The organism is Trinickia sp. (genome assembly GCF_057351765.1).
Genome location: NZ_JBMRBK010000015.1, coordinates 1 through 57001 on the forward strand (window position 1 = coordinate 1; position 57001 = coordinate 57001).

At 64.1% G+C, this 57001-nt stretch carries 52 protein-coding genes and 1 pseudogene (1 of these 53 cut by a window edge); 30 read left to right on the forward strand and 23 right to left on the reverse strand.

The genetic code is table 11. The annotated features are described in order from the left end of the window. The first annotated feature begins 23 nt into the window (after positions 1-23). From rpmB to nadB, 3 genes are all read left to right on the forward strand, one after another. Complete coding sequence (gene rpmB, locus ACO1XS_RS02600; RefSeq protein WP_173259265.1) at positions 24-257, forward strand: 50S ribosomal protein L28; 234 nt, start codon at positions 24-26, stop codon at positions 255-257. Positions 258-267: 10 nt separating this feature from the next. Continuing rightward, positions 268-435 carry a 50S ribosomal protein L33 gene (gene rpmG / locus ACO1XS_RS02605; protein ID WP_121281636.1) on the forward strand — a complete coding sequence of 56 codons (168 nt, stop codon included), beginning with the start codon at positions 268-270 and terminating at the stop codon, positions 433-435. A gap of 122 nt (positions 436-557) precedes the next feature. Next, positions 558-2156, forward strand: coding sequence for an L-aspartate oxidase (gene nadB, locus ACO1XS_RS02610; protein WP_331568424.1), 1599 nt, complete (start codon positions 558-560; stop codon positions 2154-2156). Between the two features lie 19 nt (positions 2157-2175). Here the strand turns inward: nadB and nadC are convergent, their stop codons facing one another. The 6 genes from nadC to purN form a co-directional block, all read right to left on the reverse strand. Beyond that, entirely contained in the window at positions 2176-3075 is a 900-nt protein-coding gene (gene nadC / locus ACO1XS_RS02615) for a carboxylating nicotinate-nucleotide diphosphorylase (protein WP_414720202.1), read from the reverse strand. 23 nt (positions 3076-3098) lie between these two features. After that, positions 3099-4244, reverse strand: coding sequence for a quinolinate synthase NadA (gene nadA, locus ACO1XS_RS02620; protein ID WP_486389963.1), 1146 nt, complete (start codon positions 4242-4244; stop codon positions 3099-3101). A 135-nt stretch (positions 4245-4379) separates the two neighbouring features. After that, entirely contained in the window at positions 4380-5576 is a 1197-nt protein-coding gene (locus ACO1XS_RS02625) for a DesA family fatty acid desaturase (RefSeq protein ID WP_331568427.1), read from the reverse strand. A gap of 181 nt (positions 5577-5757) precedes the next feature. Further along, complete coding sequence (locus ACO1XS_RS02630) at positions 5758-7083, reverse strand: mechanosensitive ion channel family protein (protein WP_486389964.1); 1326 nt, start codon at positions 7081-7083, stop codon at positions 5758-5760. Between the two features lie 69 nt (positions 7084-7152). Continuing rightward, positions 7153-8556 carry an RsmB/NOP family class I SAM-dependent RNA methyltransferase gene (locus ACO1XS_RS02635; RefSeq protein WP_331568429.1) on the reverse strand — a complete coding sequence of 468 codons (1404 nt, stop codon included), beginning with the start codon at positions 8554-8556 and terminating at the stop codon, positions 7153-7155. 82 nt (positions 8557-8638) lie between these two features. Continuing rightward, the gene (gene purN / locus ACO1XS_RS02640) at positions 8639-9286 is read right to left on the reverse strand and encodes a phosphoribosylglycinamide formyltransferase (protein ID WP_486389965.1); all 648 of its coding nucleotides are present in this window, start codon (positions 9284-9286) and stop codon (positions 8639-8641) included. 149 nt (positions 9287-9435) lie between these two features. On the opposite strand from purN, the pseudogene ACO1XS_RS02645 reads away from it, so the two are divergent. From ACO1XS_RS02645 to dut, 5 genes and pseudogenes are all read left to right on the forward strand, one after another. Further along, positions 9436-10359 (forward strand): annotated as a pseudogene (locus ACO1XS_RS02645) (bifunctional riboflavin kinase/FAD synthetase); the annotation flags it as partial. Between the two features lie 66 nt (positions 10360-10425). Further along, positions 10426-13263, forward strand: coding sequence for an isoleucine--tRNA ligase (gene ileS / locus ACO1XS_RS02650; RefSeq protein WP_486389966.1), 2838 nt, complete (start codon positions 10426-10428; stop codon positions 13261-13263). After that, a complete protein-coding gene (gene lspA, locus ACO1XS_RS02655; protein WP_331568432.1) occupies positions 13263-13763 on the forward strand; it encodes a signal peptidase II in 501 nt (166 codons plus the stop codon). The genes ileS and lspA overlap by 1 nt, the downstream gene beginning before the upstream one ends. 95 nt (positions 13764-13858) lie before the next feature. Continuing rightward, positions 13859-15073 (forward strand): bifunctional phosphopantothenoylcysteine decarboxylase/phosphopantothenate--cysteine ligase CoaBC, encoded by a 1215-nt coding sequence (coaBC, locus tag ACO1XS_RS02660; protein ID WP_331568433.1) that lies wholly within the window; start codon positions 13859-13861, stop codon positions 15071-15073. 67 nt (positions 15074-15140) lie between these two features. Continuing rightward, positions 15141-15587: a dUTP diphosphatase gene (dut, locus tag ACO1XS_RS02665; protein ID WP_331568434.1), complete on the forward strand. Its 447-nt coding sequence runs from the start codon at positions 15141-15143 to the stop codon at positions 15585-15587. A gap of 124 nt (positions 15588-15711) precedes the next feature. Here the strand turns inward: dut and clpA are convergent, their stop codons facing one another. Together clpA and clpS are read right to left on the reverse strand one after the other, a co-directional pair. Further along, a complete protein-coding gene (gene clpA / locus ACO1XS_RS02670) occupies positions 15712-18009 on the reverse strand; it encodes an ATP-dependent Clp protease ATP-binding subunit ClpA (RefSeq protein WP_173259248.1) in 2298 nt (765 codons plus the stop codon). Further along, positions 18006-18320: an ATP-dependent Clp protease adapter ClpS gene (clpS, locus tag ACO1XS_RS02675; RefSeq protein ID WP_173259246.1), complete on the reverse strand. Its 315-nt coding sequence runs from the start codon at positions 18318-18320 to the stop codon at positions 18006-18008. The genes clpA and clpS overlap by 4 nt, the downstream gene beginning before the upstream one ends. Positions 18321-18863: 543 nt before the next feature. Here clpS and cspD point away from each other — a divergent pair. Further along, positions 18864-19070: a cold shock domain-containing protein CspD gene (gene cspD, locus ACO1XS_RS02680; RefSeq protein WP_017776809.1), complete on the forward strand. Its 207-nt coding sequence runs from the start codon at positions 18864-18866 to the stop codon at positions 19068-19070. 350 nt (positions 19071-19420) lie between these two features. Here cspD and ACO1XS_RS02685 read toward each other — a convergent pair whose 3' ends face one another. Then, positions 19421-20176, reverse strand: coding sequence for an SDR family oxidoreductase (locus tag ACO1XS_RS02685; RefSeq protein WP_331568036.1), 756 nt, complete (start codon positions 20174-20176; stop codon positions 19421-19423). Positions 20177-20523: 347 nt separating this feature from the next. Further along, entirely contained in the window at positions 20524-21780 is a 1257-nt protein-coding gene (gene icd, locus ACO1XS_RS02690; RefSeq protein ID WP_331568037.1) for an NADP-dependent isocitrate dehydrogenase, read from the reverse strand. Between the two features lie 369 nt (positions 21781-22149). Here icd and ACO1XS_RS02695 point away from each other — a divergent pair, with 369 nt between their 5' ends. From ACO1XS_RS02695 to ACO1XS_RS02735, 9 genes are all read left to right on the forward strand, one after another. Continuing rightward, a complete protein-coding gene (locus tag ACO1XS_RS02695; protein WP_331568038.1) occupies positions 22150-22719 on the forward strand; it encodes a pseudouridine synthase in 570 nt (189 codons plus the stop codon). Between the two features lie 372 nt (positions 22720-23091). Beyond that, complete coding sequence (locus tag ACO1XS_RS02700; RefSeq protein ID WP_331568039.1) at positions 23092-23286, forward strand: hypothetical protein; 195 nt, start codon at positions 23092-23094, stop codon at positions 23284-23286. A gap of 184 nt (positions 23287-23470) precedes the next feature. After that, positions 23471-23962 (forward strand): DUF192 domain-containing protein, encoded by a 492-nt coding sequence (locus ACO1XS_RS02705; protein WP_414720184.1) that lies wholly within the window; start codon positions 23471-23473, stop codon positions 23960-23962. A 192-nt stretch (positions 23963-24154) separates the two neighbouring features. Then, positions 24155-26263 carry an elongation factor G gene (gene fusA / locus ACO1XS_RS02710; protein WP_331568040.1) on the forward strand — a complete coding sequence of 703 codons (2109 nt, stop codon included), beginning with the start codon at positions 24155-24157 and terminating at the stop codon, positions 26261-26263. Positions 26264-26490: 227 nt separating this feature from the next. Then, a complete protein-coding gene (locus tag ACO1XS_RS02715; protein ID WP_331568041.1) occupies positions 26491-28194 on the forward strand; it encodes an ABC transporter substrate-binding protein in 1704 nt (567 codons plus the stop codon). A 27-nt stretch (positions 28195-28221) separates the two neighbouring features. Next, a complete protein-coding gene (locus ACO1XS_RS02720) occupies positions 28222-29232 on the forward strand; it encodes an ABC transporter permease (RefSeq protein WP_486389967.1) in 1011 nt (336 codons plus the stop codon). Continuing rightward, positions 29229-30110, forward strand: a complete 882-nt coding sequence (locus tag ACO1XS_RS02725; protein ID WP_486389968.1) for an ABC transporter permease — start codon at positions 29229-29231, stop codon at positions 30108-30110. Before ACO1XS_RS02720 ends, ACO1XS_RS02725 begins: the two co-directional genes overlap by 4 nt. Further along, complete coding sequence (locus ACO1XS_RS02730) at positions 30107-32218, forward strand: ABC transporter ATP-binding protein (RefSeq protein ID WP_331568044.1); 2112 nt, start codon at positions 30107-30109, stop codon at positions 32216-32218. Before ACO1XS_RS02725 ends, ACO1XS_RS02730 begins: the two co-directional genes overlap by 4 nt. 600 nt (positions 32219-32818) lie before the next feature. After that, a complete protein-coding gene (locus ACO1XS_RS02735; protein ID WP_486389969.1) occupies positions 32819-33847 on the forward strand; it encodes a hypothetical protein in 1029 nt (342 codons plus the stop codon). Positions 33848-33909: 62 nt separating this feature from the next. Here the strand turns inward: ACO1XS_RS02735 and ACO1XS_RS02740 are convergent, their stop codons facing one another. Continuing rightward, positions 33910-34752: an aldo/keto reductase gene (locus ACO1XS_RS02740; protein ID WP_331568046.1), complete on the reverse strand. Its 843-nt coding sequence runs from the start codon at positions 34750-34752 to the stop codon at positions 33910-33912. Between the two features lie 136 nt (positions 34753-34888). On the opposite strand from ACO1XS_RS02740, the gene ACO1XS_RS02745 reads away from it, so the two are divergent. Continuing rightward, complete coding sequence (locus tag ACO1XS_RS02745) at positions 34889-35635, forward strand: GntR family transcriptional regulator (RefSeq protein WP_331568047.1); 747 nt, start codon at positions 34889-34891, stop codon at positions 35633-35635. Positions 35636-35661: 26 nt separating this feature from the next. On the opposite strand, the gene ACO1XS_RS02750 is transcribed toward ACO1XS_RS02745, so the two are convergent. Next, a complete protein-coding gene (locus tag ACO1XS_RS02750) occupies positions 35662-37068 on the reverse strand; it encodes a CoA transferase (protein WP_486389970.1) in 1407 nt (468 codons plus the stop codon). Between the two features lie 94 nt (positions 37069-37162). On the opposite strand from ACO1XS_RS02750, the gene ACO1XS_RS02755 reads away from it, so the two are divergent. Continuing rightward, positions 37163-38404, forward strand: coding sequence for a citrate synthase family protein (locus ACO1XS_RS02755; protein WP_486389971.1), 1242 nt, complete (start codon positions 37163-37165; stop codon positions 38402-38404). 33 nt (positions 38405-38437) lie between these two features. On the opposite strand, the gene ACO1XS_RS02760 is transcribed toward ACO1XS_RS02755, so the two are convergent. Further along, positions 38438-38734, reverse strand: coding sequence for a DUF2917 domain-containing protein (locus tag ACO1XS_RS02760; protein ID WP_331568050.1), 297 nt, complete (start codon positions 38732-38734; stop codon positions 38438-38440). A gap of 159 nt (positions 38735-38893) precedes the next feature. On the opposite strand from ACO1XS_RS02760, the gene ACO1XS_RS02765 reads away from it, so the two are divergent. Together ACO1XS_RS02765 and ACO1XS_RS02770 are read left to right on the forward strand one after the other, a co-directional pair. Beyond that, positions 38894-40354: an aminotransferase-like domain-containing protein gene (locus tag ACO1XS_RS02765; RefSeq protein WP_331568051.1), complete on the forward strand. Its 1461-nt coding sequence runs from the start codon at positions 38894-38896 to the stop codon at positions 40352-40354. Positions 40355-40568: 214 nt separating this feature from the next. Further along, positions 40569-41834: an EAL domain-containing protein gene (locus tag ACO1XS_RS02770; protein WP_331568052.1), complete on the forward strand. Its 1266-nt coding sequence runs from the start codon at positions 40569-40571 to the stop codon at positions 41832-41834. A gap of 22 nt (positions 41835-41856) precedes the next feature. Here the strand turns inward: ACO1XS_RS02770 and ACO1XS_RS02775 are convergent, their stop codons facing one another. Then, complete coding sequence (locus ACO1XS_RS02775) at positions 41857-42822, reverse strand: sigma-70 family RNA polymerase sigma factor (protein ID WP_486389972.1); 966 nt, start codon at positions 42820-42822, stop codon at positions 41857-41859. Positions 42823-43044: 222 nt separating this feature from the next. On the opposite strand from ACO1XS_RS02775, the gene clpP reads away from it, so the two are divergent. Continuing rightward, on the forward strand, positions 43045-43692 hold the full coding sequence (gene clpP, locus ACO1XS_RS02780) for an ATP-dependent Clp endopeptidase proteolytic subunit ClpP (protein WP_331568054.1): 648 nt from the start codon (positions 43045-43047) through the stop codon (positions 43690-43692). Between the two features lie 38 nt (positions 43693-43730). Here the strand turns inward: clpP and ACO1XS_RS02785 are convergent, their stop codons facing one another. From ACO1XS_RS02785 to xseA, 5 genes are all read right to left on the reverse strand, one after another. Next, complete coding sequence (locus ACO1XS_RS02785; RefSeq protein WP_331568055.1) at positions 43731-44261, reverse strand: chromate transporter; 531 nt, start codon at positions 44259-44261, stop codon at positions 43731-43733. Beyond that, positions 44258-44857: a chromate transporter gene (locus tag ACO1XS_RS02790; protein ID WP_331568056.1), complete on the reverse strand. Its 600-nt coding sequence runs from the start codon at positions 44855-44857 to the stop codon at positions 44258-44260. The genes ACO1XS_RS02785 and ACO1XS_RS02790 overlap by 4 nt, the downstream gene beginning before the upstream one ends. A 95-nt stretch (positions 44858-44952) precedes the next feature. Then, positions 44953-45441 (reverse strand): MarR family winged helix-turn-helix transcriptional regulator, encoded by a 489-nt coding sequence (locus ACO1XS_RS02795; RefSeq protein ID WP_331568057.1) that lies wholly within the window; start codon positions 45439-45441, stop codon positions 44953-44955. A gap of 154 nt (positions 45442-45595) precedes the next feature. Then, positions 45596-46174 (reverse strand): superoxide dismutase [Fe], encoded by a 579-nt coding sequence (sodB, locus tag ACO1XS_RS02800; protein ID WP_331568058.1) that lies wholly within the window; start codon positions 46172-46174, stop codon positions 45596-45598. Positions 46175-46401: 227 nt separating this feature from the next. Further along, positions 46402-47784 carry an exodeoxyribonuclease VII large subunit gene (gene xseA, locus ACO1XS_RS02805; protein WP_486389973.1) on the reverse strand — a complete coding sequence of 461 codons (1383 nt, stop codon included), beginning with the start codon at positions 47782-47784 and terminating at the stop codon, positions 46402-46404. Between the two features lie 383 nt (positions 47785-48167). Between xseA and lpxK the strand changes: the two genes are divergently transcribed. From lpxK to ACO1XS_RS02830, 5 genes are all read left to right on the forward strand, one after another. Beyond that, positions 48168-49205, forward strand: coding sequence for a tetraacyldisaccharide 4'-kinase (gene lpxK / locus ACO1XS_RS02810; RefSeq protein WP_331568060.1), 1038 nt, complete (start codon positions 48168-48170; stop codon positions 49203-49205). Continuing rightward, on the forward strand, positions 49186-49392 hold the full coding sequence (locus tag ACO1XS_RS02815) for a Trm112 family protein (RefSeq protein ID WP_331568061.1): 207 nt from the start codon (positions 49186-49188) through the stop codon (positions 49390-49392). Before lpxK ends, ACO1XS_RS02815 begins: the two co-directional genes overlap by 20 nt. A 61-nt stretch (positions 49393-49453) precedes the next feature. Beyond that, a complete protein-coding gene (gene kdsB / locus ACO1XS_RS02820) occupies positions 49454-50272 on the forward strand; it encodes a 3-deoxy-manno-octulosonate cytidylyltransferase (protein WP_331568062.1) in 819 nt (272 codons plus the stop codon). Positions 50273-50476: 204 nt separating this feature from the next. Beyond that, the gene (adk, locus tag ACO1XS_RS02825; protein ID WP_331568063.1) at positions 50477-51139 is read left to right on the forward strand and encodes an adenylate kinase; all 663 of its coding nucleotides are present in this window, start codon (positions 50477-50479) and stop codon (positions 51137-51139) included. 179 nt (positions 51140-51318) lie between these two features. Beyond that, positions 51319-52077 carry a 3-hydroxyacyl-CoA dehydrogenase gene (locus ACO1XS_RS02830; protein WP_331568064.1) on the forward strand — a complete coding sequence of 253 codons (759 nt, stop codon included), beginning with the start codon at positions 51319-51321 and terminating at the stop codon, positions 52075-52077. Between the two features lie 115 nt (positions 52078-52192). Here the strand turns inward: ACO1XS_RS02830 and ACO1XS_RS02835 are convergent, their stop codons facing one another. Further along, positions 52193-53032, reverse strand: a complete 840-nt coding sequence (locus tag ACO1XS_RS02835; RefSeq protein WP_331568104.1) for a SirB1 family protein — start codon at positions 53030-53032, stop codon at positions 52193-52195. 5 nt (positions 53033-53037) lie between these two features. Further along, entirely contained in the window at positions 53038-54588 is a 1551-nt protein-coding gene (gene murJ, locus ACO1XS_RS02840) for a murein biosynthesis integral membrane protein MurJ (RefSeq protein ID WP_331568065.1), read from the reverse strand. 221 nt (positions 54589-54809) lie between these two features. Here murJ and rpsT point away from each other — a divergent pair, with 221 nt between their 5' ends. Beyond that, positions 54810-55085: a 30S ribosomal protein S20 gene (gene rpsT, locus ACO1XS_RS02845; protein ID WP_331568066.1), complete on the forward strand. Its 276-nt coding sequence runs from the start codon at positions 54810-54812 to the stop codon at positions 55083-55085. A 239-nt stretch (positions 55086-55324) separates the two neighbouring features. Here rpsT and ACO1XS_RS02850 read toward each other — a convergent pair whose 3' ends face one another. Further along, positions 55325-55657 carry a DUF3579 domain-containing protein gene (locus ACO1XS_RS02850; RefSeq protein WP_331568067.1) on the reverse strand — a complete coding sequence of 111 codons (333 nt, stop codon included), beginning with the start codon at positions 55655-55657 and terminating at the stop codon, positions 55325-55327. 235 nt (positions 55658-55892) lie between these two features. Here ACO1XS_RS02850 and argF point away from each other — a divergent pair, with 235 nt between their 5' ends. Further along, the gene (gene argF / locus ACO1XS_RS02855) at positions 55893-56822 is read left to right on the forward strand and encodes an ornithine carbamoyltransferase (protein ID WP_331568068.1); all 930 of its coding nucleotides are present in this window, start codon (positions 55893-55895) and stop codon (positions 56820-56822) included. A gap of 43 nt (positions 56823-56865) precedes the next feature. On the opposite strand, the gene murB is transcribed toward argF, so the two are convergent. Then, on the reverse strand, positions 56866-57001 hold the 3' end of the coding sequence (gene murB / locus ACO1XS_RS02860; protein ID WP_331568069.1) for a UDP-N-acetylmuramate dehydrogenase. 896 nt of this gene lie beyond the right edge of the window; 136 of the gene's 1032 nt are visible here — the last part of the coding sequence; its start codon lies off the right edge, out of view; its stop codon occupies positions 56866-56868.

Consider the following 57001-nt stretch of genomic DNA (forward strand, 5'->3'; position numbering starts at 1 on the left):
AAGCGTTTTAGGAGTGCTCTCATATGGCACGCGTATGCCAAGTAACTGGGAAAGCGCCGATGAGCGGCAACAACGTTTCCCACGCGAACAACAAGACGAAGCGGCGCTTCCTGCCGAACCTGCAATACCGCCGTTTCTGGGTGGAGAGCGAAAACCGGTGGGTGCGCCTGCGCATCTCGAACGCCGGCCTGCGCCTCATTGACAAGAACGGCATCGATTCCGTGCTCGCCGATCTGCGCGCACGCGGCGAAGTCTAAGGAGTAAATCATGGCGAAAGGCGCACGCGACAAGATCAAGCTCGAGTCGACCGCAGGTACGGGTCACTTCTATACGACGACCAAGAACAAGCGCAACATGCCGGAAAAGATGGCGATCATGAAGTTCGATCCCGTCGTCCGTAAGCATGTTGAGTACAAGGAAACCAAGATCAAGTAATCTGGTTTTCGGCGAGCCTGAAGACAACGAAAAGCCCCGCCCTCGTGCGGGGCTTTTTGCGCATGGCTTCGTTGCAAACAGCCAGGCGACGCCGAGCCCGAGACTGAGGACAAGGACAAAACATGAATTTCGATGTCGTGATCGTGGGCAGCGGGCTGGCAGGGTTGACCGTTGCACTGAATCTCGCCGAGACGCGGCGTGTGGCCGTCGTGGCGAAACGCTCGATGACCGAGGGTGCGAGCGACTGGGCGCAAGGCGGCATCGCAGCGGTGCTCGATTCAGCGGACAGCATCGAAAATCATGTCAACGACACGCTAGTCGCCGGTGGGGGGCTCTGCGACGAAGCGGCAACCCGCTTTATCGTCGAAGGCGGCCGCTCGGCGATCGAATGGCTGATCGCGCAAGGCGTGCCGTTCACGCGTGACGCGGCGGCCGAACTCGGCTTCCACCTGACGCGTGAGGGCGGCCACAGCCACCGGCGGATCATTCACGCAGCCGATGCCACGGGCCATGCCGTCGTCGCCACGCTTTCGGAATGCGTGCGCCGTCACCCGAACATCACGCTGCTCGAAGATCACTACGCGATAGATCTCATTACGTCCGATCGCCTCGGTCTTCCAGGCCGCCGCTGCCATGGCCTGTATGCGCTGGACCTCACGAGCGGGCGCACCGTCACGCTGCAAGCGCCGAACACGGTATTGGCCACGGGCGGCGCCGGCAAGGTCTATCTCTATACAACGAATCCCGACACGGCCACCGGCGACGGGATTGCCATGGCATGGCGTGCGGGCTGCCGGGTCTCGAACATGGAGTTCATCCAGTTCCACCCGACATGCCTCTTTCACCCCTACGCGAAGTCATTCCTGATCACGGAAGCCGTGCGCGGCGAAGGCGGACGCCTGCTGCTGCCCGACGGCACGCGTTTCATGCCGGCCCATGACGAACGCGCCGAGCTCGCCCCACGCGATATCGTCGCGCGCGCCATCGACTTCGAAATCAAGAAGCGCGGCATCGATTGCGTCTATCTCGACATCAGCCATCAGCCGGCTGCTTTCCTGCACGAGCACTTTCCGACGATCCTCGCGCGCTGTCTCGAGTTCGGCATCGATATCACGAAAGATCCGATTCCCGTCGTGCCCGCGGCCCATTACACCTGCGGCGGGGTCGTCACGGATCTGGCCGGCCGCACCGACTTGACTGGGCTCTTTGCCGTCGGCGAAACGGCCTGCACAGGGCTGCACGGCGCGAACCGGCTTGCCAGCAACTCGCTGCTCGAATGCCTCGTCATTGGGCGCGCGGCGTCCGCGGCCATTCAAGGCGATGGGTTCGAAGCCGCCGCTCACGCGCCGCTGCCCGATTGGGACGAAAGCCGCGTTTCCGATCCCGACGAAGAGGTCGTCGTCGCCCATAACTGGGACGAATTACGCCGGCTCATGTGGAACTACGTCGGTATCGTGCGCACCGACAAACGGCTGGCACGGGCGAGGCATCGGATCGCGTTGCTGCGGGACGAGATTCAGGAGTACTACACGAACTTCAAGGTCAGCCGGGATCTGCTGGAACTGCGCAATCTCGTCGACGTCGCCTCGCTCATCGTCGAGAGCGCTCGCTCGCGGCGCGAAAGCCGCGGGCTGCACTTCTCGCGCGATTGGCCGTCGGCGCTGCCGAAGGCACTGCCCACCGTGCTGGCCCCCGAGCGCGTGCGCAACCGGCAAGCGTAACTGGGCGTGACGTGACGGCTCAGACGATTCGCATCGAGTAATCGGTCGCGCGCACGTCCTTCGTCAACGCGCCGATCGAGATCCGATCGACACCGGTCTCGGCAATCGCGCGCACCGTATCGAGGTTGACGCCGCCCGACACTTCCAGCACCGCCCGGCCCGCCGTGAGCTTGACGGCGTCGCGCATTGCGTCGAACGAGAAATTGTCGAGCAGGATCGATTGAGCGCCGTGCGCGAGCGCCGATTCCAGTTGCAAGAGCGTCTCCACCTCGATCTGGATCGAGACGCCGGCGTCGAGCGCGTAGGCGGCATCGAGGGCGGCGCCCACGCTGCCCGCCGCGGCGATATGGTTTTCCTTGATGAGGATGCCGTCGTAGAGCGCAAGCCGCTGATTCGCCCCACCACCGACGCGTACCGCATATTTCTGAGCGAGCCGCAGCCCGGGCAAGGTCTTGCGCGTGTCGAGGATGCGCGCGCGCGTGCCCGCGACAATATCGGCGTAGCGGCGCGTCGCCGTGGCCACGCCCGACAGCAATTGCAGAAAGTTGAGCGCGTTGCGTTCCGCGGTCAGCAGCGCGCGCGCAGGACCGCGCATCGTGCAGACCTCCGAATCGGGCGCCATGCGATCGCCCTCGCGGTACCGCCAATGAAGTTCGATCGCCGGGTCGACCTGGCGCATCACGGCGGCAAACCACGGCACGCCACACAGCACCGCATCTTCGCGAACGACGACGCGGGCATCGCGCACACTGTCAGCCGGGACGAGCCGGCCCGTGAGATCGCCATCGCCGATATCCTCGGCGAGCGCGTCGGCGACATTGCGTACGAGCGCCGCATCGAATGCGTCACCGTACTCGGCCTGGATTTCGGCAAACAAAGGCGACACGGCGGCGGCTTCCTTGGGCTCTGCCCGTGACATAGACTGCATCGGCCGTGCGCTCGTCATGCGGCACCCACGTTCGCAAAGAGCGCAGCGTCGCGCGCCAGGTCGCCGCTTGCCTGGACGCGCGCCTTGCGCTCCGCCGCGAAAGCAAGCATCCGGTCGATCGGCAGGCGCGCCCGCTCGCCGATGGCGCGATCGACGAAGATTTCGTTCGTCCCCCGCTCCAACACGTCGGCAAGATTCGCAACGCCGTTCATCGCCATCCACGGGCAATGCGCGCAGCTCTTGCAGGTTGCGCTGTTGCCGGCGGTCGGCGCTTCGATGAACGTCTTGCCGGGTGCGGCGAGGCGCATCTTATGAAGAATGCCGAGATCGGTCGCGACGATGAAGTGAGTCGCCGGCAGCCGCCTGGCCGCCTCGATGAGCTGCGTCGTGGAACCGACGACATCGGCTTGCGCCACCACGCTCTCCGGGGACTCCGGATGGACGAGGACCTTCGCCTCGGGGTATTCGGCGCGCAGCAAGTCGAGCTCGATGCCCTTGAACTCGTCGTGCACGAGGCAGGAGCCTTGCCACAGCAGCATGTCGGCGCCCGTTTTCTTCTGGATGTATTGACCCAGATGGCGATCGGGCGCCCAGAGAATCTTCTCGCCACGCGCGTGCAGATCGGCAACGATCTCGAGTCCGATGGACGATGTGACCATCCAATCCGCCCGCGCCTTGACCGCGGCGCTCGTATTCGCATAAACGACTACGGTGCGATCAGGGTGCGCGTCGCAAAACGCCGAGAACTCGTCTGCCGGACAGCCGAGATCGAGCGAGCAAGTCGCGTCGAGATCGGGCATCAGGATGCGTTTGGCAGGGCTCAGGATTTTGGCTGTTTCGCCCATGAACCGGACGCCGGCGACCACGAGCGTCTGCGCCTCGTGATCGCGGCCGAAACGGGCCATTTCGAGCGAGTCGGCAACGCAGCCGCCCGTCTCGTCGGCCAGTTCCTGCAGCTCCGGATCGACATAGTAATGCGCGACGAGCACGGCCTTCTCGCGTACGAGCAGCTCACGGATACGTGCCTTGAGTGCCTTGCGCTCTTCGAGCGACGGCGCAGGCGTGACCTTGGCCCACGCCTGCCCAACGCCGCATACCGCGCCGGCCGCGCTCGTTACGAGCGGCTTATCGAACTCGACAGTCTTGATCGTCGAAGCCATCTTGATCTCCGGTCCCATACCAGGGGCGCTTGGGCCATTCCGCTTGCGGCCCATGTATAGCTGACGCTACAAAAAACAACACCCCGCCAGCGCGGGGTGTTGTGTGACGTCTCGAAATTTTAATGGAATTCGCGCTCAGGCGTATCGGCGCAGCCGCAGGGCGAACTCCTGCAGCGCTTTGATGCCGCTTTGTTCGGCGCGATGACACCAGTCCTGCAACTGGGCCAGCAACTGTTCGCGCGAAGCGTTGGAACGATCCCAGATTGCGGCCAGTTCCTCGCGCAGCTCGATGAACGTGCGCAACGTCTGGCTGTCGGCGAAAATCTCGGGGAGCTGACGTTTCTGCGGTTCGTCGAGGCCTTCCTTCTCCTGGTGGAACCACGTGCGCGCGTTGCGCATCAGCATGTACTTTTCGCGCGCGCCGATCTCCTTCAAGCGCGCAAGCTCCTGGCGATACGCGCGCTTGACCGTCTTCGCGTAGCGCGCCATGACCTCGTAGCGATTCGAGAGGACGGCCTGCAGCGTGTCGTAATCGAGCGCGGGTTTGCGTGCGATGAGGCGCGGTGTCGGCGCGAGCTTCTTCACCTTCGCCAGCCCCAGCAGCGACAGGATGCGGATATAGGCCCAGCCGATGTCGAACTCGAACCACTTGTTCGACAGCTTGGCCGAGGTCGCATATGTGTGGTGATTGTTGTGCAGTTCCTCGCCGCCGATCAGGATGCCCCAGGGGAAGATATTCGTGCTCGCGTCAGCGGAGTTGAAATTGCGGTAACCCCAGAAGTGCGCGAGGCCGTTGACGACGCCAGCAGCCCAGAACGGGATCCAGATCATCTGCACGGCCCACACGCTGAGGCCCACGATGCCGAAGAGCGCCACATCGACCACCATCATCAGGCTCACGCCGAGGATCGGGTAACGCGTATAAACATTGCGCTCCATCCAGTCGTTGGGCGTGCCGTGGCTGAAGCGGCGGATCGTTTCCTCGTTCTTCGCTTCAGTGCGATAGAGTTCGGCCCCTTCGAGCAGCACCTTCCAGATTCCGCGCGTTTGGGGGCTGTGCGGGTCTTCCTCCGTTTCGCACTTGGCGTGGTGCTTACGGTGAATCGCCGCCCACTGCCCCGTCAGCATGCCGGTGGTCGTCCAGAGCCAGAAGCGGAAGAAATGACTGGCGATGGGATGCAAATCGAGCGCGCGGTGAGCCTGGCAGCGGTGTAGATAAACCGTCACACCGATGATCGTCACGTGCGTGACGGCTAGCGCGAAAAGCACGATCTGCCACCATGAGAAACGGAGCAAGCCGTGCGCGAGGAAATCGAGCAAGGAATTCAACAAGGCCTTTACCTGTGGAACGACGACGCCAGCCGGGGCTCGCGACTGTCAGAAAAACGAAAGCAACGGTTGAAACAGATGAACATTGTACTGCAATGATCGCAAGTCGTTGTAACAAAAAAGGTTTCCTGCGCCGCAGCAGCTGCTTTGCCCTGCGGCATGTGGCCGCATCGGGCGCGCCGCCTTACGATGCTTGCGCCACGTCCTTTGCCGTCGGCTCGCTCGTGCCGACGATACGCACCTCGCGAGTCGGATAGGGAATCGCGATGCCATGCTCGCAAAAAAGGCGCCAGATGTTGCGGTTGACCGCGGAGCGCACGCCGGCCGTCCCCTTGGCCGCGTCCTCGATCCAGAACCCGAGCTCGAGATTGATACCGTCGGCGCCGAACGAAACGAAATAGGGCGCGGGTGCCGGGTCCTCGAGCACGCGGTCGACGCCGCCCGCCGCTTGCGCGAGCAACGCCATCGCGCGATCGATATCCGAGTCGTAGGCGACTTGCACAGCGGCTTTCGCGTAGCCGCGCGTGAGAAACGACGAGTGGTTCTGAACGACATCGGTGATGAGCTTTTCGTTCGGAACGAGCGTCTCGATGCCATCCAGGCCACGCACGGTCGTATAGCGGGTGCTGATCCGGGTCACGAGCCCCTGCAGCCCGCCGACGTTGATCGTGTCGCCGATCCGCAGTGACCGGTCGATCAGGATGATGAAGCCCGACACGTAGTTGCTCGCGATCTTCTGGAGCCCGAAGCCCAGGCCGACGCCGAGCGCGCCGCCGAACACGCCGAGCACGGTGATATCGATGCCGACGAGCGAGAAGCTGATCAGCACCGCGGCCAGAATCAGCAGCGCGCGGCCCGTGCGGGCGAGCACGACGCGCAGATTGGTGTCGATCGAGCGCGCCCGCATGAGGCGCTCCTCGAGCATCGAGCCCGTCCACATCGCCACGATCAGCGTGGCACAGACCCAGAGCGCGCCCGTCGCAATGGACAGCAGCGTCATCCGCTCGTTGCCGACGCGAAAGTGCACCGAATCCATCCAGTGCAACACCTGCTCATGGATGCCCAGCACGAAGAGCACCATCCCCACCCAGACCACGACACTCACGATCTTTTCGGCGATGGAAAGCCAGGCGTGCGCATGGCCGTTGCGGCCGAACACACGTCGGGCAACGAAAAAAACGATATAGATCAGCGCGATACCGATGAGCGGCACCAATGCGAGTTCGAGCAGCGACGTCGACATGTCGTCTTCGAAGACCGTCTCCTCGATCCATACGAGGACACCGCCAAGCAGCGGAAACAGTGCCTTGTGCAGACTCTCGGCGCCGAAACGCGCCGGCTCGTGGCGCGCGCTGCGGCGCGAATCGAGCTTGCGGCGTACAACGCGCGCGAGCAGCCACGCGACGAGCAGTGCCCCGACGAGCATGCCAGCCTGCCAGAGCATCACGGGCTGACCGAAGTCGCGGACTAGGCCCGCGACCATATGGGAAAGAATGCGGTTTTGCGTCATCTCGAGGGACTCCGGGCGCCGGCCGCCGGCCTGGGCGGACAGCGCCCAGGCACGGCGTTCGGCCGCCGCTCAGGCACGGCGTTCGAGCACAGCGGCGAAAAAGCCGTCCGTCGCATGGCGATGCGGCCAGAGCGAAAGATACTCGCCCATCTCGAGACCGATGCGCTGCTCGGCGAGCACGGCGCTCGCCGGCACGAGCGCAAACTCCGAGTGCTCGGCCAGAAATTGAGCGACGACCGCCTCGTTTTCCGCTTCGAGCACGCTGCAAGTCGCATAGACGAGCCGCCCGCCCGGCTTCACGAGCCGCGCGGCGCTCGCGAGAATCGAGGCCTGCTTCGGCGCCAGCTCCTCCACCGACGCCGCGCTTTGCCGCCACTTGAGATCGGGATTGCGGCGCAGCGTGCCGAGGCCGCTGCACGGCGCGTCGACGAGCACGCGATCGATCTTGCCGGCGAGCCGTTTGATCTTGATGTCGTGCTCGCTGTCGATGTGCACCGGATGGACGTTCGAGAGACCGCTGCGCGCCAGCCGCGGCTTGAGCTTCGCCAGACGCCGTTCCGCGACGTCGAACGCGTAGAGCCGCCCCGTCGAGCGCATCGCGGCACCGAGCGCGAGCGTCTTGCCGCCCGCCCCCGCGCAAAAATCGACGATCATCTCGCCGCGCCGCGGCGCGACGAGCGAGCACAGCAACTGACTGCCTTCGTCCTGCACCTCGACCCAGCCGTCCTCGAACACCTTGAGCTTAGTGAGCGCCGGCTTGCCGACCACTCGGACGCCGAGCGGAGCGAACGGTGTCGCGCCGGCTTCGATGCCGGCTTCTTCGAGCGCGGCCAGCACCTGCTCGCGGCTCGCCTTGAGCGGATTCACGCGCAAATCGAGCGGCGCCGGGTAGTTGAGGGCCGCCGCGAGCTGGGCCAGCTCGTCGGGCGCAAAACGCTTGGCGAGCGCCTCGACGATCCAGTCGGGCAGATTGGTCCGGATACGCAGCGGCAGGCTCTGCGGATCGATCTTCGCCACGTGCTCGAGCCAGGCGTTCTCGTCCTCGGAGAGGAACGGGCGCAGCGCGGAGCGCCCCGCCGTCTGCATGAGACCGAGCAGCGCAAGACGCCGCATGGGACCGCCGGTACCGCTTTCGGCCAGATGCGCGAACTCCATGCGCCGGCGCAGCACGGCGAACACGGCCTCCGCGATGAGGCCGCGCTCGTTGTGGCCGAGCTTCGGATGGGCGCGGAAAAAGCGGCTGGTCGTGGCGTCGGCGGGGCCCGTAAATTTGAGCACTTCCGCAATCAGTGCCTCGGTCTGGCCGACGAGAAAACCATGGAGCCCGCCTTCGCGCGAGCGAGCCGGCGCGGCACCGGCCGCTTTGGCCCCGCGGGGTGCGCGCAACGGGCGCGCAACGTGGCCGCGCGGCTTCGGCTGCGAAGCGGACGAGCTGGGCGAGAGGGGTTTCGATCGAGTAGTCTTTGTTTTCATGTTGCCTCCCGTCAGGCGCTGGCCGGGCGCGCAGCTGCCCCCGGCGCGGGCAGCCAACGAATATGAGCGCGATGAGGATTCATCACGCCTCTTGGTGAGTATCGGCAAAAAGCCACTGCGGCTCGGGCGGCGTCACGCTGACGCGCATGCCGTCGAGCGACAGGCGCCCCTGCACGAACCAGCGCACGGCGCGCGGATAGGCCAGGTGCTCGCATGCGAGCACGCGTGCCGCGAGCCGGGCCGCGTCGTCGCCGGCCGCGATCGGCACGGCGGCCTGGATGACGATCGGCCCGTGATCGAGCTGGGGCGTAACGAAATGCACGGTCGCCCCGTGCACCGTCACGCCTGCTTCGAGCGCGCGCCGATGCGTGTGCAACCCTGGAAAGCTCGGCAGCAGCGACGGATGCACGTTCAGCATGCGCCCCGCGTAGCGTTCGACGAAAGCGGTGGTCAGCACACGCATGAAGCCGGCAAGGACGACGAGGTCCGGAGCGAAGCTGTCCACGACACGCGCGAGCGCGGCGTCGAACACCTCGCGCTCGGGATACTCGCGATGATCGACGACGGCCGTGGCGATGCCTTCGCGCGCGGCGAACGCGAGCCCGGATGCGTCGGGCCGGTTCGCGATGACGGCGGCGATGCGGGCGGGCCACCCTTCGTGCGCCGCCGCGCGCACGATCGCTTCCATATTGCTGCCCCGCCCGGAAATCAGAATTACGATGTTCTTCATCCGGCGATTTTATCATTGGGGACCTGCGAGCCAGCCACGGCGGCGGCGCCCGACGCCCCGAACGTTTATAATCTCTTGTTTTGCGGCGCCAGCAAGGCGCGCATCGATCCTTGGCCAAGCGGCATCGCGCCGCCCACTCGACGGTTATCGTGAGAGTCTTCCGCGGTCTTCCCAATGCCGAAAGCCGCGCGCCCTGCGCGCTGACGATCGGCAATTTCGACGGTGTCCACCGCGGTCACCAGGCATTGCTCGCGCGCGTGCGCGAAGCCGCCCGCGCGCGCGGCCTGCCCGTCTGCGTCATGACGTTCGAGCCGCATCCGCGCGAATTCTTCAATCCCGCCGGCGCGCCGCCGCGTATCGCGATGCTGCGCGACAAGCTGGAGGCGCTGCGCATGAACGGCGTGGACCGGGTCGTCGTCGAGCATTTCAACCGCACGTTCGCGAGCCAGTCGCCCGATACGTTCGTCGAGCGCATCATCGTCGCGGGCCTGCACGCGCGCTGGGTGCTGGTCGGCGACGATTTCCGCTACGGCGCCAAGCGCGCCGGCGATTTCGCCTTGCTGCGCGCGGCCGGCGAGCGCCATGGCTTCGAGGTCGAACAAATGGACACCGTCGCCGACGCGGCCGGCGCGCGCATCTCGAGTTCGGCCGTGCGGGCCGCGCTGGTCGCGGGCGATCTCGACACCGCGCGCGCCGCGCTCGGACGCGACTACGTCATCAGCGGCCATGTCGTGCACGGGCTCTCGCTCGGGCGGGACCTCGGCTTTCCGACGTTGAACCTGCCGATCGCCCACAAGCGCCCCGCGCTGGCCGGCATCTTCGTCGTGCGGGTGCACGGCATCGAGGCCGAGCCGCTACCGGGCGTCGCGAGCCTCGGCGTGCGCCCGACCGTCGACGACTCCGGCCGTGTGCTGCTCGAAGTGCACCTGCTCGACTGGCATGGGGACGCCTATGGCAAACTCGTGCGCGTCGAATTTCTGAAGAAGCTGCGCGACGAACAAAAGTACGTCGATCTCGAATCGTTGAGCGCGGCGATTGCGCGCGACGTCGCGAACGCACGCGCTTACTTTGCCTGAGGCCGTCCGACACCTGTAAAGAGAGCCTGCGGACAGGCGCCCACCGTTTTCAGCGATTTCACCATGAGCGACAAAAAAGCCGATTCGAAACCCCAGGCCAAGTATCCGGTCAACCTGCTCGACACGCCGTTCCCGATGCGCGGCGACCTGCCCAAGCGCGAACCCCTGCGCGTCAAGGAATGGGAGGACGAGCGAGTCTACGAGAAGATCCGCGCCGCCAGCGCAGGCCGGCCCCGCTTCGTGCTGCACGACGGCCCGCCATATGCGAACGGCGACATCCACCTCGGGCATGCGGTCAACAAGATTCTCAAGGACATCATCGTCAAGTCGCGCAATATGGCCGGCTTCGATGCGGCCTATGTGCCCGGTTGGGACTGTCACGGCATGCCGATCGAGATCCAGATCGAAAAACAGTACGGCAAGTCGCTGCCGGCGGCCGAAGTGCAGCGCAAGGCCCGCGCCTACGCTGCCGAGCAGATCGAAAAGCAGAAGGCCGGCTTCAAGCGTCTGGGCGTGCTCGGCGACTGGGACAACCCGTACAAGACGATGAATTTCGGCAACGAGGCCGGCGAAATCCGCGCGCTCGGCAAGATTCTCGAAAAGGGCTACATCTACCGCGGTCTGAAGCCCGTGAACTGGTGCTTCGATTGCGGCTCCGCGCTCGCCGAAGCCGAAGTCGAGTACAAGGACCGCACCGACCCCTCGGTCAGCGTGCTCTTCCCGTTCGCCGAGACGGAACCCGTTGCACGGGCGTTCGGGCTGAATGCGTTGCCGGACACGCAAGGCGGTATCGTGATCTGGACCACGACACCCTGGACGCTGCCGGCCAACCAGGCGCTCAACGTTCATCCCGAAGTCGTCTATGCGCTCGTGCAAACGCCCAACGGCATGCTGATCCTCGCTGAGGAGCGCGTCGAAGCGAGCCTCGCCCTGTTCGGCCTGACCGGCCAGATCGTGGCGGCCGCGCCGGGCGCGAAGCTGGCGAATCTGCGCTTCACGCACCCGCTCGCGGATGCCCATCCCGGCTACAAGCGCACGTCGCCCATCTACCTCGGCGACTACGTGACGACCGACACGGGCACCGGCATCGTTCACTCGTCACCGGCCTATGGCGTCGAAGACTTCGAATCGTGCAAGGCGCACGGTCTGGCCGATTCGGACATCCTCAACCCGGTGATGGGAGACGGCCGCTACGCCGAGTCGCTGCCGCTTTTCGGCGGGCTGTCGATCTGGAGCGCCAACCCCAAGATCATCGAAGCATTGGATGCCGCGGGCACGCTGCTGCATACCGAAAAGTACCCGCACAGCTATATGCACTGCTGGCGCCACAAGACACCGATCATCTACCGCGCCACCTCGCAATGGTTCGCAGGCATGGATATCACGCCGAAGGACGGCGGCGCGACGCTGCGCGAAACGGCGCTAGCCGGTGTCGAGGCAACGGCGTTCTATCCGTCATGGGGCAAGCAGCGGCTTCACAGCATGATCGCGAACCGTCCCGACTGGACGCTCTCGCGTCAGCGCCAATGGGGCGTGCCGATGGCGTTTTTCGTCCACAAGGAGACGGGAGAGCTGCATCCGCGCACGCTTGCGCTGCTCGAGGAAGTCGCCCAGCGCATCGAGCAAGGGGGCATCGAGGCGTGGCAGGCGCTCGACGCACGCGAGTTGCTCGGCGAGGACGCCAATCTCTACGAAAAGAATCGCGATACGCTCGATGTCTGGTTCGATTCGGGCACGACGCATTGGCACGTGCTGCGGGGCTCGCATGCGAATGTCTCGCAGTTTCCGGCCGATCTTTACCTCGAGGGCTCCGATCAGCATCGAGGCTGGTTCCATTCCTCGCTGCTGACGGCTTCGATGCTCGACGGCCGCGCACCCTATCGCGCGCTGCTCACGCACGGCTTCACCGTCGATGGCGAAGGCCGCAAGATGAGCAAGTCGCTCGGCAACGGCATCGATCCACACGATGTCGCCAACCGGCTCGGCGCCGAGATCATTCGCCTGTGGATCGCCTCGACCGACTATTCGGGCGAGCTCGCGATCTCGGAGGAAATCCTCAAGCGCGTGACGGAAAGCTACCGGCGGATCCGCAATACATTGCGCTTTTTGCTCGCGAATCTATCGGACTTCGACTTCGCGAAGGACGCACGTCCGGCCAGCGAATGGCTCGAAATCGATCGCTACGCCGTGGCGCTTTCGGCCGAATTGCAGCGCGACATCCTTGCGCACTACGAGAAGTACGAATTCCATCCGGTTGTCGCCAAGCTCATGACGTACTGCTCGGAGGACCTCGGCGGTTTTTATCTCGACGTGCTGAAGGACCGGCTTTACACGAGCGCGGCCGATTCGAGCGCGCGCCGCTCGGCGCAAACGGCGCTCTACCACATCACGCAAGGCTTGCTGCGCGTCATGGCGCCGTTCTTGTCGTTCACGGCCGAGGAAGCGTGGCAGGTGTTCCAGCCGGGCAGCGACACGATTTTCACCGAAACCTACTACGCCTACCCCGAGGTGCCGGACGCCGGCTCGCTGCTCCAGAAATGGGCACTGCTGCGTGCGGTGCGCGGCAATGTGACAAAGGCGCTCGAGGAGGCGCGCGTCGCGAATCGGATCGGCTCGTCGCTGCAGGCCGAAGTGACGATCCGCGCGAGCAGCCCCGCTTACGACGCACTCGCGAGCCTCGGCGACGATCTCAAGTTCGTGCTCATCACCTCTGCCGCCCAGGTGGTCAAGGTCGATACGGAAGCCGATGAAGGTGTCGAAGTCGATGCGTCGACATACCTGAAATGCGAACGCTGCTGGCACTACCGGGCCGATGTGGGCGCCCATGCAGACCATCCGACGCTGTGCGGCCGTTGCTTCAGCAACCTGTTCGGCGAAGGCGAGACGAGGAGCGCTGCATAATGGCCAAGACCCGCGCACTACCGACCAGTACGACGCTTGGCCCCTGGCTGGGCATCGCGCTCATCGTCATTCTTTTCGATCAGTTGACGAAGATCGCGATCATGAAGGTGTTCGCCTACGCCACGCCCTACGCGCTCACGCCGTTCTTCAATCTGTTCCTGGTCTTCAACCGCGGCGCCGCGTTCAACTTTCTCGCGACTGCGGGGGGCTGGCAGCGCTGGGCGTTCACCGCGCTCGGCGTTGCCGCGGCTCTCGTCATCGTCTATCTGCTCAAGCGCCACGGCAATCAACGGCTCTTTTGCACGGCGCTGTCGATGATCATGGGCGGCGCGCTCGGCAACGTCATCGATCGGCTCGTACATAGCCGTGTGGTCGACTTTCTCGATTTCCATGTCGGCGGCTGGCACTGGCCCACGTTCAATCTGGCCGACAGCGCGATCGTAATTGGCGCAATATTGCTCGTACTGGACGAATTGCGGCGCGTACGCGGCGCGCGTTGATGCGTGCGGCGCGCACTGCCGCGCACGTGGTCGTATTTTGTCGATGATTCGGCGCGCGGCGCTTGCGCTCCGCCCATGCGCCCCCGGAGGCAACGTTGGCAACCGCAGAACTCGCAGGAAAACACCTCGTATTGGGCATGACGGGCGGCATTGCCTGCTACAAGATCGCCGAGCTCACACGGCTTCTGACGAAGGCCGGCGCGACTGTACAGGTTGCGATGACAGAAGCTGCCACCCAGTTCATCACGCCGGTAACGATGCAGGCGCTCTCCGGGCACCCGGTCTATACCAGCCAGTGGGACGCGCGCATCGACAACAACATGCCGCACATCGATCTGTCGCGTACCGCCCAGGCGATCGTGATCGCACCCGCCTCGGCGGACTTTCTCGCAAAGCTCGCGCACGGCCGCGCCGATGACCTGCTCTCCACGCTGTGCCTCGCTCGCGATTGTCCGTTGCTGGTCGTGCCGGCCATGAATCGGCAGATGTGGGCGAATCCGGCCACGCAGCGCAATGTGGCGCAACTGCGCGCGGACGGCGTCGTCGTGCTCGGCCCCGACTCCGGTGCCCAGGCCTGCGGCGAAGTTGGCGACGGGCGCATGCTGGAGCCGCAAGCCACGTATGAAGCCATCGCGTCGTTCTTTCAGCCGAAGTGCATTGCCGGGCGCCGCGTGCTGGTCACTGCGGGGCCGACGTTCGAGCCGATCGATCCCGTGCGCGGACTGACCAACCGCTCGAGCGGCAAGATGGGATTCGCGCTCGCCCGCGCAGCGCAGCAAGCCGGCGCCGAAGTCCGCTTGATTGCGGGGCCCGTATCGCTGGATACGCCGTGGGGCGTCGCGCGCGAGGACGTCGAAACGGCACAGCAGATGTATGACGCCGTCATGCAGTCGGCGGCCGATTGCGACGTCTTCATCGCGGTTGCAGCCGTCGCGGACTGGCGCGTCGATCAGGCAAGCGCCGACAAGATCAAGAAGACACCCGATGGGCGCGTGCCGTCACTCGCGTTTGTCGAAAATCCCGATATCCTCGCCACGGTCGCGCAGCTACCCGACGCACCTTATTGCGTCGGCTTCGCGGCCGAAAGCAGCGAACTCGAAGCACATGCTCAGGAAAAGCGGCAACGCAAGGGCGTGCCGCTGTTGATCGGTAACCTGGGCCCGCAGACGTTCGGCCGCGACGACAACGAGGTCGTGCTCGTCGATGCGTCCGGCACCACGCGGCTCGCCCGCATGGACAAGAACGCGCTCGCCGCCGCACTCATTCGCGAGATCGCGCGCCGGCTTCCCGATGCGAGCCTGATTTCCTAGCGGCACCCGCGCTCACGCGCTGATGGCTGAAGCTATTTTTTTCGTTGTTCTTCCTTTTGCGAACGGCATGAAACTCGATCTCAAGATTCTGGACGCGCGCATGCGCGAAACGCTCCCGGCCTACGCGACGCCTGGCAGCGCGGGCCTCGACCTGCGCGCCTGCCTCGAACGGTCGCTCGTGCTCGAACCGGGTCAGACCGCGCTGGTGCCGACCGGCTTGGCGATACACGTCGGCGACGCCGGCTACGCGGCGCTGATCCTGCCGCGCTCGGGTCTCGGCCACAAGCATGGCATCGTGCTCGGCAATCTGGTCGGGCTGATCGATTCGGACTATCAGGGCGAATTGATGATCTCGACCTGGAACCGCGGACAGACGACATTCACCATCGAGCCGATGGAGCGCCTCGCGCAGCTCGTCATCGTGCCGGTCGTTCAGGCGCAGTTCAATATCGTGGACGATTTCGCGCAAAGCGAGCGCGGCGCCGGCGGCTTCGGCAGCACCGGCAAACACTGACGGCGCGGGCCGCCGTCGTTTTTCCGTCCGCATAAAAAGCAACGGCGCGGGTTGTGGCCCGCGCCGCTTGTTTTGTCGGCGGCTCGCTCGGCATTGCATTGCCGAGCGAGCCGCTGGCCGATCGTCACTCCACTTCGACCGTCTCCGGATTGGGCGAGCGCGGCGCCGCATTCTCGTCGAATGTCAGCTGCACCGTGTCGCTCTCGTCGACATCGACTGTCACTCGGCCGCCGTTCATCAGTTTGCCGAACAGCAGTTCGTCGGCCAGCGCGCGGCGGATCGTGTCCTGAATCAGCCGCTGCATCGGACGTGCGCCCATCAACGGATCGAAACCGTGCTTCGCGAGATGGTGGCGCAGTGCGTCGGTGAAGACGGCGTCGACCTTCTTCTCGTGCAACTGGTCTTCGAGCTGCATGAGGAACTTGTCGACGACCCGCATGATGATTTCCTCATCGAGCGAGCGGAAGCTGATGATCGCGTCGAGCCGGTTGCGGAACTCGGGCGTGAACATCCGCTTGATATCGGCCATTTCGTCGCCAGTCTCGCGGCGCGACGTGAACCCGATCGAGCCCTTTTGCATCGATTCAGCGCCCGCATTCGTCGTCATGATGATGATGACGTTGCGGAAATCGGCCTTACGCCCGTTGTTGTCGGTCAGCGTGCCGTGGTCCATCACCTGCAGCAGGACATTGAAGATATCCGGATGCGCTTTCTCGATTTCGTCGAGCAGCAACACGCAGTGCGGCTTCTTCGTGATGGCTTCGGTCAGCAATCCGCCCTGATCGAACCCAACATATCCAGGCGGCGCGCCGATCAGACGGCTCACCGCATGGCGCTCCATATACTCCGACATGTCGAAACGCGTGAGCTCGATGCCGAGCGTGAACGCGAGCTGCCGCGCCACTTCGGTCTTGCCGACGCCCGTCGGGCCCGAGAACAGGAAGGCGCCGATCGGCTTGTCCGTCTTGCCGAGCCCCGCGCGCGCCATCTTGATGGCGGCCGACAGCGCGTCGATAGCCGGATCCTGTCCGAAAACGACGGCCTTCAGGTCGCGATCGAGCGTCTGGAGCTTGCTGCGGTCGTCCTGCGACACGCTTTGCGCCGGCACACGCGCGATCTTGGAGATGATCTCCTCGATTTCGCCCTTGCCGATCGTCTTCTTCTGCTTCGACTTCGGCAGAATGCGCTGCGCCGCACCGGCTTCGTCGATCACGTCGATGGCCTTGTCCGGCAGATGACGATCCGTGATGAACCGCGCGGACAGCTCGGCCGCCGCCGAAAGCGCACCCGACGAGTACTTGACGCCGTGATGCTCCTCGAAGCGGGACTTGAGGCCGCGCAGAATCGCCACGGTCTGCTCGACCGTCGGCTCCGTCACGTCGATCTTCTGGAAGCGCCTCGACAGCGCCGCATCCTTTTCGAAGATGCCGCGGTATTCCGTGAACGTCGTGGCGCCGATGCACTTGAGCGTGCCCGAGGACAGCGCGGGCTTGAGCAGGTTCGACGCATCGAGCGTGCCGCCCGATGCAGCCCCCGCGCCGATCAGCGTGTGGATCTCATCGATGAAGAGAATCGCGTGTGGACGCTCCTTCAGTTCCTTGAGCACCGTCTTGAGCCGTTGCTCGAAGTCGCCACGGTATTTGGTACCGGCGAGCAGCGCGCCCATATCGAGCGAATACACCTGCGCATCGGCCAGAATGTCCGGCACTTCGCCGCGCGTGATGCGCCACGCGAGCCCTTCCGCGATGGCGGTCTTGCCGACACCGGCCTCGCCGACCAGCAGCGGATTGTTCTTGCGGCGGCGGCACAGCACCTGGACGACACGCTCCACCTCGGACTCGCGTCCGATGAGCGGATCGATGCGCCCGTCCTTGGCCATCTGATTGAGGTTTTGCGTGAACTGCGCAAGCGGCGTTTCTTTCTGCGAAGCGGCGTCCTCCGACTCCGGACTCGTGTCGCCGGCTTTGGCCGCGTCGTTGGTGTTCGTCTTCGCGATACCGTGCGAGATGAAGTTCACGACATCGAGCCGCGTCACGCCCTGCTGCTGCAGGTAGTAGACCGCATGCGAGTCCTTCTCGCCAAAGATCGCCACGAGCACGTTCGCACCCGTGACTTCCTTCTTGCCGTTCGACGTCGATTGCACGTGCATGATCGCGCGCTGAATCACGCGCTGAAAGCCGAGCGTAGGCTGCGTATCGACGTCGTCGGTACCGGGTACCGTCGGCGTATTGTCATGAATGAAGTTGCGCAGGTTCTGGCGCAGATCTTCGATGTTGGCCGCGCACGCGCGCAACACTTCTGCAGCTGTCGGATTGTCCAGCAACGCCAGCAAAAGATGTTCGACCGTGATGAACTCATGCCGCGCCTGGCGTGCTTCCATGAACGCCATATGCAAGCTGACTTCCAGTTCCTGGGCAATCATGCTTCCTCCATCACGCACTGCAGCGGATGCCCTGCCTGCCGTGCGTGTGTAACAACCTGCTCGACCTTGGTCGACGCGATGTCCCGCGTGTAGACCCCACAAACTCCCCGACCTTCACGATGAACCTTCAGCATGATCTGCGTCGCGGTCTCTCGGTCTTTATTGAAATATTCCTGCACGATCATCACGACAAACTCCATTGGCGTGAAATCGTCATTCAACAGCACTACTTTATACATGGACGGTGGTTTCAGCTCCTTTTCCTGCCGCTCGACGACCGTACCGTCCTGCCTGTCCGGGATAATTGCCATACACCCATTCTAAACAACTCGGTGAGCCCCGCAATCCTGCAAAAACCCGACCGACCAGTTGTCGATCGCACCGCCGCGGTGCGATGCTGCCATCGCGCCGCGCCTGTGCGAACCCGCCGTGCCCCATTGACGGTCGCCGCACCCGCGGCGCCACGTCCGGGCGCGCAGCCCGTTCGAGTATCGCACATCGCGTGCCGGCTCTCCCGCGCCCGCGCAACAGCCCGTTCCGAGCACCTCGTATCCGCTATTCCCATGTGCGTCGATTATGCGACTTTTCAAGAGCGCCCGCTTGCGCCAGCGCACACAGCGGAAGGGGGAAAAACCCTCGAACCGAAGTGCGTTTCTCGACATCTCAAAATTTTCTTGACACTTCTTTAAAGAGAACCAACAATCAAGCTGGCACTTTTTTTCAGCTGGCTGCAACAAGTGCAAGTACGAAAAAATGCCGAGGTGAGCTAGTGCGGAGGGGGCGGCTGCAAGCATGTGGCTGTCGAGCTTTTCGAGCGTGCTCGTGGTGGGACATGAGTTACAGGGGAAGTTGGTATGGCAACTGGTACGGTCAAATGGTTCAACGACGCGAAAGGCTTCGGATTCATCACGCCCGATGAAGGCGGCGAGGATCTGTTTGCACATTTCTCGGCCATCCAGATGAACGGATTCAAGACGCTCAAGGAAGGTCAGAAAGTCAGCTTCGAGGTCGTACAAGGACCTAAGGGCAAGCAAGCATCGAACATCCAGGCCGCCGCCTGAGATCGTTTGAAGCAATGCCTTCGAAAACCCGGCTTCGGCCGGGTTTTTTTCATTTTGCGAACCGCCTTCCCTCGTCTTCACCCGCTGGCCCTCAACGACGCATGAACGCATTGTCGTCCCTCGATCCGCAAATTCTTTGCGCCACGTCATAAATGCGGTACGTTTCGATCGAGCGAAACGGGGATTTGAACATCCTCACAGAACAATGACCGTTCGATGAACGAAAAGAGGCGGTATCGCGCGAAAAATCCGCTGCCTTGGCCCCAAAAACGCAGGGCTTTTTCGCGCGCTGCCGATGGATGGTGTTTGCCCACCCCTGCGCGCATAGGCAACGAAGCGTATGTACCGCTTTACGCGAAGCCGCCGTTGACGCGCAACACTTGCCCATTGATCCATCGGCCTTCCGGGCCCGCCAGAAACGACACGACGTTGGCGATTTCCTCCGGCTCGCCGAGACGTTCCAACGGCGCCTGCTTCGCGATTTGTTCGATAAGCTCCGGGCTTTTGCCATGAAGGAACATCTCGGTTGCGATCGGTCCCGGTGCGACCGCGTTGACCGTGATATTGCGGCCGCGCAGTTCGTTCGCAAAGACACGCACGAGCCCTTCGACGCCGGCTTTGCTCGCGATGTACGCGCCGTATCCGGGAAAGTTTTTCGCGATCACGCTCGAAGAGAAGCCAATGAACCGGCCGCCGTCGGCCAATGCCTGCGCGGCCTGCGTCATCATCAAATACGTACCGCGCAAGTTGATCGCTATCGTCTTGTCGAAAGCATCGACATTGCCCTGCCCGATCGGCGCGACCGACATGACGCCGGCGCTGTTCACGACCACATCGACGCGGCCGAATTCGCGTTGCGCGGTCGCATAGAGTCGCTCGACATCCTCGGCTATCGAGACGTCCGCTTGCACCGCGTGGGCTCGACCGCCCGCGTCGGCAATCTGGCGCACGACTTCCGCTGCGCTCGATTCACCGCCCGCGAAGTTCACGATTACGGCAAAGCCGTCCTTTGCGAGCCGCAGCGCGACAGCCCGACCGATGCCCCGCGAGCCGCCCGTGACGATGGCAACGCCTGATGCTGGGCGATGGAAAGATTGATCTTGCATGAGTCGCTCCTGTTAGCTGATTACCGAGCGCCGCGCCCGGCATGCTTCGCATTGTTCTCGTTATTGCACATCGTATAAAGCGGGCAGGAGTGCCAGCACAGTTCAATTCCTATCAACAATGGATCGACTGGAAGCGCTTCGCCTCTTCGTCCGCATTGTCGAGACGAACAGCTTCCAAATCGTGCGTTTCGCGGCAAATTCGGGCGCGAACGACTACCCGCTGGAATTGATAATGGACGGCCGCCCGATGGCACGGCAATCAAAAACGAAAAACGCCGACAAACCATCGGGTCTATCGGCGTTCTCCTACTTCACGACTTTGGGTTCGCAGGACCTGCGACGCCCGCTTACATGTTCTCGATCAGCACCTGACCGAAGCCCGAGCACGATACCTGCGTCGCGCCTTCCATCAGGCGCGCGAAGTCATACGTGACGCGCTTTTGCAGAATCGACTTTTCCATCGAGGAGATGATGACGTCGGCCGCCTCGGTCCAGCCGAGATGGCGCAGCATCATTTCCGCCGAAAGGATTTCCGAACCCGGGTTCACGTAGTCCTTACCTGCGTACTTCGGCGCCGTGCCGTGCGTAGCTTCGAACATCGCGACCGAATCCGACAGGTTGGCGCCCGGTGCAATGCCAATCCCGCCGACCTGAGCGGCCAGCGCATCCGAAATGTAGTCGCCGTTCAGGTTCAACGTCGCGATCACGTCGTATTCGGCCGGACGCAGCAGGATCTGCTGCAAGAAGGCGTCCGCGATCACATCCTTGACGACGATGTCGTTGCCCGTCTTCGGATTCTTGAACTTCATCCACGGGCCGCCGTCGACGAGCTCCGCGCCGAACTCTTTTTGCGCCAGCGCATAGCCGTAGTCACGGAACGCGCCTTCGGTGAACTTCATGATGTTGCCCTTGTGCACGAGCGTCACCGAACGGCGATCGTTGTCGATCGCGTACTGGATCGCCTTGCGCACGAGGCGCTCCGTGCCTTCGCGCGAAACGGGCTTGATGCCGATACCCGACGTTTCCGGGAAGCGGATCTTTTTCACGCCCATTTCTTCGCGCAGGAACTTGATGACCTTCCTGGCCTGCTCCGATTCCGCCGCCCATTCGATGCCGGCGTAGATGTCTTCCGAGTTCTCGCGGAAGATGACCATGTTCGTCTTCTCGGGCTCACGCACAGGCGAAGGCACGCCCTTGAAGTACTGAACCGGCCGCAAACAGACGTACAGGTCCAGCTCCTGGCGCAACGCGACGTTCAGCGAGCGGATGCCGCCGCCGACCGGCGTCGTGAGCGGACCCTTGATCGAAACCACGTACTCCTTGAGCACTTCGAGCGATTCCTCGGGCAGCCAGACGTCCGGCCCGTACACCTTGGTCGCCTTCTCGCCCGCATAGATTTCCATCCAGTGGATCTTGCGCTTGCCACCGTATGCCTTTTCGACGGCCGCATCGACCACCTTGATCATCACCGGCGTGATGTCGAAACCCGTACCGTCACCCTCGATGTACGGAATGATCGGCTGGTCCGAAACGTTGAGCGAGTAGTCCGCGTTGACGGTGATCTTGTCACCGCCCGTCGGGACCTTGATGTGCTGATACGGCATGATCGACTCCAGGGTTGGCTGTGCAGATAAAACAAGCGGAAAACGGCAAAACCGGGGGCTCAGTCTCCACCGCGTTCGGCTCGCTGCGGATGTCTCGATGTACTTGACGAAGCCGCGCAAATACGGCTGGCTCGCTATTCTAGCCCACGTCGCAAATGCGGCGCCCGCAGCACGGAACGGCATCCACGCGCGCCGACCACGCCGCAGTTCGCCTCGGCGTTGCAACGGCGAGGGGAATAGCGTTGGCTCTGATGTCTTATATAAGACAGAAGACTTGCCGTCTCGTATTATGCATTAATATCCCGCCATTTGCCATAGACGCCGGCTCGGGGTTGCTGCCCGCGCAGCCGCCGTGCCTGCCGCCCGCCCATGCGCCTCATCGCCCTCAACAAGCCATTCGGTACCCTTTGCCAATTCTCGTCACATGAAACGCGCAGCTCGCTCGCGGATTGGGTGCGCGTACCGGACGTTTATCCGGCCGGACGGCTCGACGCCGAAAGCGAAGGACTTTTGCTGCTTACGGACGATGGCCGCCTGCAGGCACGCATTGCCGAGCCCCGTCACAAACTCGTCAAACGCTACTGGGCCCAGGTGGAAGGCGTGCCCGATGCGCACGCGCTCGCGATGCTCGCGCGCGGCGTCGATCTGGGCGACTATGTCACGCGGGCATGCCGGGTATGCGCGATCGATCCGCCCGACGCACTTTGGCCGCGCGTGCCGCCCATCCGCTTTCGGGCGGCCATCCCGACGACGTGGATCGAACTGGCGTTGACCGAAGGCAAGAATCGCCAGGTACGCCGAATGACCGCGGCCGTCGGCTTTCCAACACTGCGGCTCGTGCGGGTGGGGATCGGCGCCCTCGATCTTTTCGCGCTCGGCCTCGCGCCGGGCGAATGGCGCGACGTTCCGGCGCAAGCCCCGTGGCACGGCCTCGCATGATCCGCGGCGCCCCGCAACGCTCGTTTTCGAGCCAAGTCCCTGTTATGCCGGACTTTTTTTCCGGCGGTTCGCAAGCGGCACGGCACGAATTCCCCGTCCGAACAAGCAGAATCGACGACTCGCAATGCATGGAGTCAACCGCTTTGGCCGGTCACACGTTATTCGACGCAGATGCCGTCCGAAGCTGTCCGGCATTCGCGTGAAGGCTTGTGCTTTGCGGACTGTCCGCGGCCGCACTGGGCACCAGCGCGCAGACGCACCGGCAAGAAATTGTTCGATGCGGCTGTCAACCGAAAGGTGGATGGCACGTTTACCGACATGACTCATTGACCGGGTCATTTGGTTAATTAACTAAAGCTGAGGATTTACGACATGAACAAACTGATCGCCGCTCTGGTCGCTGGCCTGTTCGCAACGGCTGCTTTCGCACAAGCTTCGTCGACGGAAGCCGCTTCGGCTGCCGCTCCGGCTGCCGCTTCGGCTCCCGCCAAGAAGGCAACGAAGCATCACAAGAAGTCGCACAAGAAGGCTGCGAAGGCAGAAGCCGCTTCGGCCGCTTCGGAGTAAGTTTGTTGTAAAGACGCAGTCAAGAACACGCAGTTTGCCGTTCTTAACGGCGTTCGAAGGCAGGTCGCCGCAAGGTGCCTGCCTTTTTGTTTTTTATCTTTTTGTTTGCTTTTCGTTTTGCTGCGGCCTGTCGCCCTCGCGTAAGATGCGCGTGGACTGGTCAAAGACCCTAAGGAGGGGTGTCGTGGGAGTGAGCCTTCGTTCATGGATTACGCGCAGCATCGCGGTCCTCGCCATACCTGCCGCCTTGCTTGCCGGTGCGGCCGCCTTTGCGCAAGCCCTCCCAGCCGGAGCGAAGCAGCCATCGGAATTCCCGCGCGTGAAGCTGAGGGCGGGCATGTTCGTCATCGATGCCGCCGTCGCCGCCAACGATGCGGACCGCGAGCAGGGCCTCATGTACCGCACCGAACTCGCGCCGAACGAAGGCATGCTGTTCGTGTTCGGCGAAACGGCCGTGCACTGTTTCTGGATGAAGAACACGCTGATTCCGCTTTCCATCGCGTTCATGCGCGCCGACGGTACGGTTACCGATATCGACGAAATGCAGGCGGAAACCACCAACAATCATTGCCCACGCAACAATGGCGTCTATGCGCTCGAGATGAGCAAAGGCTGGTTCGCGGCCAAGGGCATCAAGCCCGGCATGAAGATACAAGGGCTGCCCCAGCCGGGCTGAGCCCGCGGCGGACGCCAGATTGGGGGCCGTGGCCGAGGCGCCGCAACCCCGCATCGGTCATCCCCATCTCCAGGGATCGCTGCAAAAGCCTTGCCGAGGCGCTATTCTTCTAGGTCTGCAATAAACGCGGCGTGCAATATCCGGGCGATGGCGCCCGGTCCGGTTGACGCGCCCACTTGCAAGGAGATCGACGTGCCCCGCAAGACTCCCATCGAGCGCTACCGAAACATCGGCATCAGCGCTCACATCGATGCCGGCAAGACCACGACCACCGAACGTATCCTGTTCTACACCGGCGTGAGCCATAAGATCGGCGAGGTTCACGAGGGCGCGGCCGTGATGGACTGGATGGAGCAGGAGCAGGAGCGCGGCATCACGATCACGTCCGCCGCGACGACCGCCTTCTGGAAAGGGATGGCCGGCAATTATCCCGAGCACCGCATCAACATCATCGACACCCCCGGGCACGTCGACTTCACGATCGAAGTCGAACGTTCGATGCGCGTGCTCGATGGCGCCTGCATGGTCTACGACTCGGTGGGCGGCGTACAGCCGCAGTCCGAAACAGTCTGGCGGCAGGCGAATAAGTACAAGGTGCCGCGCATCGCGTTCGTCAACAAGATGGATCGCGTCGGCGCCGATTTTTTTCGCGTGCAGCGCCAGATCGGCGAACGCCTGAAGGGCGTCGCGGTGCCGATCCAGATTCCGGTCGGTGCCGAAGAGCACTTCCAGGGTGTCATCGATCTCGTCAAGATGAAAGCCATCATCTGGGACGACGAAAGCCAGGGCGTCAAATTCGAGTACCGCGACATTCCGGCCGAACTGCAGGCTACGGCTGACGAGTGGCGCGAGAAAATGGTGGAAGCGGCCGCGGAGGCCAGCGAAGAGTTGTTGGAAAAGTATCTCGAAGACCACACCTCGCTGACCGAAGACGAGATCAAGGGCGGCCTGCGCAAACGCACGATCGCCAACGAGATCGTGCCGATGCTCTGCGGCAGCGCCTTCAAGAACAAGGGCGTACAGGCGATGCTCGATGCCGTCATCGACTACCTGCCCTCGCCTGTCGACGTGCCGGCTATCCTCGGGCATGACGAGGACGATCGCGAAGCCGAACGTCATCCGAGCGACGAAGAGCCGTTTTCGGCGCTCGCGTTCAAGATCATGACCGATCCGTTCGTCGGTCAACTGATTTTCTTTCGCGTCTATTCGGGCCTCGTCAATTCGGGCGACACGGTGCTCAATTCGACGAAGGGCAAGAAGGAACGCATCGGCCGGATTCTGCAGATGCATGCGAACGACCGCAAGGAAATCAAGGAGGTCTATGCCGGCGACATCGCCGCCGCGGTCGGCCTGAAAGAGGCGACGACGGGCGACACGCTATGCGATCCGACCAACCCGATCATCCTCGAACGGATGATTTTCCCGGAGCCGGTGATCTCGCAGGCCGTCGAACCGAAGACGAAGGCCGACCAGGAAAAGATGGGTATCGCCCTCAATCGCCTGGCGCAGGAGGATCCGTCGTTCCGCGTGCAGACTGACGAAGAGTCCGGCCAGACGATCATCTCCGGCATGGGCGAGCTGCACCTCGAAATTCTCGTCGACCGGATGAAGCGCGAGTTCAACGTCGAAGCGACGGTGGGCAAGCCGCAAGTGGCCTATCGCGAGACCGTACGTACCCGCATCGAGGACGTCGAGGGCAAGTTCGTCAAGCAATCGGGCGGGCGCGGCCAGTACGGTCACGTCGTCATCAAGCTCGAGCCGCAGCCGCCAGGCAAGGGCTACGAATTCGTCGATGCGATCAAGGGCGGTGTCGTGCCGCGCGAGTTCATCCCGGCCGTCGACAAAGGCATTCAGGAGACGCTGAAAAGTGGCGTCCTGGCGGGCTATCCCGTCGTCGACGTCAAGGTCACGCTGACGTTCGGCTCGTACCACGACGTCGATTCGAACGAAAACGCGTTCCGGATGGCCGGCTCGATGGCGTTCAAGGAAGCGATGCGCCGCGCAAAGCCGGTGCTGCTCGAGCCGATGATGGCCGTCGAAGTCGAGACGCCCGAGGATTTCATGGGCAATGTGATGGGCGATCTCTCGGGCCGGCGTGGCATCGTGCAGGGCATGGACGATATCGCGGGCGGGGGCGGCAAGTCGATTCGCGCCGAGGTGCCGCTCGCGGAAATGTTCGGGTATTCCACCTCGCTGCGCTCGCTCACGCAAGGACGCGCCACCTATACGATGGAGTTCAAGCACTACGCCGAGACACCGACCCAGGTGTCCGACGCCATCATCAATTCGAAGGGCAAGTAACCCGCCTCGTTCCAGCTCGTCCGACCCGCCGATGACCTGTGCATCGGCGGGTTTTCTTTTATCGGCGCCGTGACAAGCCAAGTCCACACCACGTCGACATCGGCGCACAAGTTGCGCAACGCTATCCGCAACTCGCGTTACACTGCACGCACGCTCGTCATCGCAGTACCGCTCGTCGCCGCCGCTTTCCCGCGCGCGCACTTCAAAACGAACCGGAATACGCATCGATGAAAGCCCGCCTCACCTTGCCGCACGCCCTCGAAGCCCTGCGCCGCGATGCCGGCGAACTCGGCAATCACGCCATCGACGAATACCTCGCGCAGCGCGTCACGCGGCGCGAATTGCTGCGTTACGCGAGCGTCATGGGGCTCTCCGGCATGGCGGTTGCCATCGGGGGCCTGGCGTTGCCGCAGCGGGCGCGGGCGCAAACGCCCGGCGGCGGCGCCACGATCCGCGTGGCCCATTTGACACCGGCGGGCGCGGTCGACCCGCTCACCGTTGCCGACGCCGCAGGACTCGCGCTCATCGCACAGACGGGCGAGTTCCTCGTCGACGACGAAAGCGGTGCGAGCAGCGCCGCGGCCACCCATCGAGCGCCGGGCAACGGCGGCTTGAGGCCCGCCCTCGCGTTGTCCTGGCAGCCGAACGCAAAGGGCGACGTATGGACCTTCAAATTGCGTTCGGGCGTGAAGTTCCACGACGGACAAATCCTGAGCGCCAAGGATGTCGTTGCGACGTTCGATCGGCTGGCCGACCCCGCAAGCGGCTCGGCCGCACTCTCCATGCTCAAGGGAGTCCTGTCCAAAGGCGGCACGCGCGCGGTGGACGACGAAACGGTCGCGTTTCATCTCGATGCGCCGAACGGCAACTTCCCCTACTACGTCTCGTCCGACAATTACAACGCGGTCATCCTGCCGGCGAACTACACCGGGGGATACGAGAAGACTTTCATCGGCACGGGCCCGTTCAAGCTCGACAAGTACCAGCCCAAAGTGGCTGCGTCGTTCGTTCGGAATCCTGACTATTGGGGCGACAAGGCGCTGCCGTCGCGTGTCGAGTTTTCGTTCTATGCCGACCAACAGGCCCAGATCCTCGCGTTGCTCGGGCGCCGCGCGGATGTCATGGGCGACTTCACCGTGCAAGGCGGCGCCGGCATTCTGAACAGCGGCGATTTCGACGTGCTCTCCGTGCGTTCGAGCGCACATCGTCAGATTCATATGCGTTGCGATCAGGCGCCGTTCAACGACAAGCGCGTGCGCCAGGCACTCGCGCTTTGCCTCGATCGCGATCTTTTGGTCAAGGGCCTGTTCAAGGGACGGGCCGAACTCGGCAACGATCATCCGTTCGCGCCCGTGTTTGCCTCGTCGGATACATCGGTCGCGCAGCGCAAGGTCGACTTGCAGCGAGCCAAGGCATTGCTCGCGCAAGCGGGCCATCCCAACGGCTTCGAAGCGACCCTCACGACCGAAAAATTCATGGAGATTCCCGATCTGGCCGTGGTCGTGCAAAACGCGGCACGCGCGATCGGCGTCAAGCTCAATCTCAAGATCGAAAGTCAGGGGCTCTACTACGGCTCGGGAACGTTCGGCAAATCGGACTGGCTCGATTCGACGATGGGCATCACCGATTACGGACACCGCGGTGTGCCGAATCTCTTCCTCAATGCGCCGCTCACGAGCAACGGCGCCTGGAACGCGGCGCATTTCAAGAACCCGCAGTACGATGGGCTCGTCGCAAAGTTCGTCGGTGCGCTCGATATCGCCGAGCAAAAAAGGATGGCCAAGCAGATCGAAACGCTGTTGCTGGACGAAACGCCCGTCATCATTCCGTACTTCTTCGACCAGCTCGCGGCGGTGCGCAAATCGGTCAAAGGTGTTCGCTATACCGCCATCTCGCAACTGTATTTCGATCGCGCGACGACGTCCGCCTGAACTCCAGCCACATTCGCATCGGACCGCATGGCTGCCATCGCTTCCCTCTTTCGCCACCCCCGGGCGCGCGGCAACTCGGCGCGCATCGCCTTGTTTCTGCTCGAACGTGGCGCGCTCGCGGTCATCACGCTCGCGTTGCTCTCGGCGCTCGTCTTCGCGCTCGGTCAATTGCTGCCGGGCGATATCGGGCGCGCCATTCTCGGCCCGCTTGCCGACCCTCGCGCCGTGGCGGCGCTCGATCACCAGCTCGGCGCCGATAAGCCGGTCCTGCTGCAATATGCCCACTGGATCTCGCGATTCTTACGCGGCGATATGGGTGTCTCATACGCGTTTCGCGAGCCCGTTGCGCCGTTCGTCGCGCATGCGCTCGCCAACTCGGCGAAACTCGCCGCGCTTGCGTTCGTGATCGTCGTACCGCTCGGTATCGCGAGCGGCGTCTGGGCCGCCTTGCACGAGGGACGCTGGCCCGACCGGACGCTGATGATCGTCGGTATGTCGGCCACCGTCGTGCCTGAATTCGTTTCCTCCATCGTGCTGATTCTCGTATTCGGCGTCTGGCTGCGCTGGCTGCCCACCGAAGCCGTCTATCCGCCCAACGCCAGTGCCGTCACGGCCTTGCGGCATCTGATTCTGCCGGCGCTGCCGCTCGTTTTAGTGCTGTTCGGCTATATCGCCAGGATGGCGCGTTCGGGGACAGTCGAAGCGCTCGATGCGGACTACACGCGCACCGCCGTCCTCAAGGGATTGCCGCCGCATGTCGTCGTCCTGCGCCATGTGCTGCGCAACGCGTTGCCGCCCACCGTCACGGTGGCCGCGACCCAGCTCGGCTACATGGTCGGCGGGCTCGTCGTCGTCGAAACGCTCTTCCACTATCAGGGCATCGGCTTGTTGATCTACAACGCGGCGACGGCGAAGGATTTTCCGATGCTCGAAGCGGGCGTGCTGTGCGTGGGCATCGTTTATACCTTCGCCAATCTGCTCGCCGACGCGCTGCTCGCCTCGCTCGATCCGCGCAGAAATAAGGCAGGCACGCAATGAGCACGCACACGCATCCGCCCAGCGCCGAAACGCGTGCCGATCCGCCCAGCGAGCCCCGCTTCGAGACGCTGCGCGCACTGCTGCGCTCGCCGAGCTTCATCTGCGGCGCGCTGCTCGTCGGGTTCTGGCTCGGTTGCGCGCTCCTCGGACCGTGGCTCGTGCCGCACGATCCCTATGCGTCGGACCCGCTCAATTCGCTGGCCCCGCCCGATCAGGCGCACTGGTTCGGTACCGATCAGCTCGGGCGCGACGTGTTCTCGCGGGTCATCGTCGGTGCGCGCGATATCTTCGGAATCGCGCCGCTCGCCACGCTCGTGGGTACGCTCGCGGGGACCGCGCTCGGGCTCGTTCTCGGCTATGTCGGCGGCTGGTTCGACAAGCTCGCGGGCCGCCTCATCGATGCCGTGCTCGCGTTGCCGCTCGTCGTCGTCGCATTGGCCGCGCTTGCCGCACTCGGTGCATCGAGCGCCACGGTCGTGTTCGTGATCGGCTTCACGTTCATGCCGATCACTGCGCGCACCGTCCGCACCGCGGTGCTCGCCGAGCGTCATCTCGAGTACGTCGCCGCGGCTCAATTGCGCGGCGAGCGCGCGCTCTACATCATGTTCGTCGAGATCTTGCCGAACATCCTGCCGCCGATCGTCGTGGAAGGCACGGTGCGCCTGGGCTACGCGATCTTCGCTGTCGCCACACTCTCGTTTCTGGGCTTCGGCGTCGCGCCGCCCTCCCCGGACTGGGGGCTCGCGCTCTCGGAATCGTATGCGCTGATGACCGGCGGCGCATGGTGGACCGTTGTCTTCGACGCGCTGGCCATCGCGACGCTCATCGTCGGGGTAAACCTCGCCGCCGATGGCGTGCAAGGAGCGCTCGACCGATGAGCCGGCCCACGCCCAACGATTTTCCGATCCTCGATGTGACCGCACGCGCCGATGACGACGTGCTCGCGGTCACCGGGCTGACCGTTGCGTACCGCGTACGGTCGCGCGAACGCGAGGTGCTCAGCGACGTCACGTTCCGCGTGCGCCGCGGCGAGGCCTACGGCCTCGTCGGCGAATCGGGCTGCGGCAAGTCCACGCTGGCGCTCGCGGCCATGGCCTACTTGCCGCGCAACGGTCGCATCAAGGCAGGGCGCATCGAGGTCACCGGCCGCGATCTCGCGACGCTCGATGCCGAGGCCTTGCGTAAGATGCGGGCTCACACGGTCTCGATGGTCTACCAGGATCCCTCGCGTGCGCTCAATCCGTCGCTCAGCGTGGGTCTTCAGGTGTCCGAAGCATTCGAAATGGCGTACGGCATCTCGCGCGCCGAGGGCGAAGCGCGGGCGCTCGATATGCTCGAGCGCGTGCATATCGCGGCGCCACGGCAGGTGATGCAAGCCTATGCGCATCAGTTGTCGGGCGGCATGCAGCAGCGCGTCGTGATCGCGATGGCGCTTGCCGCGAATCCGGCGCTGCTCGTGCTCGACGAACCGACGACGGGGCTCGATGCGACGGTTGAAGCCGAAGTCCTCGAGCTCGTCGCGCAGTTGCGCGACGAACTCGGCACCGCGGTGCTGTTCATCAGTCACAACCTGGCTGTGGTTGGCCGCATGTGCAGTCGCGTCGGCGTGGTCTATGCGGGGCGTCTCGTCGAAGAGGGCGCGAGTGCCGATGTATTCCGCGCACCGCATCACCCCTATACGGTCGGGCTCTTGCGCTGCCTGCCCCAACGCGCGCGAAGCAAGGATACTGAGCGTCTCGATACGATCGCGGGCAGCCCGCCTCCGCTTGGCGCCGCGATGCGCGGCTGTGCTTACGCCGAGCGTTGCCGGCTGGTGGAAGAACGCTGCCGGCAGGTCGCACCGCCTCCGCATCGGTTCAACGCACCCAACGGTGTCCAGATGGCACGCTGCCATCGGCATGAAGAGGCCCACGCATTGCCGCGCGAACGTGGGGCTTCCGACGACGATCGCGCTCATCGCGTCGAAGCGCCGCCCGGTGTTCGGGATCGCTCGCCAGTGTTGCGCGCCGCGTCCGTCTCGAAGACGTTCGTGCGCAACGGCCAGACCGTGCGCGCCGTCGACGATGTCTCGATCACGCTCGCAGCGGGAGAAACGCTCGGGCTGGTCGGCGAGTCCGGTAGCGGGAAGACCACGCTCGCAAAGCTCATCGTCGGACTCATTGCGCCAGATCCCGGCGCTATGATCGAACTCGACGGCAAGGCGTTGCCATCGCGCGTTCAACGACGTGACGACAATCAGGTGAAGTCGCTGCAAATCGTCTTCCAGAACCCCGACGCCGCGCTCAATCGGGCACACTCGGTCAAACATCTGATCGGCCGCGCACTATCGAAGCTCGCGGCACTGCGCGGCACCGCACACGATGCGCGGCTCGCCTCGCTCGTCGATGCCGTGCGCCTGCCGCGCCGATATCTCGGCTCGCGCACGCGTCAGCTATCGGGCGGGCTCAAGCAGCGCGTTGCGATCGCGCGGGCATTCGCGGGCGATCCGCGCATCGTCGTTTGCGATGAGCCGACGTCATCGCTCGATGTCTCCGTGCAGGCAGCCATCCTCAATCTGCTGGTCGATCTTCAGCGCGCACGAGGCGTGAGCTATGTGTTCATCTCTCACGACCTCAACGTCGTGCGCTACGTGTCGGACCGAATCGCCGTGCTGTATGTCGGGCGTCTCGTCGAGATCGGCGCCGCGCGCGACGTGTTCGACGGCCCCCATCACCCTTATACCGAAGCGCTTTTATCGGCAGTACCGTCACTGCCCGGCGATCCGTCCGCAGCACGGATCCCTCGCGTCCGTCTGTACGGTGAACCGCCCAGCGCTGCTGCGCGGCCCTCAGGCTGCGTGTTCCAGACACGTTGTCCACGCAAGCTCGGCGCAATATGCGAGCAACAGGACCCGCCGTTTGCGGACGCCGGAAACGGCCATTTGATTCGATGCCACATCCCCGTCTCAGAACTGCGCCTGGCGCGTCACGAACTTCAGGGCGCCTGACACGCCCGGGCATCCGGGCGATTGCCTCGTCTTCCCGCCTCTACGCCGCGCGCCGCGCTGCACGTCTTCCCTTCTTTCGCGTATCAGACGTGAAACGTTTTCGGCGCATTTCCGCGTTGGCGACGGGCAAGCTCCGAACGCTCGCCGTGTGCAGCGCGCCTTAGCGCCCGATGGCACGGTTATCGCAGTAGACCCCTCGTACATCACGCGAATTCGCGCTTTGCCGCGCGACGCTGGAACTGCCGTACTCGCGCAACTACACGCGAGATGACGGCGGCAGCGGGTCGCCGGTCGCATCGGGGGATAACCATGAAGAGCATCGTCAATATTAAGGATTCCTACACATCTGCGAAAGCGATCGGAGTCTCGCTGGCCGGAGTAATAGCACTTCTTTTGGGATCGCCCGTACAGGCGATGCCACCCGATGACGGTATAGCTCGATGGTTGCTCACCGCTGCTGCGAGCGGCGATGACAACACTGCTACATCACCCGCTTTGCAAACTTCGCCGGACACGCAGGCCGCTCAAAGCGATACGACCGATACTTCCGCAGCCGCGGATCCGTGCGCTGCGAACCCCAGCTCGGAAGCGTGTCTCAAATTGCTCAGCATCGATGTGGGCGGTACTGACAGCGGCACTACCGCGGCTGGTTCGAACAACGGCGGCTTCGCTGGCGGCAACGGCGGCGGCAGCAGCGGGGGCGGCGGGGGCAGTCGGGGAGGAGGCAGCGGCGGAGGTAGCTCGAGTGGCGGTACTGGAGGAGGCGACCACGGCAGTGGCGGCGGTACCGGCGGAGGTACGGGTGGTACGGGTGGTACGGGTGGTACGGGTGGTACGGGTGGTACGGGTGGTACGGGTGGTACGGGCGGTACGGGTGGTACGGGTGGTACGGGCGGTACGGGTGGCGGTACGGGCGGAGGAACCGGCGGTGGCACGGGCGGCGGCACCGGAGGCGGCACGGGCGGTGGCACGGGCGGTGGCACGGGCGGCGGCACGGGCGGCGGCACAGGCGGTGGCACCGGTGGTGGCGGCGACGGCGGTGGACACGGCGGTGGACACGGCGGCGGCAACGGCGGCGGCAATGGCGGCGGACACGGCGGCGGCAACGGCGGCGGTAATGGCGGCGGTAATGGCGGCGGTAATGGCGGTGGTAATGGCGGTGGACACGGCGGTGGTAACGGCGGCGGACACGGCGGTGGTAACGGCGGCGGTAACGGCGGTGGTAACGGCGGTGGTAACGGCGGCGGTAACGGCGGTGGCAACGGCGGCGGTAACGGCGGCGGTAACGGCGGCGGACACGGCGGTGGCAACGGCGGCGGCAACGGCGGCGGACACGGCGGTGGCAACGGCGGCGGACACGGCGGTGGTAACGGCGGTGGTAACGGCGGCGGTACCGGCGGTGGACACGGCGGTGGCAACGGCGGCGGACACGGCGGAGGCAACGGCGGAGGCAACGGCGGCGGTACCGGTGGCGGACACGGCGGCGGCAACGGCAGTGGCAACGGCGGTAACGGTGCCGGCAACGGCGGCGGTAACGGCAGCGGGCAAGGCAGTGGCAACGGCGGCAACGGCCACGGCAACGGTGGAGGCAACGGAAGCAACGGCGGCGGGCACGGCGGCAATCACTGATACCCACCAATCGACGCGGCGGACGCTCCGCCGCGTCGAGACGTGCGGCCTAACGGACTGCGTTACAACATCTCCAGCGCGCGCTTCGATCGCGGCGGCTTGAACCGCGCATCGATGCGCGAGCGCTCGTCGTCGGTCAGTCGAATATCGAGCGCCCGGCGATTCTCTCGCACATGCTCGATGTTCCCCGCTTTGGGAATCGCACAAACACCCGGTTGTTCGAGCACCCATGCAAGCGCGATGCTGACGGACGAGACGCCGCGCGCTTGCGCGATATCGTCGAGCACCGAGCCCTGCGGCAAGCGCATATGATCGATCGGGCTATAGGCCATCGCCGGCATCTTTCTCGCGCGCATCCATGGCAGAAGATCGAATTCGGGCCCGCGCCGCGCGACGTTATAGAGAATCTGGTTTGCGGCGCACGCGGTACCGCCCGCCGCGAAAAGCGCGTCCATTTCATCGACATCGAAATTACTCACGCCCCAATGCCGAATCTTGCCTGCAAGCCGCAGCGATTCGAAACCTTCCACCGTTTCTTCCAACGGAACGGCACCGGGCCAGTGCAGCAAATACAGGTCGAGGCGGTCCGTCTTCAGCCGTGCGAGACTCGCATCGCATGAGGCGACCACGCCGCGTCGGCTCGCGTTGTGCGGATAGACCTTGCTGACGAGAAATACCTTTTCACGCAACCCGGCGAGCGCCGCGCCCAAGAGCGTCTCGGTCGCACCGTCTCCATACATTTCCGCGGTGTCGACGACTGTCATGCCGAGTTCGATGCCTTCCCGCAACGCGGCGATTTCCGCCTCGCGCGCGGAACGCCGCTCGCCCATCTCCCATGTGCCGAGCCCCAGCTTCGCGATACGCTCGCCGTCCGGCAGCGTCACCCACGCATCGTTACGTTCCATTGCCCTCTCCCCAACGCTTTTGAAGATCAACGGGAGTGTAGCCCCGAGCCGAAAAACGTGTGCTCGCTTCGCATAACATGGCCCGCGACGCGGCGATGACATAAAATCACCGCTTGCCCCTCGCCGCGTACAGGCCATGAATGCACCCTCGGAAGACCGCTGGCGCGATCTGCGTCCGGACCCGGAAAACGATACGCCGCTTTACCTCCAGCTCGCCCGCAAGCTCGGGCAGGCCATCCACGAAAGCCGCTGGAACGCAGGCGAAGCACTGCCGTCCGAACGCGTGTTGTCCGACGCGCTTGGCGTTTCGCGCATTACCGCGCGCAAAGCCATCGCGCTGCTCGTCGAGCAAGGTCTCATTCGTCGCTCGCAAGGCGCCGGCAGCTTCATCACGCCGCGCTACGACGTACGGCTTTCGCAGTTGTCGAGCTTCAGCGAGATGCTGCGGCGCAGAGGCTTCACGCCGAGCTCGCAATGGCTCTCGCGCGATATTCAGCCCGCAAGCCGCGACGAGGTGATCCAGTTGGGGTTGTCTCCGGCGGCCGCCGTTACGCGCTTGAAACGGCTGCGTCTTGCAGATGGCATCGTCATGGCGGTCGAGAACTCGACGCTGCCGGCATCCGTCATACCTGATCCCAATGCAATCGGCGATTCGCTCTACAGCTATCTCGAACAGCGAGGTCTCGCGATCGTACGCGCGCTGCAGCACTTCCGCGCGGTCAATGCGAGCGACGAAATCGCGCGCCAAATGAGCATCGCACCGCACGACGCGCTGCTCCTCATTACTCGTATCGGCTATACGGCCGACCAGCGCGCCATCGAACTCACCGATACCTACTGCCGCAACGATTACTACGACTTCGTCGCCGAGTTGCGCAAGTAGCGCGGTAGCGCACGCAGCGCGTCACGCTACGATTCGACCCAGCACGGCTCGTCGGCGCCGATCGGATGAGGCGGCGACGCAAAGCGCGCTGGCGTGAGCGACATCGATTCAGCCGGCGCGGCCGCGAGAACCGTACCGAACGGCGATGCCATAGTCTGCATCAGGTCGCGAACATCGTCGAGACCGACATCGGGTGCACGCCATCCGCCCTCCAGCAAGCCCAACGATTGCAGCCAGCGCCCCGTTTGCGCGAGCGAGACACGCACGTGCCAGCTGCCTCCCTCGCGCGCTCGGCGCAGCAGTGCGACCATTGCCCCGAAGGCGGCCAGATAGCCCGTCGCATGATCGAGCGCTTGGCAGGGCAAGTGCTTCGGCGCCGTGCCGCCGACGGCCTCGCGCTCGGTCCAGGCAATCCCGCTCGCCGACTGAACGAGACTGTCGAAGCCCCGGCGCTGGGACCAAGGCCCCTGATGTCCGTAGGCGCTCACCGACACGTAGACGATGCCCGGGCGGATCCGTGCGAGATCCTCGGGAGCAAAGCCGCGCGCCGCGAGTGCGCCGGGCCGGTAGGCTTGCAGAAACACATCCGCGCCGGCCGCCAACTCGCGTAGCCGATCGGCGTCGGTCGGCTCGCGCAGATCGAGTAGCGCGGAGCGTTTGCCGCGGCCGTTATCGATCACGAGCGGCGCGATGTTCGGCAAATGCGGACCGTTGATCAGAAGCACCTGCGCGCCGTGCTGCGCAAGCGTGCGGCCAGCGACAGGGCCCGCGATGATGCGGCTCAGATCCAGCACGCGCGTGCCGGCGAGCGGCCGGTCGGTCACCGGGTTCGCATCGCTGCCGATCGGCATCGGCGCGGCGGGTCCGATGCGCTCGATCTCGAAGTGCGGCAGCGCGGCCACGGCGGCAGCCTGCTCGTTGTCCTGCCACTCGCGAGGCGAGCGGATCAGTGCTGCGCACAAGCCGGCGTCGGCGAGCGCACGATCGAGCTCGGCCCCCTCCCATCCACGAATCGCCGCGGCGACGGCATCGCGATCGTTCGCACAGCCGAGCACCTTCACGACGCCCAGGCGGTGATGGGGGAAGTTCGTATGCAGCTGAATCCAGCGTCCGTCCCGCGTTTCGTAAAAACCCATCAACGGATCGCGCAACTCAGGCGCGGGGCCGTCGTCGATCCGCAGATAGCGCTCGCTGCGGAACACCGCAAGGGCACGCCGCATCGAGACGTCGATGCGCTGACGCCGCCCCGTGCGCAGCGCATGGCATTCGGCGGCGGCAAGCGCCGCGGCGCCGATTGTCGCGCAGGCCAGCGTCCCCACCCGATAAACGGAGGGCAGTCCCGGATCCTGATCTTGGAAATGAATATCGCCCAATGCGTCAGGTGCACAGGCGGCCAGCGACCAAAGGTGCTCGAGTGCGAGATGCGGTGTCATGATCGGCGAGACCGGTGTTGATGGTGAAAACGAGTCTAGAATCAGCAGCCATATCGATCAATCTTGATTGCAATAATCAACGTATATTGGTGCCATGCCCACTTATCTGACCGCCACCGAAGCCGCATCGACGCTCGGCATCAGCGTGCCGACACTGTATTCCTACGTGAGCCGGGGCTTGCTCAATTCGACGCCCGACATGGACGGGAAGCGGCATGGCTACGCGGCCGACGATGTACGTCGCCTCGCACGCCGCAAGGCCGACGGCAAGCGAGCCGGCAAAGTCGCGCAAAAGGTCCTGGATTGGGGTGTTCCGGTTTTGGAATCGCGCATTACATCGATCGCGAACGGCCGGCTTTTTTATCGAGGCCACGATGCGCTGGCGTGGGCGGCAACGGCCACGCTCGAAGATACCGCTGCGCTGTTGTGGGAGTGCGAGCGCGAGTTGATCGACGCGACGCCCGATGTTCCGCTCCCGGCAACTCAGTGGAACGCGGCGCTGAAGCTGACGCGCCGGCAAGCCCCGCACCAGCGCGCGCTCGTCATGCTGCCCATCGCCGCCGCGCACCTGCCCGGCATTTGGGCACTCGATCGGCAAGGCCGCATCGAAACCGCCGGCGCATTGTTACGTGTGCTCGCGGCGGCGTTGACCGCATCGGCTCCCTCGCGCGAACCCCTGCATCGGCAACTGGCGAAAGCGTGGGGCATCACGCGCCGGCGTCCCCTCGACCTCCTGCGCGCGTCGCTCGTCGTCTGTGCGGACCACGAGCTGAACGCATCCGCGTTCACAGTGCGATGCATTGCCTCGACGGGCATGCATCTCTTCGGCGCCGTCACGGGCGGTCTGGCCGCACTCGCCGGCCCGCGTCATTGCGGAGAGACGGTACGCGTCTCAACCATGCTTGCCGAGGCCGCCCTAGCCGGAGACGTCGAGCACCATGTCATGAGCCACATGGCATACGACGATCCTCGCGCGCGCACAGTGTTGCCAGGCTTCGGCCATCCGCTGTATCCCGACGGCGACCCGCGCGCGGCGCTTTTGATGACGATGCTCGACGCCTGCACCGGTGTGCGCACCGTCGAGCGGGCGAGACTGCGCAGCATCGAGGCTGTCGTCGATGTCGCCCGCCGCACGACCGGCCTTGCGCCAACGATCGACTTCGCCCTTTCGTCGATCGAACGCGTGCTGGCGCTGCCCTCAGGCGCGGCGTTCGTACTGTTCGCGCTAGGCCGCGCCGCCGGATGGATCGCGCACGCCATGGAGCAAATCGACGACGGGCGGCTCATTCGTCCTCGTGCGCGCTACGTGGGCCCGGAGCCGTCCCCGGCTCGATAACGCGAACGGCCGCAGCACCGAGATCGCGCCACGCTATGCGGCCAGCAACCACCGCGGCCGCCAGCTACGCCGTGAACGCTCACCCGACACCCGATGGGGACCCTCGTCGGTCACCGTCATGCGCACAGTCCCGCGACTGGGCCCGACCCAGGCGCGCATGCCTGCTGCCAACGTGAACGACTGCCCCGCTTCGAGCCAATAGTCCTCACTATCGTGCTCGACGGTCAGCCAAAGCTGCCCGGACGTCACGTTGATCACGAGCGGGCGGCTGACCCGCCAGACGGTCGCGGGTTCGTGTTCTTCCATTTCGAACATACGGATTTCACGCATCGCAGCCTCCCTTTCATCAAGCATTGCCGTCACTGCATTATTGCGATAACGTCAGGGCAATCACATGCACAGTTCTGAACAGTTTTGACAAAACTGTGCAGTCGAATTACCGAACAGTCGCTGCTGCTGGACACACGGCAGGCGACAAAAGGAACGCTGATGAAGCTCGAACTCGATCGCGGTAACGGCGTGCCGCTCACGGATCAGATCGTCGCAGGCATGGAGTCGTGGATTCGGTCGGGCGAAGCGCATGCGGGTGCGAAACTACCGTCGATCCGCGCGTTCGCGGCCGAATACGGGATCAGCCGCTTTCCTGTCATCGAGGCGTATGACCGGCTCGTCTCGCTCGGCTATGTCGAGTCGCGGCACGGCTCCGGCTTTTATGTGAGCGCGCGCGGTCATGCCGCGCTCGAGCGTGGCGGTGCCTCGGATCCGCGCCGCGCCGAAGACGAATCGAACTACATCATGGAGGAGTTCCACCATCCAGGAGGGACGCTCAAGCTCGCAAGCGGCTTCATCCCCGAAGCCTGGCGCGACATGGAAGGGATCGCACAGGCGATCCGCCACGTCACGCGCACCGATCGTCTTGCGACGGTCGACTATGCCACGCCGCTCGGCAACGCCGCGCTGCGCGAACATCTGCAAGCACGGATCGCTCAGCTCGGCATTCATGCCGACGCATCGCAAGTGCTCATCACCTGCGGGGCGAGTCAGGCCGTCGATCTGCTCGTGCGCTACCTGCTGAAAGCCGGCGACACGATGTTCGTCGAGGACCCGGGTTACTACAATTTGTTCGGACTCCTCAAGTTGCACGGCGTCAACATGGTCGGTATTCCACGCACGGCTACCGGCCCCGATCTCGATACGCTGGAAAAAGAGCTCGCCCGTCATCGGCCGCGTGCGTTCTTCGTGAACTCCGTGTTCCACAATCCGACCGGCACCGTCGTCGCGCCGTCGGTCGCATTCCGGCTCCTGCAGCTGGCTCGCGAGTACGACTTCAAAATCATCGAAGACGATATCTACGCGGACTTCCAATCCAGCCCGAGCGACCGGCTCGCCGCGCTCGACCGGCTGGAGCAGGTCGTCTATATCGGCGGACTGTCGAAGACGCTTTCGTCTTCGCTGCGCATCGGCTATATCGTGGCCGATCGCGCGACCGTGAAAGACCTGGCCGACATCAAGGTGCTGACGAGTGTCGGCGGTTCGCTCTTTGCGGAGGCCGTCGCGCTCGCGATGCTCGAGCGCGGCGCGTATCACAAGTTCCTCGAGCGCTTGCGCCGGCGCATGACCGATGCGCTAGGCGCCGCGGCGCGCACGCTCGAATCGTCCGGCTGGCAGCTTTTTACCGCGCCCGTGGGCGGGAAGTTCGTCTGGGCACGCACACCCCATATCAAGGATTCACAGCGGCTCGTCGAATGCGCATCGTCGTGCGGCGTTACGGTCGCGCCGGGCAGCTACTTCCGGCCGCACGGCCAGACGAGCCCGTGGCTGCGCATCAACGCCGCCTATGCCGATGACCCGCGCGCGCAGACTTTTTTCGAGCGCGCAATGACACTCGCGTCCGATCGCGAGGCTGAAAGCGAGGCCGAGAGCGAGGCCGAGCGCGCGTCGCTGCCTTGAACGAGCGCGCCCGGCGCGACCCACGCCGGGGCATGCGCCGCACCGCGCCAGTGCAATCCGGCCGGTGCCGCGTCCCCAGCACACGCTCCAGCCGCGTACGCCGGACATTCGACATTGCGCATAGTTCTTGCTGACACATGCCGTACAGTAGAATCCATATGCTTTTGGCATCGCGCCGCCGCCCAGTGGCCCCCGTTACGCTCTCCTAAACAGCATGATCGATCTCGATCCTCCCGGCTTCCATCCGCCGCGCCCCGTCGCGGGCGATGCAGGCTCGCAGCACACAGTCGTATACGGCAGCTACACCGTATTCAGCGTGTTTCAACCGGTGTTCTCCGTCTCGCATCGGCGCGCGATCGGCTATCACGCGTCGCTGCGCGCGCACGACGAAGACGAGCGGCACGTGCCCTCGCACGAAGTGTTCACGCAGGCAGCGCGGCGAGGCGATCTGCTCGAACTCGGACGGCTCGCCGAATCGCTGCACCTGGGCAACTTCAGCGCCTTCGACTCCAATGACGAATGGCTGTTTCTCAGTCTGCATCCCGCCGCGCTGATGGATACGAGCTACGGCGACGCGATGCTCGCCGGGCTGAAAGCACTTGGCCTGCCGCCGCAGCGCGTGGTGCTCGAGGTGCCCGAGCAGGCCGGTGGCGAAACCGGTCGCTTCGCGGAGATCGTCGATTCGCTGCGCAAGTCGGGCTTTCTGATCGCACTGGGCGGCTTCGGCGCCAAACATTCGAATATCGATCGCGTCTGGCATCTGCGCCCCGACATCGTCACGCTCGATCGCGTGATCCTCGCGCAGGCGAGCGAGCATTCGCATATCGAACGCGTCTTGCCGGGACTCGTCTCGCTGCTGCACGAATCGGGGCAACTGGTTCTGATGGGCGGACTGTCGACCGAGCGCGAAGCGTTGATCGCGCTCGAATGCAACGTCGACTTCATGCAGGGCGCCTACTTCGCCGGTCCAAGCACGAAACCCGTGGACCCGCGCATCGCCGCAAGCGCGATGGATGCGCTATCGGCCGCGTTGCGCGAACGCGTCAGCGCGCGCGAGCGGTTGCAAGCCGAGCGCCTTGCACCTTATGTGGCCGCGCTCGAGCAAGCGTGCGCGCGCCTCGTCGCGGGGGAGATGCTCGAGGCAGCCACCCAGCCGCTACTCGCGTTGCCCGAAACGGCTCGCACGTTTTTGCTCGATGCGCAGGGCCGGCAAATCGGAGACAACCTCGTGCCGCTCGGGCGACGCATTTCGCGCCGTGCCAAGCGGTTCAGTCCGCTACTGCACTCGGAGGGCGCCAGCTGGGAACGCCGGCCATATTTCACGGCGGCCGTGCGCTCGCCCGGGCACGCGCACCTGACCGCACCTTATCTGTCCATCAATGAAGCGCACTTGTGCGTGACCGCATCGATTGCCGCGCAAACGGACAAGGGTTTGCAAGTGCTGTGCGTGGACATCAACTGCGAAGCGACCGGGTTCTGACGGATTGCCGTCGCCGGACGGTTCAAGCAACGGCCAGAGCAGCGAACCCCTGCCGCCGGACGGCAGCCAACAATGCTTCGACGGCATGCAGCCCGAAGGCGCGGTTCATCGCGGCGACGATCGCGCCATCGGTGCTGATTTCCACATGGCCGATCGCCATGTCCGCGAACGAAACGGTAACGAGCGCGACGATCTCGCCTTGCGCCGACAGCGCAAGGTAGCCCGCACCGTTGATCGCCAATGGATGCGCACAGACGGTGCCGCCGCAAAGCGCCCGGCTCTCCTCGACGAGCGCCATCGCCGTCGTTGCGGCCGCAGCGATCGGCGTTTCGGCGTCCGCGCGCAAAGCCTCGCGCCCATCGATCCTCAAAGTTGAGGTTGCGGTGAAAACCTGCATTGCCAGCCCCACATCGCCCGTTTCGAGCGCTTCGGACAGGCGATCGAGCGTGCCGCGCCGCGGCTCGTCGGCCCCCCTTCTCCCCGCGCGATCCGGTTCCCGATGCAGACGTTCGCGCGCGCGGTGCACGAGCTGCCGGCAATGCGCGGGCGTCTTGCCAACGACATCGGCAATGGACGCATAGTCGCAATCGAACGCCTCGTGAAGAATGAAGGCAGCCCGCTCGTCAGGTGAAAGCCGTTCGACGAGCAGCATCAATCCCGCATCGAGCGACGAAGCCTTCAACGCCGCTTCCTCCGCCGATGGCGCGAACTCGTCGCGCCACGGCTCGGCGATCCATTCGCTCTCGCGCGCGGCGCGCTCGGCAGCCAGGCGCCGCAACCGGTCGAGCGCGAGACGCGTGGCGACGGTCGTCAACCAGGCGGGCGGCGTATGCAGTGCCGCCGCATCCGCCGCCTGCCATTTGAGCCACACTTCCTGCACGACATCCTCAGCTTCCGCCCGGCTTGCGAGCATGCGGGCCACGATCGAGGTGAGCCGCGCACGCATGCGCTGGAATTCAGCGGTCTTGTCGATGGATGAATGCGTCATGAGTCCATGCTCCAGCAGTAGTGTGCGTTCTCGCGCGTGAGCGCCGTGTCCCCTATTCATTGACGATCGGCGGGGAGCAAACGTGACAACCGCCGACCCATTTTTATTCGGCGGGCGGCTGCACGAGCCGGGCCGACTTGTCACAATAGAGACACGCCGTGCGTCAACAGGATCGAAGGGCATGCCGCGCATGCCCGCGACATCATTCGTGCGAGGAACGCCATGTCCGGACATCGTCCCCCTTACCCTTACAGCCAGCTCGTGCCGACCGTCATCGAAACGACGGGCCGCGGCGAGCGCGCCTACGACATCTATTCGCGCCTTTTGCGCGAGCGCATCGTTTTTCTCGTGGGCCCCGTCAACGAGGACACCGCAAGCCTCATCGTCGCGCAGTTGCTGTTTCTCGAATCGGAGAACCCGGACAAGGATATCTCGTTCTACATCAACTCGCCGGGCGGCTCGGTCTACGACGGCCTCGCCATCTACGACACCATGCAGTTCATCAAGCCGCAAGTCTCGACGCTTTGCACCGGGTTCGCGGCCAGCATGGGTACGTTCTTGCTGGCCGCGGGCGCCAAAGGAAAGCGCTACGCGCTACCGAACGCGCGCATCATGATTCATCAGCCCTCGGGCGGCAGCCAGGGAACCGCCGCCGATATCGAAATCCAGGCGAAGGAAGTCCTGTTCCTGCGCGAACGGCTCAATCAGGTTCTCGCCGAACGGACAGGTCAATCGATCGAAAAAATCGCAAAAGACACCGATCGCGACAACTTCATGTCGGCGGATGCGGCGAAGGCGTATGGGTTGATCGACGAGGTGCTCGCCGAGCGATCGGTGCTCGACGACATCGCACGACGCACCGTGCGATGACGCTTTCACCGGCGCGCGGTGCGCGATGCGCGGTGCGTTCAGATCTGGCCGAAGCCGGTGGCACCGATCGCGGCGCCCGCGGCAAGCAACCATAACGGATGGATGCGCGTTCGAAAAGCGAGCGCGGCGCACGCCGCCGTGATCGCCCATTGAATCGCCGCCTGATTCGACGCATGCGAGATCAATACCGCGCTGGCCGCGACGAGCCCGACCGTCACCGGTGTCATACCGGACTGTACGTACCGGCGCCAGGGGCGGTCCTTGAAACGCTCCCAGGCATGCAGCGATGCGGCCGTGACGAGCGACGACGGCCCGAACTTGGCCAGCGTGGAAACGATAAAGCCGGGCCAGCCGGCCACATGCCAGCCGATCATCGTCACGATCATCATATTGGGGCCCGGTGCAGCCTGGGCGAGCGCGAAGAGTGCCGTGAACTGTTCCGCGCTCATCCAGTGATGCACCTGGACGACCTGACGCTGCATCTCGGGCAGGATCGTGTTGCCGCCGCCGAAAGCGAGCAGCGAGAGCTGGGAGAAGATGGTCGCCAATGCGACGAGCGTCGCGCTCATTTCACTGTGTCCTTGTGGGCGCTCAATGCGCTGCGCTGCCGGCGCCATGCCAGCGCGATGCTCAGTGGCGTCAGCACGAGCATGGTCGGCAAAAGCGGCAGCCGCACGAGCGCGATCGCCGCGAATATGACCGCCGCGACGAAGATGCCTTCGGGCGAGCGGACAATCGGCTTGGCCACCTTCATCGCCATGGCGATCAACAGGCCCGCGGCCGTTGCGGCGAGGCCGCCGAACATGTGGTGAACGATGGGATCGTGCTGCGTTTTGGCGTAGACGACGCCGAGCGCGATGACGATCAACGAAGGCACCGCGATGAAGCCTGTTATCGCGGCAAGCGCACCAATGGCTCCGCGAAAACGCATGCCGATCGCAACGGACAGATTGATGACATTACCGCCCGGTAGAAACTGGCACAGGCCGAGCAGATCGATGAACTCTTCGGACGACAGCCAGCGCCGCTGCTCCACCACGGCACGGCGTACGAAAGGCAGTGCGCCACCGAACGAGATCAGACCGAGACCGAGAAAGCCGACGAACAATTCGCCTACGCCGACTTCGCGCCCGTCTGCCGCCGACACTCGAGAACCCGTTGCCATCTGCTGCCCTCCTCCTCGCCGATACGATCAATGCGATCGATGCATTCGATGCGCGCAATGCTTGAACGCAGCACGCGGAGCCATCCGTACGAAGTTCAAGCGGGTGCCTTCCGCGCGGAACCTCTTTCGGGTGCGGCCCCTTCTCGATCGAAGCGGGCGAGCCGCTCGAGCAGTTCGCCCGCTTCGAGCACGACGCTGCGCTCCCGGGCGTCGAGGCTTTGGAGCATGGCCTGCGCGAGCCATTTCCCTCGTAGCGTGCGGTTGCCGTGCAGGACGCGCCGCCCCTTCGCGGTCAGCGACAACCGGGTGCGCCGCCGGTCGAGCGTATCGGCCTGACGCTTGATGTAGCCGGCCGCTTCGAGTTCCCGCAACAGCACGGCCAGATTCGAGGAACGGATGCGCTCGGCCGCACAGATCTCCGTGGGGCTCACGCCGTCGCCCAGACGATCGATCGCGCCCATGACGACCAACTGCGAAAATTGGACGGGATCCACCTGCGCTTCCTGGCGCAGACGCCGCGCCAATCCCGATATTTGGCCGCGCAAGCGCGTGGCCCGCGTCAACAGTTCGTCCGAATTTTCCATGTAGCTACAGTAACATAGCTATATTGACATAGCTATCTGGAAAATTCTCGGTTTGCCCCGCGCAATCGGGTTCGGTCGATGCCCTCGCCGTTCAAGCGCCCCAAAAAGAAAACCCCCGAAAACGGGGGTTTTCCGAGGAGACGATGTACCGTCTTTACGCGAAGTTCTTGCCGGCGAAATCCCAGTTCACGATGTTCCAGAACGCTTCGACGAACTTCGGACGCGCGTTGCGGTAGTCGATGTAGTAGGCGTGTTCCCAGACGTCGATCGTCAGGAGCGCCTTTGCATCCGTCGTGAGCGGCGTGGCCGCGTTGCTCGTCGAGACGATATCGAGCGAGCCGTCCGCCTTCTTCACGAGCCACGTCCAACCCGAGCCGAAGTTACCCACGGCCGCCTTCGAGAACGCCTCCTTGAAGGCATCGTGCGAGCCCCACTTGGCGTTGATCGCGTCGGCCAGCGCGCCCTTCGGCGCACCGCCGCCCTGCGGCGAGAGGCAATTCCAGAAGAAGGTGTGGTTCCAGACTTGTGCGGAGTTGTTGAAAACGCCGCCCGACGACTTCTTGACGATCTCTTCGAGCGAGAGATTCTCGAATTCCGTGCCCTTGATCAGATTGTTCAGATTCGTGACGTAGGCCTGGTGATGCTTGCCGTAGTGGAATTCGAGCGTCTCTTCCGACATATGCGGCGCAAGCGCTTTCTTGTCGAACGGCAACGGCGGGAGCTTATGTTCCATGGTGCAGTTCCTTCTATCGATTGATCGGGTGTGGGGTACTTTGTCGCAGGTTACGCTTCCGAGGCTTGGATTGTAGGCGACTTGGAATAACCCCACAAATCAGTAGCCCTTTTTCCGCAGTATTGAGCGCACCCGCGACGCAACGACGTAAAAAATGCTGAGATCGCGGCCTATGGTCGCATCTTTCGAAAGCCCGCTACCTGCCCGGGCATCTTCGCCACGGTCCTTCAGAAACCATCGGTCAGGCGCGGCTGCACATCAGCGAACGATACATCCGCCGCCCCTTGCGCGAGGTGGACCGTGTAGCGACGCGCGGGTTTCACCGCGCTCGGGCTGCGGATCGCCCGCCCCGTCTCGCCGTCGAGCAGTGCCGCATAGCCGCGCTCGAGCGTGCGTTGCGGGCTCAGTACTTCGAGGCGAGCGCAAAGCGTGCCCAGTTTCGCTTCCTGCCGCTCGGCCAGGCGCGCGAGCGCGACATCGAGGCGGCGCGCATATCCGGTCAGCGCGGCGCGCTCGGCCGCCAAATCGGGCCGCCACCGCTGCCAGCGAAGACGCACGACGGCAAAGCGTGCTCGCGCATCGCGCACCGGCCGTCCTCCCGCCGCGGCGAGTCGCGCCTGCAATTGCTCGAGATGCACGCGCTGTCGCCGCAAGCGCTCGGCCGGACTCACGAGCCGGCGTGCAAGCCAATCCAGTTGCTGCGCGCGGCGCTCCATCAGGCGGCCGAAGCCGCGCGCCAGCGCGGCGACGCGCTGATCGAGTTCGCGCAGCAGCACAGTACGCTGCGGGCTGACGAGCTCGGCCGCCCCGGTCGGCGTCGGCGCGCGCAGGTCGGCGGCAAAATCGGCAATCGTCACATCCGTCTCATGGCCCACGCCGCTCACCACGGGGAGATCGCTTGCCGCGATCGCACGGGCAAGCACTTCTTCGTTGAAAGCCCAGAGATCTTCGATGGAGCCGCCGCCGCGGCACACGATCAGTACGTCGACCTCGCGCCGCGCGTTGGCCTGCCGGACCATCGCCGCGAGCTTGTCGCCAGCGCCCGCGCCTTGCACGGGCGCCGGGTACACGATGACCGCCACGTGAGGCGCGCGCCGCGCCAGCGTCGTCAGCACATCGCGCAGGGCGGCCGCCTGTAGCGATGTCACGATGCCGATGGCCCGCGGGTGCGTTGGCAACGCTCGCTTGCGCTCGGCGGCGAAAAGCCCTTCCGCTTCGAGCTGCGTCTTCAATCGCAGAAACGCTTCGTAGAGCCGGCCGACGCCCGTGCGGCGCACCGCCTCGACATTGAGCTGAAGTTCGCCGCGCGGCTCGTACATCGTCACGAGCGCGCGAACCTCGATCTTGTCACCCTCGCGCGGCGTGAACTCGGCGTACTGCGCGCGGCCCCGGAACATCACGCAGCGCATCTGCGCCTGCGCATCCTTGATCGAGAAATACCAATGCCCGCTCGCCGCCCGCGTGAAGTTCGATACCTCTCCCGCCACCCACGTCAGCGGAAACGAACGTTCGAGCATCGTGCTGACAGCCCGGTTGAGCACCGACACGGGGATGGCCAGCTCGCCGTCGAGCCCCCCGCCCGGTAATCCGGATGAAGAAAATGAATGCATTCGAAGTCCCGTTTTTTCCTGGACAGACGATAGTCCGCCGCCTGACCTACGTCCAGCCGAAATTGGGCCACGCGATGCAAGGTTTCCCACATATCGAGCAGTGCGCGTCTCGCGGCGTGCGCATGGCGCGCGAGCGCGGCCAAGCGTCACAAGTCATTGATTAATAATGGATTTTATTTTATCACACAAACACGGTCACCGATGAGATGCTTGATTTATCGGCCTTTGCGTCGTTTGTGACGGGGGTTCTTCACAGAGTTATCCACAGCCGTCGCGCGTTGCACCCAGCGCCCCCGCTCCAGCCGGGCCTTGCCCGGCGCCATACGGGCGCGCTAGAGTGCCGGGTTCCCATTGCAGCGATGCGAGCCCAACCGACCGACGATATGCGCGTTCTTACCCGATTCGCCGAGAGAACCCTAGCGCGGCTCGAAGCGTACGTCGCCCGCCAATGGCAACGCCGCGGCATTTTCGCGATCGCATGCATACCGTTGGCCTGCGTGTTCAGCGCCGTCGCGGCCCTGCGCCGCATCGCTTTCTCGCTCGGCTGGCGGGAGCGCGTGCGCGTCGGAGTGCCCGTCGTCATCGTCGGCAATCTGACGGTGGGGGGAACGGGGAAAACGCCGACCGTCATCGCGCTCGTCGACGCGCTGCGCTCGGCCGGATTCACCCCGGGCGTAGTTTCGCGCGGCTACGGCGCGAAGCTTCGCCGCCCCCGGGCCGTTACCTCGGCCTCACGCCCGGACGAAGCCGGCGACGAGCCGCTGCTCATTGCGCGTCGCACCGGCGCACCGGTCTGGGTGTGCCCCGATCGCGTCGCGGCGGCCCATGCACTCGTTGCAGCGCACCGCGATGTCGACGTGATCGTCAGTGACGATGGCTTGCAGCACTACCGGCTCGCGCGCGACATCGAGATCGTCGTGTTCGATCAGCGCTTGGCGGGCAACGGCTTGCCGCTGCCCGCGGGCCCATTGCGCGAGCCGCTCTCGCGCAGACGCGACGCCACGCTCGTCAACGATCCATTCAACCGGACGCCGCCGCCCTGGCCCGACACGTTCGCCCTCGCGATCGCGCCCGGCGACGCCTGGCATCTCGCCGATCCGGCGCTGCGCAGACCGCTTTCGCAATTCGCCGGCGAGCGGGTGCTCGCCGCGGCAGGCATCGGCTCGCCCGAGCGCTTTTTCGCGACGCTGCGCGCCGCGGGGCTCGCCCCCGAAACGCTCGCGCTGCCCGATCACTACGCCTTTCGCGACGATCCATTTGCGCACACGCGCGCCGACATCATTCTGATCACCGAAAAGGATGCGGTAAAATTGCGCTCCCGGCACGACGCGCGAATCTGGGTCGTTCCTGTCGAAGCCACGCTACCTGGCCGCCTTATCGCACTCGTTGTGGAGAAACTCCGTGGACGCTCGCCTGCTTGAAATTCTCGTCTGCCCGATTTGCAAGGGGCCGCTGCGCTACGATCGCGCCCACGAGGAATTGATTTGTCAGGCCGACAAGCTCGCCTATCCGATTCGCGACGGCATCCCTGTGATGCTCGTCGACGAGGCCCGACAAACGGTCGAGGGCACCCCCGTCGAACCGCTCGATCCCGCAGGCAGCGCATGAGGCCGCGAAAGGCCGCCGAGACCGAGAGCATCCCTTCCCATCCGCAGCAGCACCTCCTTCGATGATCGACTCCCCAACGCCCGACTCTGCGTCTTTCGTCGCAGTGGTGCCCGCGCGCCTCGCTTCGACGCGCTTGCCCGAGAAGCCGCTCGCCGATATCGCCGGCAGACCGATGGTCGTGCGTGTGGCCGAACGCGCGCGCGCAGCGGGCGCGTCACAGGTGTTGATCGCCTCCGATGATGCGCGCGTCATCGACGCCGCCCGCGTGTGGGGGATCGACGCACTGTTGACGCGTGCCGATCACCCGTCCGGTACGGACCGGCTCGCCGAGGTCGCCACGCATTTCAATTGGAGCGACGACACCATCGTCGTCAATGTGCAAGGCGACGAACCGCTCATCGATCCCGCGTTGATCCGCGCCGTGGCGTCGCATCTTGCAGCCCATCCCGACTGTGCTATCGCGACGGCGGCCCACCCGATCGGAGAACCCGCGGAGGTCTTCAGCCCGAACGTCGTCAAGGTCGTGCTCGACGCGCGCGGCCGGGCGCTCTACTTCTCGCGCGCGCCGATTCCGTGGATGCGCGACGCCTATCAGCCGCATTGCTCGACAGCCGCACTCGACGTGGCGGCGATGCCGTCGCCGCCGCCCGATACCGTCTTTCGTCACATCGGGCTCTACGCTTACCGCGCGCGCTTTCTGCGCACGTACCCGACTCTCGCGCAAGCGCCGATCGAGCAGACCGAAATGCTCGAGCAACTGCGCGCGATGTGGCACGGCGAACGCATCGCCGTGCTCGTGACACCCGATGCGCCCGCGCCCGGCGTCGATACGCCCGCCGACCTCGAGCGCGTGCGCCTGCTTTTTAGCTTGGAGCGTTGATGGGCGTGGCATAATCAGGCCCGAAAAGCGCGAGCATTCGCAACACTCGGCTTCCGGTTCCCGCCTGCTTCGCCGCCCGCCTTCGCGAACACGATGCCCGATGGGCCGTGCCGCCGGCGGGACACCGCCGCTGGGTGTCCGCGGGGATGGCCGATTCGCTCGAACTTCGCGCCGCAGCATTCCATACAATTCGGAGATATCACCATGCGTTTGATCCTGTTGGGTGCGCCCGGCGCCGGAAAGGGTACCCAAGCCAACTTCATCAAGGAAAAATTCGGGATTCCGCAGATTTCGACCGGCGATATGCTGCGGGCGGCGGTGAAAGCCGGCTCGCCGCTCGGCGTCGAAGCCAAGCGCTTCATGGATGCGGGCGAACTCGTCCCCGATGCGCTCATCATCGATCTCGTCAAGGAACGGCTCCGCGAGCCCGATTGTGCGAAGGGCTATCTGTTCGACGGTTTTCCGCGCACGCTGCCGCAGGCCGAAGCGATGAAGCAGGCCGGCGTCGCCATCGACTATGTTCTCGAGATCGATGTGCCGTTCGACGAAATCATCGTGCGCATGAGCGGCCGACGCACCCATCCGGGCTCGGGCCGTACCTATCACGTGAAATTCAATCCGCCGAAAGTGGAAGGCCTGGACGATGTAACGGGCGAGGCACTGATCCAGCGTGAGGACGACAAGGAAGAGACCGTGAAAAGACGTCTCGATGTCTACGTAGCGCAAACGAAGCCGCTCATCGAGTACTACCAGCAATGGGCACAGCGCGGAGCCGAGAACGGACTTCAAGCGCCGCAATATCGCCGCATTTCGGGACTCGGCTCGGTCGACGACATTCGCCAGCGCGTGTTCGAGGCGCTCGTATAACGCGCACGCTCGATCTCGTCGCGCGACGAGCGCTCGGCAACCGCGCAAGACCCGCCCTCGCCGGCGGGTTTTTTTGCGCCCGCGACAAGCGATTACAATCTGCTGCGGTCCATCGCCCCGCGGTCACGAGCCGCGCCGGTGCGGGCCGCCATCCAGTCAACACGCCAAGGAGTCACAGCATGGAAATTCGCGGCAACGCATTTTTGATCACCGGAGGCGCATCGGGGCTCGGCGCCGCGACGGCACGCCTGATCGCACGAGAAGGCGGCAAGGTGGCCCTCGCCGATTTGAACGAAGCGGCGGGCAATGCGCTTGCGGGCGAACTCGGCGGCACCTTCGTCAAGTGCGACGTGAGCCGAGAAGAAGATGCGCAGCGCGCCGTGGATGCCGCGCTCGGACTCGGCAAGCTCGTCGGCCTCGTGAATTGCGCCGGCGTGGCGCCGGCCGTCAAGACGGTCGGCAAGGACGGCCCCCACCCGCTCGAGGCGTTTCGCCGCACGGTCGAGATCAACCTGATCGGTACGTTCAACGTCTTGCGCCTGGCCGCCGCCGCAATGGCGAAAAACGAACCCAATGAAGGCGGTGAGCGCGGCGTGATCGTGAATACGGCCTCGGTCGCCGCGTTCGACGGTCAAGTCGGCCAAGCCGCCTATGCCGCATCGAAAAGCGGTGTGGCCGGCATGACGTTGCCGATCGCGCGCGACTTGGCGCGCAACGGTATTCGTGTGATGACGATTGCGCCGGGCATCTTCGAGACGCCGATGCTGCTCGGCATGCCGAAAGAAGTACAGGATTCGCTCGGCGCCATGGTGCCGTTCCCGTCGCGCCTCGGCAAACCGGACGAATACGCGATGCTGGTCAAGCAGATTCTCGACAATCCGATGTTGAACGGCGAGGTCATTCGGCTCGACGGTGCCATTCGGATGCAGCCGAAATAACGGGGGCCGAACGGCAAAACGCCCGCAGCGCGCATCGCGCTTGCGGGCGTTTCCAGACTGTTCGTGGCGCTCCGTTCGGTCACGCGGGAGAGCGCAGACTCCGCGGCGGATGCGCTCAGCCGTTGCCCTGATCCGTCCGTTGACGCAACTCCTGGAGTTGCGTTTCCACGGTCATCGCGTCTTCCGCATCGGGGCGATCGTTCAGGTAGTGCTCCAGATCTTCGAGCGCGGGCCGCAGGTAGTCCAGCCGCGCGTAGGCGAAACCGCGATCGCGCACCTCTTCGATGTCCTCGGGCAGCAAGATGACGAGCCGCTGCTGCACGGCAAGCAAGCGCTGCCAGCGCTCCGTTTGCAGATAAATCGCCTTCAGATTGCGCAGCATGCGCGCGATGATCTCGCGGCTGGTAGCCGGCTGAAGCAGCATGCGCAGCGCACTGCCGAGCGATTCGGTCACGTGCGAAAGATAGGGCTCGAGCATCTCCACCATCTGCGCCTCGGAGAGCGACTGACCCGTTGTCGGATCGAGCATGACATCGCCCTCCGGCAACGTCACGCGCATCAGGAAGTGACCCGGAAACGAAACGCCATGAACGGGCACGCCAATCTGCTCGCCCAGCTCCATATAGAGCACGGCCAGCGTGATCGGAATGCCGCGGCGCCGTTTGAGCACCGTATTGAGATGGCTGTTGTCGGGGTCGTAGTAGTCGTTCAGATTGCCGGCGAACCCAAGGTCGCGGAAAAAGAATCGGTTCAGCGCGCCAATTTTTTCGGTCAGCCCCGCCTCGGCGGGCAAGCGGCGCTTGAGCCGCAACGCGAGTTCGTCGAGTTCGGCCAGCGTGGCCTGCAAATCGACGTCGGGATAAGCATCCTGCGCGATCGCAAGCGCGGTCTCGGTGAGCGGCAGGCCGTCGTCCTCCGCAACCAGGCTGGCGAAGTAATCGAGAACCGATGTCATGATCGTCACTTGGCTCGCCTTCTGAAGTACGCGTATTTGAAACCCATCAGCCACAGCATGCTGAAATATAGCGCGGCAAAGAGCACACTGCAGGCGGCGAGCAAGCCGATGCGCTCGAGCGGCCGCGCGTGCATGCCGATCCAGTCGAAGTTCGCCGCGCACCAGTGCATCGCGCCGGCCAGCACGAGCGACGCACCGGCCAACTGAGCCAGGAACAACGTCCATCCGCTCGACGGCGTATAAATGCCGCGCCGGCGCAACCCGGCGAACAACAACAACGCATTGACGCAAGCACCGAGCCCGACGCTCAGCGTCAGTCCGGCGTGCGCGAAGATCGGCACGAACACGAGATTGCCGATCTGGGTCGCAATCAACACACCCACCCCGATCTTCACCGGCGTCTTGATATCCTGCTTCGCATAGAAGCCCGGCGCGAGAATCTTGATCAGAATGAGCCCGACGAGTCCGACCCCATAGGCGGCCAGTGCGCGTCCGACCATCACGACCGAAAAACCGTCGAACCGGCCATAGTTGAATAGCGTCGCGGTCAGCGGCTCGGCGAAAAAGAAGAGCGCGAGCGCACTCGGCGCGGCGAGTAGAAACGTCACGCGCAATCCCCAATCGAGCAAAGCCGAATACTCGTGGGTATCGGCGTCGACGTGGGCCTTCGAGAGGCTCGGCAGCAGGATCGTCCCGAGCGCGACCCCGAGCAGCGCGGTCGGGAACTCCATCAGGCGGTCGGCGTAGTTGATCCAGGACACGGCGCCGGGCCCGAGCCGCGATGCGATGTTCGTGTTGATGATGAGGCTCAACTGGGCCACGGATACGGCGAAAGTGGCCGGCACCATTTTGACGAGCACACGCTTGACGCCGCGATGGGCGAGCGCTGCGATCGGATTGAGCCCGATGCGCGGCATCATGTCGATTCTGCGCAGCCCAGGCCATTGCACGGCGAATTGCAGCACGCCGCCCACGATGACGGCCCACGCGAGCGCGAACACGGGTACTTTCAGATGCGGCGCGACGGCCAGGGCCGCCACAATGAACGAAATATTCAGCAGTACGGGTGCGAACGCCGGCAGCGAAAAGTTTCCGTAGGTGTTGAGCACACCGGAAGCCAGCGTCGTCAGCGAGATGAAGATGATGTACGGGAACATGATCCGCGTCATCGAGACGGCGAAGAAGAATGCCTGGCCATCGTTCTTCAGCCCGGACGCGACGACGAACACCACCCACGAGGCCCCCGCCACGCCCGCGAGCGAGATGGCCGCGAGTGCCCAGGCGAGCACGGTCGACATGGCGTCGACTAGCCGCTTCGTCGCATCATGCCCCTCGCTGTTCTTGAATTCGGCGAGAATCGGCACGAACGCTTGCGAAAATGCCCCCTCGGCCGAGAGGCGCCGTAGCAGGTTCGGAATGCGGAAAGCGACATAAAAGGCGTCGGTGAACTGGCTTGCACCGAAGGCTCGGGCAATCAGCGTTTCGCGGATCAGGCCGGTCACGCGGGAGAGCAGCGTGAAGCCGCTGACCGTCAGCAGGGCTCGGAAGAGATTCATGGGGCGCCTATTATACGGACAGCCGATGTTCTCTCCGCTGCGGCGTGAAATTTGCCAGGTCCCTGATTTTGTTGCTATACTCGCGCGTTTCGAAGCTCTGTCTCGCTTCGCCAACGGTTTTTGCGCCCCGGGCAACCGTTCCCGGCGGTTGAATCGAAAAACGGTGCCTGAACGAAGATTCGGCCGGGCACCGGCAAAACAGTACAGGACAAGGAACTCTCATGGCTAACTCTGCACAAGCACGCAAGCGCGCCCGCCAAGCCGCGAAAGCGAACTCGCACAACTCGGCGCTTCGCTCGAAGTACCGCACGGCGGTCAAGGCTGTCCGCAAGGCGATCGAAGCCGGCGATCAAGCCAAGGCTGCCGAAGTCTTCCGCCTCTCGGCCAAGACGCTCGACGTCATCGCCGACAAGAAAATCGTGCATAAGAACAAGGCCGCTCGCCACAAGAGCCGCCTGGCCGCTGCCCTCAAGGCATTGCAGCCCGCTGCGCAGTAACCTCGCAGTCAGCCGTTCCGCTCGAGCGCCGAAGCGGCGCTTTACGTCTGGGCCATACGGCCTGGGCCATCACGGTCCGAGCCATCTCGAATGGCGCGGAATGATCGAGCGCACGTAAGGACGAAAAAAAGCCCGCAAACGAACGTTGCGGGCTTTTTTGCTATGCGTCTTTCTTTCCCTCGGCGCTTGCCTCGTCGCACACCCGAGGACGGCCTTAGGCGACCGTCGGGCGCGACGTTTCAGCCGCCGCGCTTCATCGCGCCATGGTCTTCCGGCAATTCACAGGCTTCGGTGACGACGAGGTTGTTATCTTTCGCGAAGTTCATGACGAAATCGAACGCCATAGGCTCGAGTTCGCGCAGGCGCGAGTCGAGAATGACGCATTTGAGATCGCCAAGCAACGTCGGACGCACATAACGCGAATACTGGAGCCGGGCATTGGGACCCCGCACGCCGGGACCGTAGCAGGCCATGACGCCGGCCAGACGCTCCGACCAATCGCTCGGCCGAAACTTCTTCCCGTCATGGGTGATGCCCTGAATGAAATACTCGATGAAGGGTGCTTCGACCATGCAAGAAACCCATGTGAGGCGCCCGAAGCTGGCATGCCCGCCGGGCTTGAGGAAACCTGTCGATTATACCGGAACGGACTTTCTTCCGCACCGCACACAAGAAGCAAAGGGCGTACCGTGACGCTGCCGCCGACTCGTCAAACGGCGGGAAATCCTTTATGCTGCATCAGGTTATCCATTGCACGGCGGCACCGCCCGACCCCTTCCGGCCGGCCCAGTCCGCCGTATTTGCTTTATGTCTGACAAAAAAGTCCGCCACTATCTGCAGTTCAAGGATTTCTCGCTGGACGAGTACGAATACGTGCTGGAACGTGCTCGCATTCTCAAGCGCAAGTTCAAGAACTACGAGACCTATCACCCGCTGCACGACCGCACGCTCGCGATGATCTTCGAGAAGCATTCGACGCGCACGCGGCTCTCGTTCGAAGCCGGCATCTTCCAGCTCGGCGGTCACGCGGTATTCATGAGCACGCGCGATACCCAACTGGGCCGCGGCGAGCCGCTCGAGGATGCGGCGCAGGTCATTTCCCGGATGGTCGACATCATCATGATTCGCACGTTCGGGCAGGACATCCTCCACCGCTTCGCCGAAAACTCGCGGGTGCCCGTCATCAACGGGCTGACGAACGAATACCACCCGTGTCAGGTGCTGGCCGATATCTTCACGTTCTATGAGCACCGCGGGCCGATCGCCGGCAAGGTCGTCGCATGGGTGGGCGATGCGAACAACATGCTCTATACGTGGATCGAGGCGGCCCAGATTCTCGGCTTCAAGCTACGCGTTTCGACGCCGGCCGGCTATAAGCTCGAGCGCTCGCTCGTCGCGCCTGAAAGCGCGCCGTTTTACGAGGAGTTCGACGATCCGAACGAAGCGTGCAGCGGTGCGGATCTCGTCACGACCGATGTCTGGACGAGCATGGGCTTCGAAGCGGAGAACGAGGTGCGCAAGGCCGCATTCGCGGAGTGGTGCGTCGACACGGACATGATGGGTCGCGCGAAAGCCGATGCCCTCTTCATGCATTGCCTGCCGGCTCACCGCGGCGAGGAAGTCAGCGCGGAAGTCATCGACGGCCCGCAAAGCGTCGTCTGGGACGAGGCCGAAAACCGGCTGCACGTTCAAAAAGCGCTCATGGAGTTCCTGCTGCTCGGCAAGCTCAATCACTGAGCCTCATGCGCCGGCCCGATGAAGGGCCGCCGCCTTCAAATGCTCAAATCACGAGCGGCTCGGGCTCGAGTTCGACGCCGAACCGCTCGCGCACATCGGCTTGAATCGCACGAGCGAGCGCCAGCACGTCGGCACCGGTGGCCCCGCCGCGATTGACGAGCACGAGCGCCTGGCGCTCG

What these genes read in the sequence shown, in the direction of transcription:
- rpmB (WP_173259265.1), top strand. Translation starts at nt 24, where the DNA reads ATGGCACGCGTATGCCAAGTAACTGGGAAAGCGCCGATGAGCGGCAAC.
- rpmG (WP_121281636.1), top strand. Translation starts at nt 268, where the DNA reads ATGGCGAAAGGCGCACGCGACAAGATCAAGCTCGAGTCGACCGCAGGT.
- nadB (WP_331568424.1), top strand. Translation starts at nt 558, where the DNA reads ATGAATTTCGATGTCGTGATCGTGGGCAGCGGGCTGGCAGGGTTGACC.
- nadC (WP_414720202.1), bottom strand. Translation starts at nt 3,075, where the DNA reads ATGTCACGGGCAGAGCCCAAGGAAGCCGCCGCCGTGTCGCCTTTGTTT.
- nadA (WP_486389963.1), bottom strand. Translation starts at nt 4,244, where the DNA reads ATGGCTTCGACGATCAAGACTGTCGAGTTCGATAAGCCGCTCGTAACG.
- ACO1XS_RS02630 (WP_486389964.1), bottom strand. Translation starts at nt 7,083, where the DNA reads ATGACGCAAAACCGCATTCTTTCCCATATGGTCGCGGGCCTAGTCCGC.
- ACO1XS_RS02635 (WP_331568429.1), bottom strand. Translation starts at nt 8,556, where the DNA reads ATGAAAACAAAGACTACTCGATCGAAACCCCTCTCGCCCAGCTCGTCC.
- purN (WP_486389965.1), bottom strand. Translation starts at nt 9,286, where the DNA reads ATGAAGAACATCGTAATTCTGATTTCCGGGCGGGGCAGCAATATGGAA.
- ileS (WP_486389966.1), top strand. Translation starts at nt 10,426, where the DNA reads ATGAGCGACAAAAAAGCCGATTCGAAACCCCAGGCCAAGTATCCGGTC.
- lspA (WP_331568432.1), top strand. Translation starts at nt 13,263, where the DNA reads ATGGCCAAGACCCGCGCACTACCGACCAGTACGACGCTTGGCCCCTGG.
- dut (WP_331568434.1), top strand. Translation starts at nt 15,141, where the DNA reads ATGAAACTCGATCTCAAGATTCTGGACGCGCGCATGCGCGAAACGCTC.
- clpA (WP_173259248.1), bottom strand. Translation starts at nt 18,009, where the DNA reads ATGATTGCCCAGGAACTGGAAGTCAGCTTGCATATGGCGTTCATGGAA.
- clpS (WP_173259246.1), bottom strand. Translation starts at nt 18,320, where the DNA reads ATGGCAATTATCCCGGACAGGCAGGACGGTACGGTCGTCGAGCGGCAG.
- cspD (WP_017776809.1), top strand. Translation starts at nt 18,864, where the DNA reads ATGGCAACTGGTACGGTCAAATGGTTCAACGACGCGAAAGGCTTCGGA.
- ACO1XS_RS02685 (WP_331568036.1), bottom strand. Translation starts at nt 20,176, where the DNA reads ATGCAAGATCAATCTTTCCATCGCCCAGCATCAGGCGTTGCCATCGTC.
- icd (WP_331568037.1), bottom strand. Translation starts at nt 21,780, where the DNA reads ATGCCGTATCAGCACATCAAGGTCCCGACGGGCGGTGACAAGATCACC.
- ACO1XS_RS02695 (WP_331568038.1), top strand. Translation starts at nt 22,150, where the DNA reads ATGCGCCTCATCGCCCTCAACAAGCCATTCGGTACCCTTTGCCAATTC.
- ACO1XS_RS02700 (WP_331568039.1), top strand. Translation starts at nt 23,092, where the DNA reads ATGAACAAACTGATCGCCGCTCTGGTCGCTGGCCTGTTCGCAACGGCT.
- ACO1XS_RS02715 (WP_331568041.1), top strand. Translation starts at nt 26,491, where the DNA reads ATGAAAGCCCGCCTCACCTTGCCGCACGCCCTCGAAGCCCTGCGCCGC.
- ACO1XS_RS02720 (WP_486389967.1), top strand. Translation starts at nt 28,222, where the DNA reads ATGGCTGCCATCGCTTCCCTCTTTCGCCACCCCCGGGCGCGCGGCAAC.
- ACO1XS_RS02725 (WP_486389968.1), top strand. Translation starts at nt 29,229, where the DNA reads ATGAGCACGCACACGCATCCGCCCAGCGCCGAAACGCGTGCCGATCCG.
- ACO1XS_RS02730 (WP_331568044.1), top strand. Translation starts at nt 30,107, where the DNA reads ATGAGCCGGCCCACGCCCAACGATTTTCCGATCCTCGATGTGACCGCA.
- ACO1XS_RS02740 (WP_331568046.1), bottom strand. Translation starts at nt 34,752, where the DNA reads ATGGAACGTAACGATGCGTGGGTGACGCTGCCGGACGGCGAGCGTATC.
- ACO1XS_RS02745 (WP_331568047.1), top strand. Translation starts at nt 34,889, where the DNA reads ATGAATGCACCCTCGGAAGACCGCTGGCGCGATCTGCGTCCGGACCCG.
- ACO1XS_RS02750 (WP_486389970.1), bottom strand. Translation starts at nt 37,068, where the DNA reads ATGACACCGCATCTCGCACTCGAGCACCTTTGGTCGCTGGCCGCCTGT.
- ACO1XS_RS02755 (WP_486389971.1), top strand. Translation starts at nt 37,163, where the DNA reads ATGCCCACTTATCTGACCGCCACCGAAGCCGCATCGACGCTCGGCATC.
- ACO1XS_RS02760 (WP_331568050.1), bottom strand. Translation starts at nt 38,734, where the DNA reads ATGCGTGAAATCCGTATGTTCGAAATGGAAGAACACGAACCCGCGACC.
- ACO1XS_RS02765 (WP_331568051.1), top strand. Translation starts at nt 38,894, where the DNA reads ATGAAGCTCGAACTCGATCGCGGTAACGGCGTGCCGCTCACGGATCAG.
- ACO1XS_RS02770 (WP_331568052.1), top strand. Translation starts at nt 40,569, where the DNA reads ATGATCGATCTCGATCCTCCCGGCTTCCATCCGCCGCGCCCCGTCGCG.
- ACO1XS_RS02775 (WP_486389972.1), bottom strand. Translation starts at nt 42,822, where the DNA reads ATGACGCATTCATCCATCGACAAGACCGCTGAATTCCAGCGCATGCGT.
- clpP (WP_331568054.1), top strand. Translation starts at nt 43,045, where the DNA reads ATGTCCGGACATCGTCCCCCTTACCCTTACAGCCAGCTCGTGCCGACC.
- ACO1XS_RS02785 (WP_331568055.1), bottom strand. Translation starts at nt 44,261, where the DNA reads ATGAGCGCGACGCTCGTCGCATTGGCGACCATCTTCTCCCAGCTCTCG.
- ACO1XS_RS02790 (WP_331568056.1), bottom strand. Translation starts at nt 44,857, where the DNA reads ATGGCAACGGGTTCTCGAGTGTCGGCGGCAGACGGGCGCGAAGTCGGC.
- ACO1XS_RS02795 (WP_331568057.1), bottom strand. Translation starts at nt 45,441, where the DNA reads ATGGAAAATTCGGACGAACTGTTGACGCGGGCCACGCGCTTGCGCGGC.
- sodB (WP_331568058.1), bottom strand. Translation starts at nt 46,174, where the DNA reads ATGGAACATAAGCTCCCGCCGTTGCCGTTCGACAAGAAAGCGCTTGCG.
- xseA (WP_486389973.1), bottom strand. Translation starts at nt 47,784, where the DNA reads ATGCATTCATTTTCTTCATCCGGATTACCGGGCGGGGGGCTCGACGGC.
- lpxK (WP_331568060.1), top strand. Translation starts at nt 48,168, where the DNA reads ATGCGCGTTCTTACCCGATTCGCCGAGAGAACCCTAGCGCGGCTCGAA.
- kdsB (WP_331568062.1), top strand. Translation starts at nt 49,454, where the DNA reads ATGATCGACTCCCCAACGCCCGACTCTGCGTCTTTCGTCGCAGTGGTG.
- adk (WP_331568063.1), top strand. Translation starts at nt 50,477, where the DNA reads ATGCGTTTGATCCTGTTGGGTGCGCCCGGCGCCGGAAAGGGTACCCAA.
- ACO1XS_RS02830 (WP_331568064.1), top strand. Translation starts at nt 51,319, where the DNA reads ATGGAAATTCGCGGCAACGCATTTTTGATCACCGGAGGCGCATCGGGG.
- ACO1XS_RS02835 (WP_331568104.1), bottom strand. Translation starts at nt 53,032, where the DNA reads ATGACATCGGTTCTCGATTACTTCGCCAGCCTGGTTGCGGAGGACGAC.
- murJ (WP_331568065.1), bottom strand. Translation starts at nt 54,588, where the DNA reads ATGAATCTCTTCCGAGCCCTGCTGACGGTCAGCGGCTTCACGCTGCTC.
- rpsT (WP_331568066.1), top strand. Translation starts at nt 54,810, where the DNA reads ATGGCTAACTCTGCACAAGCACGCAAGCGCGCCCGCCAAGCCGCGAAA.
- ACO1XS_RS02850 (WP_331568067.1), bottom strand. Translation starts at nt 55,657, where the DNA reads ATGGTCGAAGCACCCTTCATCGAGTATTTCATTCAGGGCATCACCCAT.
- argF (WP_331568068.1), top strand. Translation starts at nt 55,893, where the DNA reads ATGTCTGACAAAAAAGTCCGCCACTATCTGCAGTTCAAGGATTTCTCG.